This window comes from Jatrophihabitans sp. (assembly GCF_046262535.1).
Taxonomy (GTDB): Bacteria; Actinomycetota; Actinomycetes; order Mycobacteriales; family Jatrophihabitantaceae; genus Jatrophihabitans.
The window spans coordinates 1-57,113 of the sequence record NZ_JBHEMO010000084.1; the positions used below are offsets into that span (position 1 = coordinate 1).

Annotated in this window: 53 protein-coding genes and 1 pseudogene (1 of these 54 running past the window's edge); 32 read left to right on the plus strand and 22 right to left on the minus strand. The window is 69.8% G+C overall.

All coding sequences use genetic code 11. The features are described from left to right. A partial coding sequence (locus tag ABR571_RS12085; protein WP_409453455.1) for an ATP-dependent Clp protease ATP-binding subunit occupies positions 1-2,327 on the minus strand: 2,327 nt, incomplete at its 3' end. Positions 2,328-2,469: 142 nt separating this feature from the next. Between ABR571_RS12085 and rfbA the strand changes: the two genes are divergently transcribed. From rfbA to ABR571_RS12105, 4 genes are all read left to right on the plus strand, one after another. After that, the gene (gene rfbA / locus ABR571_RS12090) at positions 2,470-3,360 is read left to right on the plus strand and encodes a glucose-1-phosphate thymidylyltransferase RfbA (RefSeq protein ID WP_409453456.1); all 891 of its coding nucleotides are present in this window, start codon (positions 2,470-2,472) and stop codon (positions 3,358-3,360) included. Between the two features lies 1 nt (position 3,361). Continuing rightward, a complete protein-coding gene (locus ABR571_RS12095; RefSeq protein ID WP_409453457.1) occupies positions 3,362-3,925 on the plus strand; it encodes a dTDP-4-dehydrorhamnose 3,5-epimerase family protein in 564 nt (187 codons plus the stop codon). Beyond that, positions 3,922-4,767: a dTDP-4-dehydrorhamnose reductase gene (gene rfbD / locus ABR571_RS12100; RefSeq protein WP_409453458.1), complete on the plus strand. Its 846-nt coding sequence runs from the start codon at positions 3,922-3,924 to the stop codon at positions 4,765-4,767. Before ABR571_RS12095 ends, rfbD begins: the two co-directional genes overlap by 4 nt. Before the next feature lie 71 nt (positions 4,768-4,838). Beyond that, the gene (locus ABR571_RS12105; protein WP_409453459.1) at positions 4,839-5,606 is read left to right on the plus strand and encodes an SGNH/GDSL hydrolase family protein; all 768 of its coding nucleotides are present in this window, start codon (positions 4,839-4,841) and stop codon (positions 5,604-5,606) included. Between the two features lie 4 nt (positions 5,607-5,610). Here ABR571_RS12105 and ABR571_RS12110 read toward each other — a convergent pair whose 3' ends face one another. From ABR571_RS12110 to ABR571_RS12140, 7 genes are all read right to left on the minus strand, one after another. Next, entirely contained in the window at positions 5,611-6,003 is a 393-nt protein-coding gene (locus tag ABR571_RS12110) for a heat shock protein transcriptional repressor HspR (RefSeq protein ID WP_409453460.1), read from the minus strand. Further along, positions 6,003-7,184: a molecular chaperone DnaJ gene (gene dnaJ / locus ABR571_RS12115; protein WP_409453461.1), complete on the minus strand. Its 1,182-nt coding sequence runs from the start codon at positions 7,182-7,184 to the stop codon at positions 6,003-6,005. The genes ABR571_RS12110 and dnaJ overlap by 1 nt, the downstream gene beginning before the upstream one ends. 129 nt (positions 7,185-7,313) lie before the next feature. Continuing rightward, positions 7,314-8,075 (minus strand): nucleotide exchange factor GrpE, encoded by a 762-nt coding sequence (gene grpE / locus ABR571_RS12120; RefSeq protein WP_409453462.1) that lies wholly within the window; start codon positions 8,073-8,075, stop codon positions 7,314-7,316. Continuing rightward, the gene (gene dnaK / locus ABR571_RS12125) at positions 8,072-9,943 is read right to left on the minus strand and encodes a molecular chaperone DnaK (protein WP_409453463.1); all 1,872 of its coding nucleotides are present in this window, start codon (positions 9,941-9,943) and stop codon (positions 8,072-8,074) included. Before dnaK ends, grpE begins: the two co-directional genes overlap by 4 nt. Before the next feature lie 154 nt (positions 9,944-10,097). Then, entirely contained in the window at positions 10,098-12,293 is a 2,196-nt protein-coding gene (locus tag ABR571_RS12130; protein WP_409453464.1) for a hypothetical protein, read from the minus strand. Between the two features lie 180 nt (positions 12,294-12,473). Continuing rightward, positions 12,474-14,105: a hypothetical protein gene (locus ABR571_RS12135; RefSeq protein WP_409453465.1), complete on the minus strand. Its 1,632-nt coding sequence runs from the start codon at positions 14,103-14,105 to the stop codon at positions 12,474-12,476. A gap of 65 nt (positions 14,106-14,170) precedes the next feature. After that, positions 14,171-15,091 (minus strand): LysR family transcriptional regulator, encoded by a 921-nt coding sequence (locus ABR571_RS12140; RefSeq protein WP_409453466.1) that lies wholly within the window; start codon positions 15,089-15,091, stop codon positions 14,171-14,173. A 106-nt stretch (positions 15,092-15,197) separates the two neighbouring features. On the opposite strand from ABR571_RS12140, the gene ABR571_RS12145 reads away from it, so the two are divergent. Beyond that, positions 15,198-15,359, plus strand: a complete 162-nt coding sequence (locus tag ABR571_RS12145) for a hypothetical protein (protein WP_409453467.1) — start codon at positions 15,198-15,200, stop codon at positions 15,357-15,359. 25 nt (positions 15,360-15,384) lie between these two features. Here ABR571_RS12145 and ABR571_RS12150 read toward each other — a convergent pair whose 3' ends face one another. From ABR571_RS12150 to ABR571_RS12165, 4 genes are read right to left on the minus strand one after another with little or no spacing between them, the layout of a single operon-like run. Next, positions 15,385-16,377 carry a homocysteine S-methyltransferase family protein gene (locus tag ABR571_RS12150; protein ID WP_409453468.1) on the minus strand — a complete coding sequence of 331 codons (993 nt, stop codon included), beginning with the start codon at positions 16,375-16,377 and terminating at the stop codon, positions 15,385-15,387. Between the two features lie 47 nt (positions 16,378-16,424). Further along, positions 16,425-17,648, minus strand: coding sequence for an NAD(P)/FAD-dependent oxidoreductase (locus tag ABR571_RS12155; protein ID WP_409453469.1), 1,224 nt, complete (start codon positions 17,646-17,648; stop codon positions 16,425-16,427). Beyond that, on the minus strand, positions 17,645-18,181 hold the full coding sequence (locus ABR571_RS12160) for a cysteine dioxygenase (RefSeq protein WP_409453470.1): 537 nt from the start codon (positions 18,179-18,181) through the stop codon (positions 17,645-17,647). Before ABR571_RS12160 ends, ABR571_RS12155 begins: the two co-directional genes overlap by 4 nt. Next, the gene (locus tag ABR571_RS12165; RefSeq protein WP_409453471.1) at positions 18,178-19,080 is read right to left on the minus strand and encodes an amidohydrolase; all 903 of its coding nucleotides are present in this window, start codon (positions 19,078-19,080) and stop codon (positions 18,178-18,180) included. The genes ABR571_RS12160 and ABR571_RS12165 overlap by 4 nt, the downstream gene beginning before the upstream one ends. Before the next feature lie 122 nt (positions 19,081-19,202). On the opposite strand from ABR571_RS12165, the gene ABR571_RS12170 reads away from it, so the two are divergent. The 3 genes from ABR571_RS12170 to solA all read left to right on the plus strand — a co-directional run bounded on the left by ABR571_RS12170 (position 19,203) and on the right by solA (position 22,507). Then, a complete protein-coding gene (locus ABR571_RS12170) occupies positions 19,203-20,207 on the plus strand; it encodes a LacI family DNA-binding transcriptional regulator (protein WP_409453472.1) in 1,005 nt (334 codons plus the stop codon). 69 nt (positions 20,208-20,276) lie between these two features. Next, positions 20,277-21,314 carry a homocysteine S-methyltransferase family protein gene (locus ABR571_RS12175; protein WP_409453473.1) on the plus strand — a complete coding sequence of 346 codons (1,038 nt, stop codon included), beginning with the start codon at positions 20,277-20,279 and terminating at the stop codon, positions 21,312-21,314. Further along, entirely contained in the window at positions 21,311-22,507 is a 1,197-nt protein-coding gene (gene solA, locus ABR571_RS12180) for an N-methyl-L-tryptophan oxidase (RefSeq protein ID WP_409453474.1), read from the plus strand. Before ABR571_RS12175 ends, solA begins: the two co-directional genes overlap by 4 nt. Here the strand turns inward: solA and ABR571_RS12185 are convergent. Beyond that, the gene (locus tag ABR571_RS12185) at positions 22,474-23,415 is read right to left on the minus strand and encodes a LysR family transcriptional regulator (RefSeq protein WP_409453475.1); all 942 of its coding nucleotides are present in this window, start codon (positions 23,413-23,415) and stop codon (positions 22,474-22,476) included. The two genes, solA and ABR571_RS12185, sit on opposite strands and share 34 nt — an antisense overlap. A gap of 204 nt (positions 23,416-23,619) precedes the next feature. On the opposite strand from ABR571_RS12185, the gene ABR571_RS12190 reads away from it, so the two are divergent. The 5 genes from ABR571_RS12190 (at position 23,620) to ABR571_RS12210 (ending at position 28,219) form a co-directional block, all read left to right on the plus strand. Continuing rightward, positions 23,620-24,678, plus strand: a complete 1,059-nt coding sequence (locus ABR571_RS12190) for an ABC transporter ATP-binding protein (RefSeq protein ID WP_409453476.1) — start codon at positions 23,620-23,622, stop codon at positions 24,676-24,678. Continuing rightward, positions 24,678-25,415 carry an ABC transporter permease gene (locus ABR571_RS12195; protein ID WP_409453477.1) on the plus strand — a complete coding sequence of 246 codons (738 nt, stop codon included), beginning with the start codon at positions 24,678-24,680 and terminating at the stop codon, positions 25,413-25,415. The genes ABR571_RS12190 and ABR571_RS12195 overlap by 1 nt, the downstream gene beginning before the upstream one ends. Positions 25,416-25,419: 4 nt before the next feature. Next, positions 25,420-26,178: an ABC transporter permease gene (locus ABR571_RS12200; protein ID WP_409453478.1), complete on the plus strand. Its 759-nt coding sequence runs from the start codon at positions 25,420-25,422 to the stop codon at positions 26,176-26,178. A 29-nt stretch (positions 26,179-26,207) separates the two neighbouring features. Continuing rightward, positions 26,208-27,182, plus strand: a complete 975-nt coding sequence (locus ABR571_RS12205) for a glycine betaine ABC transporter substrate-binding protein (protein ID WP_409453479.1) — start codon at positions 26,208-26,210, stop codon at positions 27,180-27,182. Between the two features lie 128 nt (positions 27,183-27,310). Further along, a complete protein-coding gene (locus ABR571_RS12210; RefSeq protein ID WP_409453480.1) occupies positions 27,311-28,219 on the plus strand; it encodes an NAD(P)-dependent oxidoreductase in 909 nt (302 codons plus the stop codon). Between the two features lie 3 nt (positions 28,220-28,222). Here ABR571_RS12210 and ABR571_RS12215 read toward each other — a convergent pair whose 3' ends face one another. Next, a complete protein-coding gene (locus ABR571_RS12215) occupies positions 28,223-28,756 on the minus strand; it encodes a hypothetical protein (protein WP_409453481.1) in 534 nt (177 codons plus the stop codon). A 262-nt stretch (positions 28,757-29,018) separates the two neighbouring features. Between ABR571_RS12215 and ABR571_RS12220 the strand changes: the two genes are divergently transcribed. The 3 genes from ABR571_RS12220 to ABR571_RS12230 all read left to right on the plus strand — a co-directional run bounded on the left by ABR571_RS12220 (position 29,019) and on the right by ABR571_RS12230 (position 35,195). Continuing rightward, positions 29,019-31,262, plus strand: a complete 2,244-nt coding sequence (locus ABR571_RS12220) for a (Fe-S)-binding protein (protein WP_409453518.1) — start codon at positions 29,019-29,021, stop codon at positions 31,260-31,262. 53 nt (positions 31,263-31,315) lie between these two features. After that, positions 31,316-33,664 carry a transglycosylase domain-containing protein gene (locus ABR571_RS12225; RefSeq protein WP_409453482.1) on the plus strand — a complete coding sequence of 783 codons (2,349 nt, stop codon included), beginning with the start codon at positions 31,316-31,318 and terminating at the stop codon, positions 33,662-33,664. A 61-nt stretch (positions 33,665-33,725) separates the two neighbouring features. Then, positions 33,726-35,195 carry a glycosyltransferase family 87 protein gene (locus ABR571_RS12230; protein WP_409453483.1) on the plus strand — a complete coding sequence of 490 codons (1,470 nt, stop codon included), beginning with the start codon at positions 33,726-33,728 and terminating at the stop codon, positions 35,193-35,195. Here the strand turns inward: ABR571_RS12230 and ABR571_RS12235 are convergent. Then, positions 35,174-35,974, minus strand: coding sequence for a deoxyribonuclease IV (locus ABR571_RS12235; protein WP_409453484.1), 801 nt, complete (start codon positions 35,972-35,974; stop codon positions 35,174-35,176). The two genes, ABR571_RS12230 and ABR571_RS12235, sit on opposite strands and share 22 nt — an antisense overlap. Positions 35,975-36,208: 234 nt before the next feature. On the opposite strand from ABR571_RS12235, the gene ABR571_RS12240 reads away from it, so the two are divergent. From ABR571_RS12240 to dnaB, 9 genes are all read left to right on the plus strand, one after another. Then, positions 36,209-37,375 carry a hypothetical protein gene (locus tag ABR571_RS12240; protein WP_409453485.1) on the plus strand — a complete coding sequence of 389 codons (1,167 nt, stop codon included), beginning with the start codon at positions 36,209-36,211 and terminating at the stop codon, positions 37,373-37,375. A 319-nt stretch (positions 37,376-37,694) separates the two neighbouring features. Beyond that, positions 37,695-37,985 carry a 30S ribosomal protein S6 gene (rpsF, locus tag ABR571_RS12245; RefSeq protein WP_409453486.1) on the plus strand — a complete coding sequence of 97 codons (291 nt, stop codon included), beginning with the start codon at positions 37,695-37,697 and terminating at the stop codon, positions 37,983-37,985. A gap of 4 nt (positions 37,986-37,989) precedes the next feature. Beyond that, positions 37,990-38,496: a single-stranded DNA-binding protein gene (locus ABR571_RS12250; protein WP_409453487.1), complete on the plus strand. Its 507-nt coding sequence runs from the start codon at positions 37,990-37,992 to the stop codon at positions 38,494-38,496. Between the two features lie 41 nt (positions 38,497-38,537). Next, positions 38,538-38,774, plus strand: a complete 237-nt coding sequence (gene rpsR / locus ABR571_RS12255; RefSeq protein WP_409453488.1) for a 30S ribosomal protein S18 — start codon at positions 38,538-38,540, stop codon at positions 38,772-38,774. Between the two features lie 14 nt (positions 38,775-38,788). Beyond that, on the plus strand, positions 38,789-39,235 hold the full coding sequence (rplI, locus tag ABR571_RS12260) for a 50S ribosomal protein L9 (protein WP_409453489.1): 447 nt from the start codon (positions 38,789-38,791) through the stop codon (positions 39,233-39,235). Positions 39,236-39,372: 137 nt separating this feature from the next. Beyond that, complete coding sequence (locus tag ABR571_RS12265; RefSeq protein ID WP_409453490.1) at positions 39,373-42,111, plus strand: ATP-binding protein; 2,739 nt, start codon at positions 39,373-39,375, stop codon at positions 42,109-42,111. Positions 42,112-42,198: 87 nt separating this feature from the next. Next, on the plus strand, positions 42,199-42,474 hold the full coding sequence (locus tag ABR571_RS12270) for a hypothetical protein (protein ID WP_409453491.1): 276 nt from the start codon (positions 42,199-42,201) through the stop codon (positions 42,472-42,474). Next, entirely contained in the window at positions 42,467-43,132 is a 666-nt protein-coding gene (locus ABR571_RS12275) for a hypothetical protein (RefSeq protein ID WP_409453492.1), read from the plus strand. Before ABR571_RS12270 ends, ABR571_RS12275 begins: the two co-directional genes overlap by 8 nt. 367 nt (positions 43,133-43,499) lie before the next feature. Then, positions 43,500-46,382, plus strand: a complete 2,883-nt coding sequence (gene dnaB, locus ABR571_RS12280; protein ID WP_409453493.1) for a replicative DNA helicase — start codon at positions 43,500-43,502, stop codon at positions 46,380-46,382. Here dnaB and ABR571_RS12285 read toward each other — a convergent pair. Next, the gene (locus ABR571_RS12285) at positions 46,352-47,281 is read right to left on the minus strand and encodes an alpha/beta hydrolase (RefSeq protein WP_409453494.1); all 930 of its coding nucleotides are present in this window, start codon (positions 47,279-47,281) and stop codon (positions 46,352-46,354) included. The two genes, dnaB and ABR571_RS12285, sit on opposite strands and share 31 nt — an antisense overlap. Before the next feature lie 69 nt (positions 47,282-47,350). On the opposite strand from ABR571_RS12285, the gene ABR571_RS12290 reads away from it, so the two are divergent. The 3 genes from ABR571_RS12290 to ABR571_RS12300 are packed head-to-tail and all read left to right on the plus strand — an operon-like array spanning position 47,351 to position 48,886. Continuing rightward, positions 47,351-47,602, plus strand: a complete 252-nt coding sequence (locus ABR571_RS12290) for a hypothetical protein (protein WP_409453495.1) — start codon at positions 47,351-47,353, stop codon at positions 47,600-47,602. 57 nt (positions 47,603-47,659) lie between these two features. Then, entirely contained in the window at positions 47,660-48,391 is a 732-nt protein-coding gene (locus ABR571_RS12295; protein WP_409453496.1) for a class I SAM-dependent DNA methyltransferase, read from the plus strand. A 39-nt stretch (positions 48,392-48,430) separates the two neighbouring features. Next, complete coding sequence (locus ABR571_RS12300; protein WP_409453497.1) at positions 48,431-48,886, plus strand: DUF4396 domain-containing protein; 456 nt, start codon at positions 48,431-48,433, stop codon at positions 48,884-48,886. A gap of 8 nt (positions 48,887-48,894) precedes the next feature. Here ABR571_RS12300 and ABR571_RS12305 read toward each other — a convergent pair whose 3' ends face one another. Both ABR571_RS12305 and ABR571_RS12310 read right to left on the minus strand, forming a co-directional pair. Beyond that, positions 48,895-49,386, minus strand: a complete 492-nt coding sequence (locus ABR571_RS12305) for a YbaK/EbsC family protein (RefSeq protein ID WP_409453498.1) — start codon at positions 49,384-49,386, stop codon at positions 48,895-48,897. Beyond that, positions 49,356-50,195 carry a DMT family transporter gene (locus ABR571_RS12310; RefSeq protein ID WP_409453499.1) on the minus strand — a complete coding sequence of 280 codons (840 nt, stop codon included), beginning with the start codon at positions 50,193-50,195 and terminating at the stop codon, positions 49,356-49,358. Before ABR571_RS12310 ends, ABR571_RS12305 begins: the two co-directional genes overlap by 31 nt. Positions 50,196-50,351: 156 nt before the next feature. Between ABR571_RS12310 and ABR571_RS12315 the strand changes: the two genes are divergently transcribed. Beyond that, the gene (locus ABR571_RS12315) at positions 50,352-51,281 is read left to right on the plus strand and encodes a LysR family transcriptional regulator (protein WP_409453500.1); all 930 of its coding nucleotides are present in this window, start codon (positions 50,352-50,354) and stop codon (positions 51,279-51,281) included. Here ABR571_RS12315 and ABR571_RS12320 read toward each other — a convergent pair. The 4 genes and pseudogenes from ABR571_RS12320 to ABR571_RS12335 form a co-directional block, all read right to left on the minus strand. Then, positions 51,267-52,028, minus strand: coding sequence for a putative protein N(5)-glutamine methyltransferase (locus ABR571_RS12320; RefSeq protein WP_409453501.1), 762 nt, complete (start codon positions 52,026-52,028; stop codon positions 51,267-51,269). The genes ABR571_RS12315 and ABR571_RS12320 overlap by 15 nt on opposite strands. Before the next feature lie 32 nt (positions 52,029-52,060). Further along, entirely contained in the window at positions 52,061-52,663 is a 603-nt protein-coding gene (locus ABR571_RS12325) for a TetR/AcrR family transcriptional regulator (protein WP_409453502.1), read from the minus strand. A 30-nt stretch (positions 52,664-52,693) separates the two neighbouring features. Beyond that, positions 52,694-53,054: pseudogene (locus ABR571_RS12330) on the minus strand (DUF427 domain-containing protein). Between the two features lie 11 nt (positions 53,055-53,065). After that, a complete protein-coding gene (locus ABR571_RS12335) occupies positions 53,066-54,307 on the minus strand; it encodes an MFS transporter (protein WP_409453503.1) in 1,242 nt (413 codons plus the stop codon). A 155-nt stretch (positions 54,308-54,462) separates the two neighbouring features. Between ABR571_RS12335 and ABR571_RS12340 the strand changes: the two genes are divergently transcribed. The 3 genes from ABR571_RS12340 to ABR571_RS12350 all read left to right on the plus strand — a co-directional run. Then, on the plus strand, positions 54,463-55,554 hold the full coding sequence (locus ABR571_RS12340; protein WP_409453519.1) for an adenylate/guanylate cyclase domain-containing protein: 1,092 nt from the start codon (positions 54,463-54,465) through the stop codon (positions 55,552-55,554). Between the two features lie 138 nt (positions 55,555-55,692). Further along, positions 55,693-56,397 (plus strand): hypothetical protein, encoded by a 705-nt coding sequence (locus tag ABR571_RS12345; RefSeq protein ID WP_409453504.1) that lies wholly within the window; start codon positions 55,693-55,695, stop codon positions 56,395-56,397. Between the two features lie 66 nt (positions 56,398-56,463). Beyond that, positions 56,464-57,113, plus strand: the start of a protein-coding gene (locus tag ABR571_RS12350) for a hypothetical protein (protein ID WP_409453505.1). 799 nt of this gene lie beyond the right edge of the window; the window shows 650 of its 1,449 coding nt (coding positions 1-650); the start codon lies at positions 56,464-56,466; its stop codon lies beyond the right edge, outside the window.

The window sequence follows — 57,113 nt, forward strand, 5'->3', positions numbered from 1 at the left end:
ATGTCGACGATCCGGGTGAGGTCCTCGGTGGTCAACGCTTCGAAGATCACGATGTCGTCGAGACGGTTCAAGAACTCCGGCTTGAAGTGCCCGCGCACGATGGACAGCACTTCGTCCCGCTTGAGGTCGTCGGGCAGGTCACTGATCAACGCGTGCGAGCCGAGGTTGGACGTGAGGACGAGGATCGTGTTGCGGAAGTCGACCGTCCGGCCCTGGCCGTCGGTCAAGCGGCCGTCATCGAGCACCGCCAGCAGGATGTCGAAGACGTCGGGGTGCGCCTTCTCGACCTCGTCGAGCAGAACGACGGTGTAGGGCCGGCGGCGAACCGCCTCGGTGAGCTGGCCGCCCTCCTCATAGCCGACGTAGCCGGGCGGCGCGCCGACGAGCCGGGCCACCGAGTGCTTCTCGGAGTACTCGCTCATGTCGATGCGCACCATCGCGCGCTCGTCGTCGAACAGGAAGTTGGCCAGTGCCTTGGCCAGCTCGGTCTTGCCCACGCCGGTCGGGCCGAGGAAGAGGAACGAGCCGGTCGGCCGGTTCGGGTCCGAGATGCCCGCGCGGGCCCGCCGCACGGCGTCTGAGACCGCCTGCACCGCCCGCTTCTGGCCGATGACGCGCGAGGCGAGTTCATCCTCCATCCGCAGCAGCTTGGCCGTCTCGCCCTCGAGCAGCCGGCCGGCCGGAATGCCGGTCCAGGCGGCGACCACCTCAGCGATGTCGTCTGCGGTCACCTCTTCCTTGACCAGCGGATCGGCGGCCGCCTCTTCCTTCTCGGCCAGGCTCGCCGCGTCGAGTTCCCTCTCCAGCTTGGGCAGCTCGCCGTACTGCAGCCGGGACGCGGTCTCCAGATCACCGTCGCGCTGCGCGCGCTCGATCTGGCCGCGGAGTTCGTCGATCTGCTCCTTGAGCTCACCGACGCGGTTCAGCCCCGACTTCTCCCGCTCCCAGCGCAAGGTCAGCCCGTCCAGCTTCTCCTGCTGGTCGGCGAGTTCGGTGCGCAGGCGTGCGAGCCGCTCGGCCGACGCCTCGTCCTTCTCCTGGACGAGCGCCATCTCTTCCATCTTCAGCCGGGCGACGGAGCGCCGGAGTTCGTCGATCTCGACCGGGCTGCTGTCGATCTCCATCCGCAGCCGGCTGGCGGCCTCGTCCACCAGGTCGATCGCCTTGTCGGGCAGGAAACGCGACGTGATGTAGCGGTCGGAGAGGGTCGCGGCGGCGACGAGCGCGCCGTCGTTGATGCGCACCTTGTGATGAGCCTCGTACTTCTCGGCCAGCCCGCGCAGGATCGCGATCGTGTCCTCGACGGACGGCTCGGCGACGAGCACCTGCTGGAAGCGCCGCTCGAGCGCCGGGTCCTTCTCGATGTGCTCGCGGTACTCGTCGAGCGTGGTCGCGCCGACCATGCGCAGTTCGCCACGGGCGAGCATCGGCTTGAGCATGTTGCCGGCGTCCATCGCGCCTTCGCCGGTCGCGCCGGCGCCGACGACGGTGTGCAGCTCGTCGATGAAGGTGATGATCTGGCCGCCCGAGTCCTTGATCTCGGTGAGGACGGCCTTGAGCCGCTCCTCGAACTCGCCGCGGAACTTGGAGCCGGCGATCATCGAACCGAGGTCGAGCGACATCACGCGCTTGCCCCGCAATGACTCGGGGACGTCGTTGGCGACGATGCGCTGGGCGAGGCCTTCGACGACCGCGGTCTTGCCGACGCCCGGCTCACCGATCAGGACCGGGTTGTTCTTCGTCCGGCGGGACAGCACCTGGACGACGCGGCGGATCTCGGTGTCGCGGCCGATGACGGGGTCGATCTTGCCCTCGCGCGCGGCCGCGGTCAGGTCGGTCGCGTACTTCTCCAGCGCCTGGAAGGTGCCCTCCGGATCGGCACTGGTCACCCGGGCCGAGCCGCGGACGGACTCGAGGGCCGCGCTCAACGCCGGCGCGGTCGCTCCGTGCTGGCGGAACACATCGGCGACGTCACCGTCCGTGGCGGCCAGGGCGAGCACCAGGTGCTCGGCGGAGACGAACTCGTCGGAGCGGTCGCGCGCCTCCCGTTCGGCCGCGCCGAGCACCGCGAGCAGCGCACGGGACGCGGACGGGGCCGCTACCGACGATCCCGATGCGGACGGCAGCTTGTCGATCAGTCGGGACAGGTCGGCGCGGGCGCCGAACGGGTCCGCACCCACGGCCTGGAGCAGCGGTCGGGCGAGCGTCTCGCTGTCGTCGAGCAGCGCGACGGCGAGATGCGCGGGCTCGACGGCCGGGTTGCCGCGCTCGGCCGCGACCTTCACGGCACCGTTCACCGCCTGCGTGCTGCGGGTGGTCATGTCCATGCGGGTAGTTCACCTCATCGGAAGTCGTCGTGTCACTGGCGGCGCCGTCCGGTCTGCCCCAGGAGCGGCGCTCATTAGGGTCAACGCTCCAGAACTTGAGTCTGTTCCGCTCAAGTTCAACTCGACAAGTAGCGTTCGGCGGATGAAGGGGATCGTCCTGGCCGGCGGCGCCGGAACCCGGCTGCATCCGGTCACCCGAGCCGTCAGCAAGCAGCTGCTCCCCGTCTACGACAAGCCGATGATCTACTACCCGATCTCGGTCCTGATGCTCGCCGGGATCCGCGACATCCTGCTCATCACGACACCGCACGACCAGGACCAGTTCACCCGGCTGCTCGGTGACGGCAGCCAGTGGGGCCTCAACCTGACCTACGCGGTGCAGGCCTCGCCTGACGGCCTGGCCCAGGCGTTCCTGATCGGCGCCGACCACCTCTCAGGTGATCCGGCCGCCCTCGTCCTGGGCGACAACATCTTCTTCGGCGCGGGCCTGGCCGGCCAGCTGGCCGACGCGGTGGCCGACGTCCGGCGCGACGCCGGTTGCTCGCTGTTCGGCTATCCGGTCAGTGATCCCGAGCGGTACGGCGTTGCGGTCGTCGACGCCGACGGGCGGCTGGTCGACATCGAGGAGAAGCCCGAACAGCCGAGGTCGAGCCTCGCGGTGACCGGGTTGTACTTCTACGACGGTCAGGTGGTCGACCGGGCCCGCACCCTCACACCCTCGGCCCGTGGCGAGCTCGAGATCACCGACCTCAACCGGCTCTACCTCGACGCCGGCGAGGCGCGGCTCGTCGACCTCGGCCGGGGCACGGCGTGGCTGGACACGGGAACCCAGGACTCGCTCATGGAGGCCGGCCAGTTCGTGCAGGTCCTGCAGCACCGGCAGGGCGTCGCGATCGCCTGCCTCGAGGAGATCGCGTTGCACAACGAGTGGATCTCCCCTGAACAGTCTCTGGCGCTGGCCGACGAGATGGGGTCGTCCAGCTACGGCGTGTACCTGCGCCGGGCGATCAACGCCTTCGTCGAGCAGGGCTGACGTGGCCGCGCAGATCAACCCGATGACCGTCGAAGCCACCGCCATCGACGGGCTGCTGGCCATCACCACCAAGGCGGTGACCGACGAGCGCGGAACCGTCCGCGAGTTCTTCCGGACGAGCGGCTTCGCCGAACTGGACGTCGCGGTCCCCGACCGCTGGTCGCAGATCAACATGACCTGGACGCGCCGCGGCGCCGTCCGCGGGCTGCACGGCGAGTCGATGACGAAGCTGGTCGGCTTGGCCTGGGGATCGGCCTTCGGGGCCTACCTCGACGCGCGGCCGGGCTCGTCCACCTACGGCGTCCACGTCACGATGCGCCTCGAGGTAGGCACCCAGGTACTCGTCCCGCCCGGCGTGTGCAACGGCTTCCAGGCGACGAGCGAGGGCGGCTGCCAGTACCTGTACTGCTTCGATGCCGAGTGGGTGCCCGGAATGCCCGGCGTCTCGGTGACGCCGCTGGATCCGCAACTGGCCATCCCGTGGCCGATCGACCTGGACCCGGCCGACCCGGCCCTGATCTCGGCGAAGGACGCGCAGGCGCCGGCCTTCGGCGCCGGCGCATGACCCGCTGGCTCGTCACCGGCGCCGCCGGTCAGCTCGGCACCCATCTCGCCCGGCAGTTGCCGCCCTCCGACGTCGTTGCGCTGAGTCGGGACGAGCTCGACATCACGTCCCCCCGTGCGGTCACCGAGGCCGTGCGGGCGGCCCGGCCCGACGTCGTCGTCAACGCCGCCGCCTACACGGCCGTCGATGCGGCCGAGGCCGACGAGGACCGCGCGTACGCGGTGAACGCCACCGGCCCGCGGCTGCTCGCGGCCGCGGTGGCCGAGCACGGCGGCCGGCTCATTCACGTCTCGACCGATTACGTCTTCGACGGGACGGCTGACCGTCCCTATGAGCCCGGCGATCCGACCGGGCCGCGCACGGCCTACGGGCGGACCAAGCTGGCCGGCGAGCACGCCGTGCGGGCCGCGCTTCCCGACTGCTGCGTCGTACGCAGCGCGTGGATCTACGGCGGCCCGGGCGCAAACTTCGTCGACACGATGCTCGGCCTCGAACAGCGGCGCGAGACCGTTGACGTCGTCGCCGACCAGACCGGTTCGCCGACCTGGGTGGCCGATCTGGCCGGCGCGCTCATCGGCCTCGGCCTGTCTTCGCTCACCGGCCGGGTGCTGCACTACGCCAACGCCGGCACGGCGTCGTGGTTCGAGCTGGCCCAGGAGGTGTTCCGCGCCGTGGGCGCCGACCCGGACCGGGTCCGGCCCGTGACGTCAGCCGGCTTCGCCCGCCCGGCGCCGCGGCCGGCGTGGTCGGTGCTGTCCACGGCCGAGTGGGCGGCGTGCGGCCTGGGCGACCCGCGGGACTGGCGCAGCGCCCTTCGCGAATACCTCAGCGGTAAAACCTAGCGCCGATTTGACTCCGTTTTGTCCGGCCGCGCTTCGCGGGACGAGCCCCGTGCCGAACCTACGATGACGGCGTGAAAAGGGCTGCAGACGCCGCGCTCGCGGCACTCGGCGTGCTGGTCATCATCGCCGCGGTGTACGTGTCCAAGCACAACGGTCCGTCCGACGCCGCGACGGTCAACACCGGTGTCCCCGCGAACATCGCGCCGCCTACCGGCAGTACCCGACCCGGCAGCACGCTCAGTCCGTCGGCGTCGAGCGGGACCGGGACGAGCGCGGCGGCCGGCGTTCGCGAGAAGGTGGTCGCCTTCCTCGGTGACGAGTGGACGGCCGGCGCGGGTGCCTCGGCCAAGGCGAACCGCTTCGCATCACTGCTCAGCAGCCACCTGCACGTCAGGCAACGCAACTTCGGCGCCGACGGAGCCGGCTACGGCAGCTCGTCGGGCGGGTACGAAAGCCTCGTCGCCAAGGTCGTCGCCGCGCATCCCGACGTGGTGATCGTCAGCGGCGGCCGCAACGACCTGAGCCCCGGCCACGACCTCACGGCCACCCCCGACGAGGTCGACCGCCTCTTCGCCGACCTGCGCGCCGGACTGCCGAACGCACAACTGATCGCCGTCGCCCCGTTTTGGGGCGACAGCGATCTGCCCAAGGCATTGGTCAAGCTCGGCGGAGAGGTGAAGGACGCCGTCACCGCCGCGCACGGTACGTACCTCGACATGGAGGACCCCATCCACGGCCATCCCGGTTTGATGGCCGACGACGTCGATCCGAACGACCAGGGCCACGCGGCGATCGCGGCAGCGTTGGAGCCGAAGGTCGTACCGCTGTTGGCCGGCTGACTGGTCAGCGCCGCCGCGGCTCCGGTCGCCACACGACGAGCGCAGTGGTCGGGCCGCGCCGGGCGGCCAGCTCGGCGTGCGCGTGATCCAGTTCGGCCGCGAGCTCGGCGACCTTGGCCCGCAGTGCGTCGACGTGCGATTCGAGTTCGATGATCCGTTTGATCCCGGCCAGGTTCACGCCCTCGTCCTGGGAGAGGCGTTGCACCTCACGCAAGAGAGCGACGTCCCGGGCCGAGTAGCGCCGACCGCCACCGACGGTGCGTCCCGGCGTGACCAACCCGAGCCGGTCGTACTGGCGCAGCGTTTGGGCGTGCATGCCCGCGAGCTCGGCAGCAACCGAGATGACGAACACAGGAGCATCCTCGGGCACGTCGTTGGGACGGCGACGCTCGGCCATCACTCCCCCCTACCGGTCGCAATCGAGTTCAGCGCGGCGGTGATCTCCGGCCGCGGGTCGTCGGGCTGGGCCGCGGCGAACTTCTCGAGCGCTTCGCGGGCAGCGCCCGCGACCTTCGTCGGGACGGCGACCTCGACGGTCACCAGCAGATCGCCGTTGCGTCCGCGGCCCTGCACACCGCGCCCGCGGACGCGAAGCGTGCGGCCCGACGGCGTGCCCGGCGCGACCTTCAGCGCCACCGAGCCCTCCAGGGTGGGGACGCGCAGCGTCGTGCCCAACGCGGCTTCGGCGAACGTGATCGGCACCGTGAGGGTCAGATCGTCGCCGCTGCGGCCGAAGAGCTTGTGCGCTTCGACGTGAACGGTGACGAAGAGGTCACCGGCCGGCGCGCCGGAGCGGCCGGGGTGGCCCTTGCCGGGCACGCGGATCCTGGCGCCGTCGCGCACGCCGGCCGGGATACGGACGTTGATCGTGCGGACCTGCGTGGTGGTACCGGTGCCGGCACATTCCGGGCACGGGTCGTCGATGACCTGGCCGGTGCCGCGACACTGGACGCAGGGCTCGCTGAAGCCGAACGCCCCCTGGTTGCGACTGACGTAGCCGGTGCCGCCGCAGTTCGCGCAGCGGTGTGGAGCAGTGCCCGGCCGCGCCCCGCTACCGCCGCAGGTCTTGCAGCCGGCCGGGCCGGACAGCCGCAGCGGCATGGTCACGCCGTGCACCGCGTCGTCGAAGGCGAGGGTCAGGTCGGCGGTCACGTCCTGGCCGCGGACCGGTCCGGAGCCGGTGGGCCGCGAACCGCTGCGGCCGGCACCGGCTCCGAACAGACCGTCGAACAGGTCGTTCAGGTTGCCGCTCGAGCCGCCGCTGAACAGGTCGGAGACGTCGAAGTTCGGCGTGCTGCGCGGCCCACCGGCCCCACCGAATCCCCCGAATCCGCCGCCGGCTCCGAACAGGCTGCGGGCCTCGTCGTACTCCTTGCGCTTGGCCGGATCGGAGAGCACGTCGTAGGCCTCGGAGACCTCCTTGAACCGGGCCTCGGCCTTGGCGTCACCCGGGTTCTTGTCCGGGTGCAGCTCGCGGGCGAGCTTCCGGTACACCTTCTTGATGTCGGCGGCCGGCGCGTCCTTGGTGACGCCGAGCGCCTTGTAGTAGTCCTTCTCGATGTAGTCCTTGGTGCTCATGCGTCACCTCCTCTTGGTCCGTTTGCCCTGGTTGCTTTGGGTGGTCGGGTCGGACGAGATCGTCCTCGAAAACCGCGGCTTAAAACGCGGGCCGCGATTTTCTGCGGGCGCCTGTCCGACCCTCCCTCTCTATTCGCTGGTCGATGGTTGCTTGTCGTCGTCCGCTGGGACTTCATCTTCGTGTGGTGGTGCGTTGGTTACAGCGTGGTCGTTCGCCGCTGCTGACTCGCTCTCCGCCGTGCCGTTGGCATCCTCGATGGGTTTGCCGTCTTCCTGTACCTGTTCGAAGACGGTCGGGTCGGTGACGCCGACCATCGCCGGACGGAGCAATCGGTCGCGGTGCCGGTAGCCCTGACGCATCACCGTCGTGCACGTGGGGACGGTGACCGTGTCGCTCTCGTCGTGCGTGACCGCCTCGTGGATCGCCGGGTCGAACGGATCGCCGACCTCGCCGAACGCCTCGAGGCCGAGCTTGACGAACGCCGTCTCGAGCTTGTCGGCCACCGCCTTCAGCGGACCGGTCAGGTCGCCGTGGGCCCGCGCCCGGTCGAGATCGTCGAGAACTGGCAGCAGCTCGCCGAGCGTGCGGCCGATCGCGAGCTCGCCGGCGGCCAGCCGGTCGCGCTCAGCCCGCTTGCGGTAGTTGGCGTACTCGGCCTGCACCCGCTGCAGGTCACGGGTCCGCTCGTCGAGCAGGGCTGCGTCCACCTTCGGTCCTTCATCCGGCTCGGGGGCCGGTTCACTAGCGGGTTGCGATTCCGGCCCGGGGGCCGACGAGGCCTTGCGGGCCGCGCCGGTCACCGGGTCGATCTTGCGGTTGTCGCGGATGACGACGCGTTCCTGCTCATGGTCCTCGCCGCGACTTTCCTTCGCGTCGGGCTCGGAGCTCACTTCTGCTCCTCAGCCGGTCCCTCGTCCACGACCTCGGCGTCGACGACGGAGTCGTCGGAGTCGGCCGATGCCTTCGTGAAGTCCGGGCCCGCTTCGGCGCCGCCGCCCTCGCCGGCTGCGGCCTGCGCCGCGGCGTACATCGCGCCGCCGGCTTCGGACGCCACCGCGGACACGCGCTCCTGCGCCGCCTTGATGGCCTCGAAGTCGGCACCGTCGAGCGTCTTCTTCAGCTCGTCGAGGGCGGACTGGAGTTCGCCACGCTTGTCCTCGGGCAGCTTGTCGCCGTTCTCCGTCAGGAACTTCTCCGTGGTGAACTGCAGACCCTCGGCGGAGTTACGGATCTCCGCCTCGTCACGACGGCGCTTGTCCTCTTCGGCGTGCGCCTCGGCGTCCTTCATCATCCGGTCGATCTCGTCCTTCGACAGGCCCGAGCCACCGGTGATCGTCATGCCCTGTTCCTTGTTGGTGGCCAGGTCCTTCGCCGAGACGTGCACGATGCCGTTCGCGTCGATGTCGAAGGTGACCTCGATCTGCGGGACGCCGCGCGGTGCCGGCGGCAGACCGGTCAGCTCGAACATGCCGAGCTTCTTGTTGTAGGCGGCGATGTCGCGCTCGCCTTGATACACCTGGATCTGCACGCTGTTCTGGTTGTCGTCGGCGGTCGTGAAGATCTCCGAGCGCTTGGTCGGGATCGTCGTGTTCCGCTCGATCAGCTTGGTCATGATGCCGCCCTTGGTCTCGATGCCGAGCGACAGAGGCGTGACGTCGAGCAGGAGGACGTCCTTGACCTCGCCCTTCAGGACACCGGCCTGCAGGGCGGCGCCCACGGCGACGACCTCGTCCGGGTTGACGCCCTTGTTCGGCTCACGACCGCCGGTGAGTTCCTTCACCAAATCGGTGACGGCCGGCATGCGGGTGGAGCCGCCCACGAGGACGACGTGATCGATCTCGCTCAGGCTGATCCCGGCGTCCTTGATGACGTTCTGGAACGGCGCCTTGGTGCGCTCGAGCAGGTCACCGGTGATCTTCTGGAACTCTGCGCGGGACAGTGACTCGTCGAGGAACAGCGGGTTCTTGTCCGCGTCCTGCGTGATGTAGGGCAGGTTGATGCTGGTCTGCTGCGAGGAGGACAGTTCGATCTTCGCCTTCTCGGCCGCTTCGCGCAGCCGCTGCATCGCCATCTTGTCCTTGGTCAGGTCGATGCCGTGGGCGGCCTTGAACTTGTCGGCCAGCCAGTCGATGATCCGCTGGTCCCAGTCGTCACCGCCGAGGTGGTTGTCGCCACTGGTGGCCTTCACCTCGATGACGCCGTCGCCGATCTCGAGCAGGGACACGTCGAAGGTGCCACCGCCGAGGTCGAAGACCAGGATCGTCTGCTCCTTCTCGCCCTTGTCCAGGCCGTAGGCCAGCGCGGCCGCTGTGGGCTCGTTGACGATGCGCAGGACGTTCAGACCGGCGATCGTGCCGGCCTCCTTCGTCGCCTGGCGCTCGGCGTCGCTGAAGTACGCGGGGACGGTGATCACCGCGTCGGTGATCGTCTCGCCGAGGTAGGACTCCGCGTCGCGCTTGAGCTTCTGCAGCACGCGCGCGCTGATCTCCTGAGGGTTGTAGGACTTGCCGTCGATGTCGACCTTCCAGCTCGAGTCGCCCATGTGGCGCTTGACCGAGCGGATGGTGCGGTCGACGTTGGTGACGGCCTGGCGCTTCGCGACCTCGCCGACCAGCACTTCGCCGTTCTTGGCGAAGGCCACGACGCTGGGCGTGGTGCGCGAGCCCTCCGAGTTCGCGATGACCTCTGGCTCGCCGCCGGAGAGCACGGCGACGACGGAGTTGGTGGTACCGAGGTCGATTCCGACCGCTCGTGCCATGGATGGAGCTCCTTCGTACGTTTTTCTGTCGGTGATGGGCCGGTTGTGGGCTCGCGTCGATAGTGCTCCGCGGCGTGAGCCACTGTCAAAAGAACTGAGTCGAACCGACTCAACTTCCCGATCCGGCTGTGACCTGGGTCACAGCGCGAGTGCGCTACTCGTCGCCGCGGTGCGCGCCGGTCGCCGGTCGCGGGCGGCTGTGCGGCAGACCGGCCGAAGCCTGCGGAGCCGGTCCAGGTCGCCGGGACGGCCCCGGCGCGGCGGCCCGAGCCTGTGTCTGGGCCTCCGACAGGCGGCGCTCGATCTCGATGAGCCGAATCTCGACGCCGGCCCGCTCCTGCAGATAGAACTCCCGCTCGGCCTCCTGATTGCGCAGGTAGGCCTGGCGCTGCAGGTCGCTCAGGTGCTCCGCGTCGGCCACGCGCCGCTCGAGATCGGCGACGCGCACGGCTTCGGCCTCCAACCGCGCCTCGCTGACGGCAAGCGCGCGCTCGAGTTCGGCCCGCGCCTGGGCCTGGGTCAGCTGCTCCTCCTGGAGGTGGTGCTGCAGGTCGCCGAGCTGCTGCTCGGCCACGTGCGCGCGCCAGCTCTCGGAGTCTGCGCGGTCCTCGGCGGCCTTCGCCTGCGCCCGGACCGCCTCCAGCTCCTGCGCGGCGGTGGCCGATTGGTGGGCAGCGGTTTCGGCCCGCTCGGTCTCCGCGGCCCGGCGCGCCTCGGCTTCCTGGACCTCGGCCCGGACGGCCTCCAGCGCCGCAGTGGTGTCGGCGAGCCGGGTCTCGGCGCTGTCGGCTCGCTCCCGGGTGGCGTCGAGTTCCGCGCGCAGCGTTTCCAGCGTGGCCCGTTCCTCCTCGAGGGTTGCGGCGGTGTCCACGATCTGCACGTCGGCTGCTTCGGCTCGCTGCTCCGCCGCGGCTCGGCGGTCCTCGGCGTCCCAGAACTGGATCTGCAGGGCCTCGAGCGTCTGCAGCGTCTCAGCGAGCTGGGTCTCGGCAGCCTCGGCCCGGGTGTTCTCGGCCAGCAGCCGGTCCTCGGTGTGGCGCAGCTCGGCCTGCAGGTTCTCGAGTTCGGCGGTGCGTTCGGCCAGCTGGCCGTGCGCTTCGGCGAGCGGCGTGTTCAGCTGACGGATCGCGTCGGCGGAACGCTCCCGCTCCCGCTCCAGTTCCTGTTCCAACTGGGCCCGGGCCGCTGCGACCTCGTCGGCCAGCTCGGCCGCGCGGCGTTCGGCCTCGAACCGGGCCCGACCCTCCTCAGCCAGCTCCGTCTCGGTGCGACCGCGAAGCCCGGCGACCCGCTCCTCCAGCAGCCGGTATTCCTGCGCCGCCGCCTCTCGCTCGGCCGCAGCCGACTCCCGCAGGGTGGCGAGCTCGGTGAGCGCGTCGGCGAGCTGCTGCGCGAGATCGGAGCCCTGCGCCGCGTCGTCCGGGTAGTCGGTGTTCCCGCTCGCCTCCGCGTTGTGCGTGTGCTGCGGGTCGTCCGCGGCGCCGGCGATGCCGGCCAGTCCCGCCGCCTGCGCCACCCCCGCTCTTCTCGCCTCGAATTGCGCAGCAGCAGCAGCAGCGGCCCGGGCCCGCTCCTCGGCCGCAGCGGCCGCGGCCGCCTGCGCCTCGGCCGCAGCGCGCCGTCGTGCTCCTCGGCGACCGCCCCGCCGCCGGTGGACGGCTTCCTCGGCCGCCGCCCGCGCCGCCTCCCGCTGGTCGACGACAGCCTCCGCGGCCAGGTCATGCGCGGCCGCGGTGGGATCGGTCGCGGCGGGGTCCGCGGGGTCGGCGGTGGGGGCGGCATTGGAGTCGGTGCTGGAGTCGGCACCGGAGTCGGCAACGGCTGGCGCAGCCTCGGGCCAGTACACAGGCTCAAACGGCTGGCCCAAGGCGGCCGGCTCGGCACCGACCAGGTCGGCACCGTGAACCGGGTCGGCAGCGTCGACCAGATCGGCGAGGTCGTCCAGGTCGGCGAGGTCGGCCACGTCGTCCACGTCGCCCACGTCGCCCACAGCCGCGTCAGCCACCTCGGCCCTCTCGCGCGGGGATCCGACCTCGGTCGGTTGTGACCATCCGGTCGAGAAGGCGGGGTCGCTGTCGACCGGCTCGGCCGGCTCGGCCGGCTCGGCCCCCTCGAACCCGGCCTCCTCGAACTCGGCTCGCAGCGGCTCGAGCACGCCGGACGGGTCGGAGGGCGCGAACCGCCCGGCCGGGCCGCGTCCGCCGTTGGCCGGCTCGTCCTCGCTCGGTCGGCCGGGCGCCTGCCAGGGCCGGACGGGGTCCAGACCGGCGTCGAGCAGTCCGCCGCCCGCGGCCTCGGCCTCGGCGTCGGCGTCGGAGTCGGCGTCGGCGTCGGCCGACGTTTCCCTCATGGGCTCGTCGCCGGGCTGGCTGGATGGCTCGTCATCCACGAGAGGCTGGGCATCGTCGATCGGCGCGGATGAAGCGGAAGCTGAGCGCGTCGGCTCGCTCCACGGATTGTCGGCCACTGGCAAAAGGTACCTAGTATCGACGGCCGCGACACGTTAAGCGGGCAAACGCCGCGCAGGCGCTCACCGACGGAGTCCACCACGCAGGCTGCCGCGCAGGACGTAGGTGCCGGGGCGGCTCGTCGTGAGCGTCGACCAGCCCGACCCGTCGTTCTCGATCGCGGCATGGACGCGCGGTGTCCCATCCACGGTGCCGGTGCCCGACGGGTCGGGTTCCTGGCGGGTGGCCGTCAGGAACTTCGACCAGCGCAGCCGAACACCGATCGTGCACGCGCAGGGCACGTCGATCGTCATCGACTTCTGGTCGTGGGCGAGCACGGACGCCGGCCGGGCGACGATCGGCGTCGGGTTGCCCACCCGGAACAGCTGCCAGTCGTTGCTGCTCCAAATCCGGTGCAGGTAAGGCGCCGTGCCCGACTCGACCAGCGTGTACTCGCCGTTGCCGGCAACGGATCCCAACGGCAGGGCGACGTAGCCGACCGCGTTGTTGTCGAGCCAGACCTTGTAGGTGACCGGATCCAGGGAACGGCGGTCGAGCGAGCGGTTGAGCGCTTTGTCGTCCTGGGTTTCCCAGCCCCGGGCGAGCATCGCGTGCCCCAGAAGGGCGTCGTAGCCGGTGTGGGCTCCGTGGTCGACGACCTCGACGCGGTAGTTGCGCAGCTCGGGAATCCCGTCGAGGCGATCGACCAGCGGCGTGTAGTAGGACACCGATGACACCGGCGCACTGGCGTGTCGCAGGTCGGTCCACGTCTGCTCACCGCCGAGGTACAGCAGCGGGGTGACGCACAAGAGCGGGATCAACACCCGTCGCCGGCTCAGCGCCACCGCGGCGACCGGCAGGCAGAACCAGACGAAGCGCCCGAAGTTCGATCCCAACCCGTTGGGGATCGTGAAGAGGACGATCGCGACGAGCGCCGAGATCCAGATGGTCGTGCGCAGGTGGCTCCGCGGTCCCGAGGCGAGCAGAAGACCAAGGGCGAGCAACACCTTGATGAGCAGCGTGGTGGAGAAGGGCTCCGGCCGGGGCGTGCCGAAGATCAACCCGACGGTGACGAGCGCGAGGATCACCGTGGCCGTGGTCCAGGCGATCACTGCTCGGTACCTCTTGGTACCGGTCGTGAGGAACGAACCGGACAGGGCCAGCGCGACGAAGGCTCCCGACACCGGCGACGCGAGGATGCTGAGCATCGTCAGCCCGACGGCCGCCGAGGTGCTCCGGCGCCGCACGGCGATCAGCACTCCGATGGCGAACGCCGCGCCCAGCAAGAACGGAACCCGCCCGCTCCACAGGTTGAGGCCGACGGCGAGCGCGCCGACGGCCGCAGCCTGCCCCGGGTAGCGGGTTCCGCGCACCGCGACCGTGATGAGCACGGTGACGGCGACCGCCGACAGCGCGCCGACCAGTTCGGTGCCCAGCGCGGCGGAGACGTACGGGGTGAGGACCGAGTAGTTGCCCGGCGTCGAGCCGCCCCCGAACCAGCTGAACCAGTAGGTCAGCCCGACGCCGTGAGACACCGCCGAGGCCCGGGCCCGCGCCGCCCACAGATCGTTGACGTCGGGACGGATGAGGAAGAAGGCGGTGGCATTGACGACGGCGAACAGTGACGGGGCCAGCGTCCAGGCGTCAGGACGGGCGCGCAGCCGATGGACCGGCAGCATCGAGCGCTGCTGAGGGGCCGTGGCGGCGGTCGTCATCGCGCCTCATGGTCCCACAGCCGGACGTCGGAAATGTTCCGAATACCGGCGCGCGAGGGGTCCGCTCAGCGATCGGCGTCGGCGGCGGCCGCCGCCGCGCGCAGCGCGTCCACCACCGTGCGCACCACTGGGGTGGGCTCGTTGCGCGAGCGGCGGTAGAGCACGCCGATGCGGCGCGATCCGAGACCGGGCAACGTCACCTCACGCACGCCGGTGGGCGCCGACGCCGTCAACGCCAGTACCGGGACGAGCGCCCCGGCCAGCCCGGCCGATACGAGGACGAGCGCTGCGGTGAAGTCCTGGCACAGGTGCGCCGCCGGCAGACGCAACACGCTGGTCTGCCGCACCCGCCGCATCGCCTGTCCCACTGCGCTGTCGGGCGGCCCGTCGATCCACGGCCGCTCGGCCACTGTCGCCAGGTCGTCGAACTCCGGCCACCCGTCAGGGACGACGACGCGGAACGGGTCGTCGAACAGCGGCTCGTAACGCAGCCCGCGGGCCACGGGTCGGCGGCGCTGCGCATCGTCTTCGACCAGCGCAACGTCGGTACGTCCGGCCAGCACGTCGGCCGAGGCCGTCAGATCGTTCACCTGGTGAACCGACAGGTCGAGTCCGGGATGCTGGGCCGCCAGCTCCACGATCGCGGTACCGGCGAAGCCGCGCAGCGCGGTCACGAAGGCAGCGAAGGTCACCGGCCCCGTGACGGCGTCGGCCAGCGCGTTCAGCTCGGCCTCGGCGTCGTCCAGCACCTGGACCAGGGCGTCGGCGTGACTCATCAGCCGCCGCCCGGCCGTGGTGAACGCGATCGGGCGCTGGCCGCCGCGCCGCGACCGATCGACCAGGACGAAACCCGTCTCGCGCTCCAGCGTCGCCAGCTGCTGCGACACGGCCGAGGGCGATAGGTGCAGCGCCGACGCCGCACCCACCACGCCGCCGTGGCGTTCGACGGCGCGCAGCACCACGAGGCGTCGCGGGTCGATGCTCATTAAGTGTAGCTTCACACGGATGCAAGCGGATTGCAATTTTCTTTCAGCCCGAATCGCGCGATGATGGAACGGTCCACCCATCGAATGCACTTGAGGAAGTCCGATCATGAGCACGTCCGAGTCGCGCCCGTTCTCCGCCGCCACGAGCAAGCTGGCCTACGCCCAGGCGTTTGCCGGCCCGTCGGCCCGGCGGCGTCACGACGCCACCTCGTCGTCACCGCGCGTGGGCCGCCGCCTGTTGTCGCTTCGGCCCCTGCGCCGCGGCTGAACGCCGTCGACCGCGCGCCGACCTCTCAGGACGCGGCCGTCCAGTCGCCCATCTCGCGCACGGTCACCGCACTCTGCTTGTCCCCGAGCACAGGATGCAGCCCGATCGCCGGCGAGTACTTGGCGGCCGGAGGCCGTCGCCCCAGTGCTTCGGCCATCGCCCGCACGTGGTGCGGACCGCCGCCGCAGCAGATGCCGATGTAGTCCACCCCGAGTTCGGCCGCCTGACGGGCGAAGTCGGCCATCTGGAAACGGGTGAGCGCGGCGCTTTCCAGCCCGATCGGGAACATCCGTCCGCCGTCGTCGGCCACGAGTGACTCGAAGCCCGGCGTCGCTGCATCCGTGCGGTACGGGACGGGCTGCGCCGCAATCGGCCCGGTGATCGCGGCGCGCAGGCGTTCGAGCAGCGGCAGCATGGTCGCCGGGCCGCGCGAGCAGTTGAGCCCCACCACTGCCGCCCCCGCGTCGGCCACGGTGCGGCAGGCCTCGATGTAGTCGTGGCCGTCGTAGGTCGTCCCTGGCTGCACGCTGGCGAAGGTCACCATCGCCGGCAGGCCCAATTCGTGGCAGACCTCGAGGCCGATGAGCGCCTCCCCCAGGAAGTCGTTCGTCTCGCTGATGACGAAGTCGATCCCCTCCTCGACCGCCCAGCCGAGTTGTTCCTCGTACTGGGCCCGGACGACCGCACCCGAGCCCTTCGGGTCGGCGGGGTCGTAGCACCACGTGTTGCAGATGTTGCCGGCCACCAGTGCCTCGCCCTCGGCCGCGACCCGGTTGGCGATGCGCACGGCGACGCGATTCATCTGCTCGAGATCGTCGGCGCGGCCGATGTCGCGCAGCTTCTCGCGGTGGGCGTAATAGGTCAGCGCCACCATCACGTCGGCTCCGGCGCGCAGGAACTCGCGATGCAACTCGGCAAGGGCGTCCGGCGCGTCGAGCACGACTTCGGGCACGTACGGACCGGCCTTCACGTATCCCCGACGTTCGAGTTCGAAGACGTAGCCTTCGGCCCCCACCATCGGGCCGTCCTGCAGCCGCTCCGCGAAGGTTCTCGGTGACGGACGGTTCATCGCAGTGCCGTCTCTCTCTCGTCCTCAACGGTCCCGTCAGCGTCCGGTGCAGCTGGACGGTCAGCGCCGAAGCGGCACGGGTCGAAGCGGCTGATGTCATAGACCGTCCCCTCCTGCCGGGCGAGCTGGAACAGCGCGCGGCCGACCCAGGGGGCGAACTTGTAACCGGTACCGCGCCAGCCGACGCCGACGAACACGTTGCCGAAACCGGGCACAGGACCGAGCACGAAGTCGTCGTCGCCCACCAGGTCGTAGTCGCACTGGTCGACGTCGACGACGTCGTGCACCTCGGCGCCGGCGAGGCCTGGCAGGCACTTGCGCACGAAGTCCGCGACGTCGGCGATCCCGGTACGCCCGCGGGCCAGGTCGGGTGGGTTGTAGTAACCGATCTTCACCTCGTCGACCACACCCTCGACCACGGGATGCACGTACACACCGGTGTCGAGGTAGGCGATCACTGGCAGCGCCGGGGCGGCGAAGCGGGACCGCGCTTCGGCCGGAGGCCGGTAGTACTTGGCCTCGCTCGGCCGGTCACGGGTGAGCGGGATGCGCAGGCCGCACCCCTGCAGACCCGCCAGCACCTCGTTGGTGCCGTGCCCGGCAGTGATCACCAGCGCGCGGGTCGCGAAGTCCGCGGAGGCGGTGCGCACTCGGAGCAGCCCGCCGTCCCGCTCGATGGACAACGTCTCGGTGTCCTCGTGCACCACGGTTCCGCGGGCCGCCAGCGTCCGCAGCAGAGCGGCCGTAACCGCGTGCAGGTCGACGATCCCGGCCGCGGGGTCGAGATAGCCGAGATCGGCGTCGACGTCGGGGTAGCGCGCTGTCAGCGCCGCGCGGTCGAGCCGAACCGGAGAAAGATCGATGCGCCCGAGCACGTCGGCGGTGAGCTGCGCGTAGGTCGCACCGAGATCCGGCGTCGTCGCTGTCTTGGCGATGTTCAGGCAACCGCATCGCACGAGTACCTCGGTGCCGGTCGCCCGTTCGAAGTCGTCCCAGAGCCGCATCGCCTCGTGCGCCAGGCGGGCATAGACGGGGTCGAGGTAGTCCTGGCGGTACGAACGGGTGCGCCCGAAGGATGCGGTCATCGGGTCACCCACCTTCCCGCGCTCCAGGACGGCGACGCGGGTCGTCCTTTCACTGGCGTAGTAGGCGGTGAAAAGGCCCATTACCCCGCCGCCGACCACGAGCAGGTCGAACGGCGCGCGCGGGTTTTCCGTCATGCCGGAACCGAGGTGCCACGCAGCGGCCGCAGTTCCTCGGCGTAGGACAGCGACGTGCGGTGCAGCGTGCCGTCAGGGCCGACGGTGTACTGGCCCATTCGCCACAGCGGAGGTGAGTACGCGTGGATGCTCACGGTGCCGTCCTCGTCGCCGGTCAGGCGGTGGATGTGGTCAGGGCCGAAACTGAAGACGGCCCCGGCCTCGGCATGTCGCACCGACGCGGCCGAGCCCACCGTGAGCACCTGCTCGACCAGGCGCCCCTCGGCCACGGCCACCGCGCCCGCCGACAGGTCATGGTCGTGCCAGCCGGTGTCGTTCTGCCGCGTCCAGCACAACACCCAGACGTCCACGTGCGCGTCGCGGTGCAAGCAGTGGAAGTGGCGTTGCTCGTCGTCGAACGCGACGTGCTCTCGCCATTCGTCCGGTACCGCCGCGATGGCGGCGGTGAGGTCGGTCAGTTCATCGCGGGTCAGGTCGCGCTGTGGCAGTCGCGCGTAGCGCCCCTCACCGGCGCTCAGATCGAACGAACTCACGGCGCATCTCCTTCGAGGAATCGCTGGGGATTGACGATGCCGACGGCGTGGTCGCCCGCGGCACCGAGGTGCAGATCGCGCGCCTCCGCGTACGGACGGTCGCTGCCCAGTACGACGCCGTCGACGCCGAGGACGCGGACGAGCGCGTCGATGGCCTGGCGGCCGTAGGACGAGGTGTCGACGAAGACCTCGCGGTCGACGACGAAGCGGCGCCCGGCCCTGGCCGTCCAGCGCTCGTGGTGCAAGGGCCCCAATCCGCCGCCGGCAACGAAGCACAGCCGCAGCTGCGGGAACAGTGCGCGACCGGCAACATGCCAGGACCACCAGGCGGCCTGCAGCTGCGCCGGATAATCGACCACCGGCGCCCACCAGTCGGGCAGCTCCGCCACGGGCGGCAGGAGCGGGCCGGGATGGACCAGCACCGGCCGGTTCAACTGCTCACAGAGGCGCAGGGCCGGGGCCGCCTGCTCGATCGCGGCCGGCGTGGCCAGCGCTCCCGCCGGCAGCTGCAGGCCCGCGAAACCTCCGGTGAGCAGGCCTTTCAGCCCATCGAGATCCGGCTCGACCGCGCTGACGGACGCCCAGCCGACGAAGGGACCAGGCAGGTCGAGTACCCCCCGGTGCCATGCCTCGAGCAGGGGCGCCGACTCGGACACCGGCAGTTGCTCGATGCCGAGCGGGGCCGAGAGCGACACAAGAGCCCGGCTCAGGTCGGCGTCGAGGCAGGCGCGCCGCACGGGGTCGTGGTCGGCCGGGTCGATCTCGCAGGCCGGCTCACCGGCAGTGAACAGCGTCCAACCGCGCAGCATCGGCGGACGGCCGCGGCGGCGCAGCTGGTCGACGAAGCCCGCCGGCCACAAATGTTGGTGGACGTCGACGCGGCCGAGCTCAGCTGACATGTTCCCGTTCTCGCAGCACTTCTAGTGAACCGGTTCACTTTAGCGCTTCACCAGCTGCCTGCGGAAGGCCCGGGCACTCGCGATCGATAGGTACAGCGGCACGTTCTGGCTACGATCGGTCGGTGCGCCAGCGGGCAAAGCGGGTGACCCTCCGCGACGTGGCGTCGGAAGCCGGCTTGTCCTTGAGTGCGGTGTCCTACGCCTTGCGGGGACTGCACGTTCCACTCGAGACGCAGGAGCGAGTGCGCGAAGTCGCCGACCGACTCGGCTACCAGGTCGATCCCATCGCCCGGGCGCTCGCCTCCGGCCGCACGGGCTACGTCGGCGTCCTCTGCGGGTCTCTGCAGGATATTTGGCAGCAGCACGTAGCGGCCGCGCTCGGGCGCGAGCTGCTCACCTTCGGACGGCACGCCTTGATAGTGGACGCGTCCAACAGCCCCGAGCTCGAGGAGGAGCTGGCCGTTCAGCTCGTCGATCAGCGCGTCGACGCCCTCATCGTCCTGTGGGTCGACCCGACGGCCAAGCACTGGCCCGACATAGCCCGCCGTACTGTCCTCGTCTCGATCGGTGACGGCATCCCGGGGGCGGCCACTGCGGCCGAGGTGGTCTTCGACAACGACGCGGGCGTCGGCGCCGCACTGGGCCAGCTCGCCCGAGCGGGCCACCGCCGGATCGCCGTCCTCACCCCGTCGTCGCGCAGCACGCCCGATCGCCCGGCCGAGGTCGCAATCCGGCGGTTCGGGCGCGAGCTCGGTCTGCGGATCAGCCTGCACATGTCCTCGCACGAGTTGGACAGCGCCGCCGACGTCGCCGAGCAGGCGTTGGCCGAGCCCGATCCGCCGACTGCCTTCTTCTGCCTGGCCGACTCGATGGCCTACGGCGTCTACGCCGCGACCACCCGGCTCGGACTGCGCATCCCCGACGACGTGTCCGTGCTCGGCTACGACGACAACCCGGTGTCGCGGTTGCTCTCACCACCGCTGTCGAACTTCCGGTGGCCGGTGGACGAGCTGGTGTCCTACACCGTCGAGCGGACCGTCCGCGCGGTCGACGACGACAAGCGCTCACGCCGCAAACTACTCAGCCCGCTGGCCCAGCCCCGCGGTTCCGTCGCGCGCGCGGGGTGAAGCGCTGCTTAAGGGAGCCCTTACGAGCTGCCGTGGCGCGGCGTGCGCAGGTCTGGCCAAACTGGCGCCATGACCGAATCGCTGCTCGATCGCCTCGCCTCCGGCACCGTCCTGTGCGCGGAGGGCTACCTGTTCGAACTCGAGCGTCGTGGCTACTTGCAGGCGGGGGCGTACGTGCCCGAGGTCGTGCTCGACCGCCCAGAGATCGTCGCGGCCCTGCACCGCGACTTCGTCCACGCGGGGTCGGACGTCGTCGAGGCCTTCACCTACTACGCGCATCGCGAAAAGCTGCGCCTCATCGGTCGTGAGGCCGATCTCGAGCCGATGAACCGGCAGGCGCTGGCCACGGCCGCCACGGTCGCCCGAGAGACCGGCGCCCTGCTGGCCGGCGACGTTTGCAACACCAACGTCTGGATCGACGGACAGCGTCCGGACGAGAACGGCGTGCGGGCGATGTTCATGGAGCAGGTCGGCTGGGCCGAGGAGGCCGGCGTCGACTACATCATCGGCGAGACGTTCCAATTCTTCGGCGAGGCGTTGACCGCGCTCGAGGTCATCCAGTCGACCGGCCTACCGGCGGTGATCACCTTCGGTGCGCACCAGGACGAGCTGACCCGCGACGGGCTCACTCTTGCCGAGGCGTGCCGCCGGCTGCAGGACGCCGGCGCCGCCGTCGTAGGGCTGAACTGCATCCGCGGACCGGAGACGATGCTGCCGCTGCTGGCCGGAATCGTCGACGCGGTCGACATCCCGGTGGCGGCACTGCCGGTGCCCTACCGCACGACGCCGGCCGAGCCCACCTTCCAGTCCCTGACCGACCCGGACGGTGCACCGGTCCCCGAGGGCCGCGCCTTCCCCGTCGCGCTCGATCCATTGACGTGCACGCGCTACGACATCGCGGAGTTCACCCGCGGCGCCCTCGACGCAGGTGTGCGCTACCTCGGGTTGTGCTGCGGCGCCGGCCCGCACCACGTGCGGGCAATGGCCGAGGCGATGGGCCGCAGGCCGCCGGCCAGCCGCTTCTCCGCCGACATGACCAAGCACGCGTATCTCGGCACCGACCCGAGTCTGCGGCGGGAGAATCTCGAATTCGCCGCGCACCTGTGACCCGTCGGTTCCGGTACGCCGTCGTCGGCGGCGGGGGCATCGGCAGCGCCACCGCGTACTGGTTGAGCAGGACCGCCGGAGAGGATGTGCTCTGCCTCGAGCAGTGGGAACTGGGCCACGATCGCGGGGCCTCCGAGGACCACTCACGCATCATCCGCCTCGGCTACCACGCCGCGCACTACACCGCGCTGACCCGGGATTCCTACGCCGCCTGGGACGTGGTCGAACGGGAGTCAGGAGTGCAGTTGGTGCACCGCACCGGCATGGTGAACCTGGCGCAGCCGGGCACCGAGGGCAGCACCATCCTCGACAACTACGAGGCGGCGATGACCGCTCACGACATCCGCTACGAGCGTTTCGACGGCCGTGAGGTGATGCGTCGGTGGCCTCAATTCCGGCTGGCCGGCGACCACGACGCGATCTTCCAGGCCGATGGCGGCATCCTCGACATCCGCAAGGCCGTCGCCGTCCACTTCGCGCTCGCGCGCGCCAACGGCGCGACGGTCCGGCCGGACGCCGAGGTGACCCAGATCGACGACTCCGGCCCGGCGATCCGGCTGCGCACCAGCGCCGGCGACTTCGAGGCCGAGCGGGTCGTGATCTGTGCCGGCGCCTGGACGGCTCGGTTGCTGGAGACACAACTCGGCATCCGCTGGCCGATCCGGCTGACCCAGGAACAGGTCACCTACTTCTCCACCGCTCACCCGCGGCGCTTCACCCCCGAACGGTTCCCGATCTGGATCTGGCACGGCCAGGAGGAGTACTACGGCTTCCCGGTCTACGGCGAGGTGGCGACAAAGGCGGCGCAGGAGATCTGTGGCGAGTCGGTCGGCCTCGACGCGCAGAGCTGGGTGCCTGACCGGGCCCGCATCGACCGCGTCTCCGACTTCGTCGAGAGCGTCCTGCCCGGCTACAGCGGCCCCGAGCTCTACACGCGCTGCTGCCTCTACGACATGCCGCCGGACCGCGACTTCGTCGTGGACCGGCTGCCCGGTCATCCGAACATCGCGATCGGGATCGGGGCGGGGCACGCGGCCAAGTTCGCGGGGATCCTCGGGCGCATACTTGCCGAACTGAGCACCGCCGGCACGACCAGCTACCCGATCGAGGCGTTCCGCGCCGATCGCCCGGCGCTCGTCGACCCGAAGTTCGCCCCCGGCTACCGCCTCGGGGCGGCCGTCACCTCGGGCTGAGCCGGGTCCGGCCGCGTGGCGCGGCGCCGCGGCTCGATGGAGCGCAGGATGTCGAGCATCGCCGCGGCCGCGGGTGAACGCAGACCGTCGCGACGGGTGACGGCCTGGATGCGCCGGCTCGGAGCGTCGGGGCCCAGCGGGCGCAGCACGACGTCCTCGTTCGCCGGGAACAGGGCCAGGTCGGGCAGCAGCGCCACCCCGAGCCCGGCGCCGACCAGCTCGTGGATGGCGGTGTAGTCGTCGCTTTCGTAGGCGACGGTGACGTTGCGGCCGAGGCGCGCGAAGGCGTCGCCGAGGACGTCGCCTCCCCACGCGTCGGGCGGGACGTTGATCCACCGCTCGTCGCCGAGATCGGCCAGGCGCAGTTCCGCCCGGCGGGCCAAACGGTGTTCGCGGTGCAATGCCAGGCGGAACGGATCGATGAACAACTCGTCGATCTCGACGTCCGGCGCCGGCGCGAGGTCGACGGTGAGGACGAGATCCAGGCGGCCTTCGCGCAGCCGCGCGATCCCCTGACTGGTCGTCGCCTGCTCGACGCGGACGTCGACGTCGGGATGGCGCAGCTGGAACTCGTCGACCGCGCGGGGCACGATCGTGGCGCCCGCGGTCGCGAACGACGCCATGCGCAGCTGCCCGCGACGCAATTCCGACAGATCGCGCAGCGCGGCCTCGGCCGCGGCGAGCTGGGCCAGTACAAGTTCGGCGTGCGACACCAGCAGAACCCCGGCCTCGGTGAGAACGACACCGCGCGAGCGCCGCTCGAGAAGCGTGACGCCGGCCTCGCGCTCGAGGGCGGCAATCTGCTGGGAGATGGCCGAGGCGGTGTAGGACAGGGCCTCGGCCGCGCCGGACAACGAACCGCGCCGCGCGACCTCGCAGAGCACCATCAGGCGGCGGACGTCGAGCACGGCCGAAGTTTATGTCCACGAGCGGCGGGCCGGCCGGTTCGACGGAAATCGGGACATCGTGAGCAGCTCGGCTTGCCGATCGTTCGATGACGGTTTTTCATAACGGTGCAGTCACGGAAGTCGATCAATTTTCCGGGACGCGGACTTTGTTCCCGGCCCTGCCTACTATGAGCGAACTCCGCAATCCGGAAGGATGATTCCGAGGTGACGAACACCGACCAGAGCGATTCGGCGGCCGCGGCCAAGGCGGGCCGGGGTTCGAAGGCCACCGCGAACGTCACGGCAGCCCCGCTGGAGTTCCGCAATGTCGTCAAGCGCTATCCGGGTGCGCCGACCGCAGCGATCAACGATCTCTCCTTCACGGTGCCGGCCGGTGAGGTCTGCGTGCTCGTCGGGCCGTCCGGCTGCGGGAAGACCACGGCCATGCGCCTGGTGAACCGGATGATCGACATGACCGGTGGCTCGATCCTGATCGACGAGAAGACCATCGGCCAGCGCCAGCCGGCCGAACTGCGTCGTGAGATCGGTTACGTCATCCAGCACGTCGGCCTGTTCCCGCACCTCACCATCAACAACAACATCAGCACCGTGCCGAAGCTGCTCGGCTGGGACCGCAAACGCATGGCCGCCCGCTGCGAGGAGCTGCTCGAGCTCGTCGGGCTACCGGCGGAGATGGGGCGGCGCTACCCCAGTCAGCTCTCCGGCGGCCAGCGACAGCGTGTCGGTGTCGCCCGCGCCCTCGCGGCCGATCCGCCCCTGATGCTGATGGACGAGCCGTTCGGGGCCATCGACCCGATCAACCGCGAGCGCCTGCAGAATGAGTTCCTGCGCTTGCAGCGCGAGATCCGCAAGACCATCGTCTTCGTCACGCACGACATCGACGAGGCCATCAAGATGGGCGATCGAATTGCGATCCTGCGCGAGGGCGGCGAGCTCGTCCAATTCGACACCCCCCACCGCATCCTGGCCGAACCGGCCGACGATTTCGTCGCCCAGTTCGTCGGCGCCGACCGCGGGCTCAAGCGGCTCGCGCTGACCCGCTTGGACGAGATCGAGCTCAAAGCGAGTGTCGACGGCGCCGGTGGGCAGACGATCTCGTCCAAGGCCACCCTGCGCGAGGCGCTGTCCTTGATGATGATCGAGGAACTGCGTCCCGTGGCCGTGCTCGACCCGGACGGCAACCGCCGGGGATACGTGACCATCGAGCTGCTCAACCAGAGCCTGCGGCGGGCCCGCACCGACACCGGGACGGGGGCCGCCTGATGGTGCTCGCGGCCCTCGGGGGGAGCGCCGACAAACCGGTCATCCCGAACTTCGGCGACACGTCGTCCTGTGTGCGGAACAACGAGACGTTCTGCTGGGGGTGGTTCAAGGCGCACTGGAGCACAACGTTCGAGCCCGCCCTCATCGACCACATCCGGCTGACCGTCATCGCGGTCGCCATCGGTTTCGCCATCTCGTTCCTGCTCGCCATCGCCGCGCACCGCTACGGCTGGCTGACGACGCCGATCACGCTGATCGGCAGCCTGCTCTACACGATCCCGTCGCTGGCGGCGTTCGCGATCCTCGTGTCGATCACCGGCATCAACGACTACACCGTCGAGCTCCCGTTGATCTCCTACACATTGCTGATCCTGTTCACGAACACCCTCGCCGGCTTGACCGGGGTATCACCCGACGTCGTCGACGCCGCCCGCGGCAGCGGGTTGACGCCACGCCAGACGCTCATGCGGGTTGAGTTGCCGCTGGCCCTGCCGACCATCATCGCCGGCCTGCGGGTCGCAGTGGTGACGATCATCTCGTTGACCACCATCGCCGCGTACATCGTTCCCGAAGGCCTGGGCAAGCCGATCTTCGACGCGCTGGCGAGCGGCGACTTCAACACCAAGTTCATCGCCGCCGGCGTGCTGTGCGTCGCTCTCGCCCTGGTGGCAGACGCCCTCTTCGCGATCATCCAACGAGTGCTGACGCCCTGGGCGTCATCGCGCCGGGCCACGTGACGCCATGAGCAACGAATTCAGCGGCGCCTTCACCTGGCTGTCCGACAACTCCCACCTCGTCAAGCACGATCTCTACGCACACCTGGAGATCTCGGTCGAATCGGTGGCGATCGCGCTGGCGATCGGACTGCCCCTGGGGCTCTTCCTGGGGCACCTGCACCGGTTCTCGTTCCTGGCGATCAACGTCTCGAACATCGGCCGGGCGCTGCCCAGCCTGGCCGTTCTCGCGATTCTGTTGCCGTTCGTGGGCATCGGGAAGACGAACGTGATCATCGCGCTGGTCGTGTTGGCCTTCCCGCCGATCCTCACCAACACCTACGTGGCGATCGACCAGGTCGACACGGACACCGTCGACGCGGCCAAGGGGCTCGGCATGCGTCCATTGCAAGTGTTGCTGCGGGTCGAGATGCCGCTCGCGCTGCCGCTCATCTTCGCCGGGATTCGCACGTCGGCCGTGTTCGTGGTCGCGACCGCCACTCTGGCCGGTTTCTTCGGCGGCGGAGGTCTCGGGGACATCATCAACAATCCGGAGTCCTACGGCCTGGTCGGGATCATCGGAGCCTCCTACGTTCTGATTGTCCTGGCGTTTCTCGTGCAGGGCGTGTTCGTCCTGCTCGAGATCGCCGTCACCCCGGCCGGCCTCCGGAAGAACCGAGGGTTGCGCGGATTGCGGCGCCGGCAGACGCAGACGCTCCTCGACGCCGGGGCCGCCGACACCGAACGTCTCGACGAGACGAGTTCGCAAGCCGAAATGACAGCGTGACGCCAACTGAAAAAAGGGAGAAGTGCCTGATGAAATCGACCGGAGTGTTCGGCCGTACCGTCACCGCTGGGATTGCGGTGGCTCTCGCAGCCACCTTGGCGGCATGCGGTTCGAGCGGGGGGAAGAGCAAGAACAGCGGCGCCGCCTCTGGCGGGGCCAAGGGCAGTACCAGCAACAGTCAGCCCGGCAAGGGCAAGCCCGCCATCGTCATGGGTGACAAGAACTTCGCCGAGCAGTACCTGTTGGGCGAGCTGTACAAGCAGGCGCTGCAGGCCAAGGGCTTCACGGTCACGCTCAAGGGCAACATCGGCAGCTCGACGGTGATCGACAAGGCGCTGACCAGCGGCAAGATCCAGTGGTACCCGGAGTACAGCGGCGTGATCTACACCGAGCTGGCCAAGCTGGGCGACCGCCCGAAGAGTGCCGAGATCACTTTGCAGGGTGCGACCGACTATGAGAAGAAGCGCGGTTTCACCGTCCTCGCGCCCACGCCGTTCCAGGACGCCGACGGCATGGCGGTGTCCAACAAGTTCGCCCAGCAGCACGGACTTAAGACGATCGACGACCTCAAGAAGGTCAAGTCCTTCACCTACGGCGGCCCGCCGGAGAACGGCACCCGATTCCAGGGCGTCAAGGGGCTGCAGCAGGCATACGGCCTGCACAACTTCACCTTCAAGCCGGTGCCGATCGGCAGCCAGTACCAGGCGCTCGACCAAGGCAAGCTCGACTCGATCGCGATCTTCACCACCGATGGTCAGCTGGCGAGCAAGAAGTACACGGTGCTCACCGACACGAAGGGCATCTTCGGCTTCCAGCAGGTCGTCCCGGTCGTGAAGAACAGCCTGATCACGGCCGAGGGGCCGGCGTTCGCGCAGACCCTGAATGCGGTCAGTGCCCTGCTCTCGACGGACGCGATCGTGGCGCTGAACAAGGCCGTCCAGATCGACCAGAAGGATCCGGCCGTCGTCGCCAAGGCCTTCCTGCAGGCCAACCACCTGGCGTAGCCGACCGGCCCGGCCACACGCAGCGAGGTACAGGGGCGGTGCCTCTGTACCTCGCTGCGTGCCGTGGACCGGATATCAGCACGGCGGAAGGGACCGGGATTGGCCGGCGGGGCGGGTGCGGACAGCCGATGAGCGCGGTCGCGGTCATCGGAATCGGCCGGATCGGGTTGCCGCTGGTACGGCGCCTGGTCGCCGCGGGCCATCTCGTGCGCGCCCACGACGTCCGTCCGGAGGTCGAACGCCAGGTGCGGGCGGCCGGGGCCACGTGGGCGCCGCGGCTTGCCGACGCGATCGCCGGCAGCGAGGTCGTCCTCACCGTCCTGCCGGGCAGCAGCGAGTTGGCGAACGTGGCGCTCGGCCCGGAGGGGCTGCTCGTCGGGCTGTCACCCGGTCCGGTTTGGGTGGACCTCACCAGCGCTGCTCCCGACCTCGCAACTCGTCTCGCCGAGGCCGCGCTCGCGAGGGGCATCGCCTACCTCGACGCACCCCTCGGCGGCGGCGTTCAGGCGATGACCGACGGCACGGTCGGTTTGTACGTGGGCGGCCCTGCGAGCACGTTGGCGCAGGTCCGGCCGGTTCTGCAGGCGTTCGCAACCGAGATCCGGCACGTCGGCGGCCCCGGGGCCGGGTACCTCGCCAAGTTGCTGATCAATGCCTTGTGGTTCGGACAAGCGGTCATGACCGCCGAGGCGCTGCTCGTCGCCCAGCGTGCCGGCATCAACGCATCCACGATGGCGACGGCCCTGGGCGGCAGCGCAGGCGACGGAGCGTTCGCCCACCGCCACCTGTCCGCTCTCTTGCGGGGCGACTACCTCACCACGTTCGGGCTGGACCGCTGCGTCGAGGAGCTGGACTCGGTACTCCGGTTCGCCGACGATCAGAACCTGCCCCACCCGATGCTGACGGCCCTCACGGACCTCCACCGGCACGCGCTCGAGCATTTCGGCCCGGTGAACGGTGAGCTGATGGCGGTCGCGCTGTTGGAGGCGCGGGCCGGCACCCTGCTTCGCGCGGAGCAGCCGGACGCGGACGGTTGAGATTCAGCGCGCCTTGCCCGGCTTGTCCGCTTTGGGACGGACCGACGCCGTGGCGTCGTCGGCGTCGCGAGCGGACGTGAGCCGGCGCAACATACCGGCGCCGGGCAGTTCGCTCAGGATCGTGAGGACCCGCTCGATCGTCGACTGGAGGATCGCGACCTGCTTCTGGGTGTCCGTGGCGGCACGCATGGCCGGGACGGCCTCCTTGCGCAGAGCATCCAGGACCTCCGGGATCTCCCGCAACGCCTTCGGGTCGATCGAGCCGAGCACCTTCTCCATCGGCCCGGTGAGGTTCTTGGTCGCGGTCTCGATGCTCGTCACGGCCCGGTCGAGGCGCCCGATCGTCTGGTTGAACCGCTCGATCGAGTCGTTGAACGTCTTCATCGTCGCCGGGAACTGACCGATCAGCCGGGCGTTCTGCTCGAGCATCTCCTGCATCCAGCGGGCCTGGGCGTCGGCCGACCTCATCAGGTCGCCGACCACCGGAATGGCACCGACTGCGGACGGGACTCGTGAGGCATCCGGCTTTTTCGCCATGGCTCGTTTGTAGCCGGTTCCCGCGGCGGTGTCGACCGGCGAACGGGCCGCAACAGGGAGCGGGCAGGATCAATGCGTGGGTCCCGCCACATACAGGGGCGGGATTGGGTTACCGGCCGGTAATAACGAATAGTCTCGACTAGGTTCCCCGGCTTCGCTCGACTGCGAGGAGAGCACGTTGTCGCACACCGTCGCGCACGGAGTGATCATCGACTGGGAGTGGACGAGCCCTGGCTGGCTACGGATCACTCTCGCCCTGGCGATGCTCGTCGTCACCGCCACCGTCGCCGGCCGGCGGATCGCATGGCTGGTGAAGCTGATCCGCTCGGGCAAGAAGGTCGACGGTCGGACCGACGATCTGCAGGAGCGGTTCAAGGACCAGATCGTCGAGGTATTCGGGCAGCAGCGGCTGTTGAAGTGGAACGCACCCGGCCTCGCCCACTTCTTCACCTTCTGGGGCTTCGTGATCCTCGGCCTCACCATCGTCGAGGCGTTCGGCGCGCTGGTGCTGAGCCAGGACTTCGCGATCCCGATCTTCGGTCACGCGCGCTGGCTGGGCTTCCTCGAGGACTTCTTCGCCGTTGCCGTGCTGCTCGGCCTGACGTATTTCGCGATCAACCGGCTGCGCAACGCACCCGAGCGCAAGCAGCGGGCGAGCCGCTTCTACGGCTCGCACACCGGCCCGGCCTGGGCGGTGCTGGGCATGATCGCGCTGGTCGTCATCACCCTGCTGCTCTACCGCGGCGCCCAGTACAACACCGGGCACTTCCCGTTCGGCCGGTCGAAGTGGCCTTTCGCGTCCTACCTCGTGGCCAAGGCGCTCGGCGCCGGCGCCTACAACCAGGGTGTCGAGACGTTCTTCCTCCTGGCACAGATGGCCGTCATCTTCGGTTTCACGATCCTCGTGACCTACTCGAAGCACCTGCACATCGCGACGGCGCCGCTCAACGTGCTGACCAAGCGCGAGCCGACCGCTCTCGGCTCGCTGCTTCCGGTCACCGACGACGACGGCAAGCCGATCGACTTCGCCGACGCCGAGAACCTCTCAGAGGACACGGTCTTCGGCCGCGGCAAGATCGAGGACTTCACCTGGAAGGGCTACCTGGACTTCGCCACCTGTACCGAGTGTGGGCGCTGCCAGTCGCAGTGCCCGGCGTGGAACACCGGCAAGCCGTTGTCGCCCAAGCTGGTGATCATGGACCTGCGTGACCACCTCTTCGCCAAGGCGCCGTACATCTTCGGCACGATGGAAGCGCCGGCCGATCACGTCCCGGACTTCAAGCCCGAGGGTTCGGAGCACGGGCACGCGGTGCCCGAGGCCGGCTACCCGCGCGTCCAGGGGGCCGTTCCGGAGCAAGCCGTCCGTCCGCTCGTCGGCACCGCCGCGGAGGGCGGCGTCATCGACCCGGACGTTCTCTGGTCGTGCACCACGTGTGGCGCGTGCGTCGAGCAGTGCCCGGTCGACATCGAACACATCGACCACATCGTCGACATGCGGCGCTACCAGGTGCTGATCGAGTCCGCGTTCCCGTCCGAGGCCGGCGTCATGCTGCGCAACATCGAGAACAAGGGCAACCCGTGGGGCATGTCCGACAAGGGCCGCGACGAGTGGATGGACGACCTGTCCTTCGAGGTCCGCCGGGCCCAGCCGGGCACCAAGTTGGACGCTGACATCGACTACCTGTTCTGGGTGGGCTGTGCCGGCGCGCTCGAGGACCGCTCTCGCAAGGTGACGATCGCGTTCTCCGAACTGCTGCACGTCGCCGGTGTCGAGTTCGCCGTGCTCGGTTCGGCCGAGTCGTGCTCGGGTGACCCGGCCCGCCGGCTGGGCAACGAGTTCCTGTTCCAGATGCAGGGCATGCAGAACGTCGAGACGCTGAACTCGATCACCCGGGCCGAGCCACTGAAGATCGTGGCGACCTGCCCCCACTGCTTCAACACCCTCGCCAACGAGTACCCGCAACTGGGCGGGCACTACGAGGTCATCCACCACACCCAGCTGCTGGGCAAGCTCGTCGCCCACGGCAAGCTGACGCCGGTCGAGCCGGTGGACAAGAAGGTCACCTATCACGACCCCTGCTACCTCGGGCGGCACAACAAGGTCTACACGCCGCCGCGCGAGGTCCTCGGCGCCATCCCGCAGCTGCGCTCGGAGGAGATGCACCGCTGCAAGGAGCGGGGGTTCTGCTGCGGCGCCGGCGGCGCCCGGTTCTGGATGGAGGAGAAGATCGGCAAGCGGATCAACGTCGAGCGCACCGACGAGGCGCTCGGCCTGGATCCCGACCTGATCTCCACCGCCTGCCCGTTCTGCATGGTGATGCTGTCCGACGCCGTGGCGGCCAAGGTCGGCGAGGGCGAGGTCCGCGAGGACGTGAAGGTCCTGGACGTCGCGCAGATCCTGGAGCAGTCGCTGACCGCGCCGCCGCCTCCCGCGTCCCAGACGGCCGAGGACCCCACGCCCAGCCCGGAGCCGTCGCCGGACCCGGAGCCGGCGCCTGCCACCTGACCTCGCTGAGACGAACTCCCGCCGCCCGGAACCGCCAAGTAACCTCCGAACTGATGAGTAACGAGGGCGAGCGTTTGCAGTTGGGTCGGGACAAGCGCCGGCGACCGTCGGATTCGGGCAACGCGCCCGATTCCCCGGACGACGCCGGCGCTTTGGCCCGCTTCCGTCACCGGCGTCGGCAGCGGCGTGCGGCCACGAAGGCCCGGGTTGCCGCGATGTCCGGGCGCCGGCGCTTCGCCCGCCGCTCGATGATCGTGGGCACCTGGCTGCTCGGCTTCGTCGCCGCGGGCATGGTCGCCGTGATCGGCATGTACTACATGTTCACGGACGTGCCGCGCCCGGAGACACTGCCGGTCGTCCAAGTGGCGACGATCGAGTACTCCGACGGCTCCACGCTGGCCCGGATCGGCACGGAGGACCGGACCATCGTGCACCTGGAGCAGGTGCCCCAACACGTGCGGTGGGCCGTCCTGGCCGCCGAGGACCGGGGCTTCTACAGCGAGCCAGGGGTCTCGATCCGCGGCACCGTCCGTGCGGCGCTGACAGACGTCACCGGCGGCAACACCCAGGGCGGCTCCGGCATCACCCAGCAGTACGTGAAGAACGCCTACCTGAACAACGCGACGTCACTGACCCGCAAGCTCAAAGAGCTGATGATCGCGGTGAAGCTGACCCGCAACTACTCCAAGGATCAGATCCTCGAGTTCTACCTGAACACCGTGTACTTCGGCCGCGGCGCCTACGGCATCCAGGCCGCCGCCCACGCGTTCTTCAACCAGGACGTCGGCAAGCTGACGGTGGCGCAGGGCGCACTGCTGGCGGGGTTGCTGCGCGCGCCCAGCTACTACGACCCGGCCAACGACCAGACGGTGGCCCAGCAGAGGTGGCGCTACGTCATCGACGGCATGGTCAAGACGAAACACCTGACCCAGGCGCAGGAGCTCGCCCTGAAGTTCCCGACGACGATCCCGCCACGAGGGAACGGGTTGGGCAGTTCGGGCTGGCACTCGCTGGTGGTCAACAGGGTGCTGGCCGAACTGCAGGCACATGGCATCAGCGAGGCCCAGGTGAACAAGCGCGGCCTCACGATCCGGACCACGATCGACAAGAAGGCCCAGAAGGCTGCGCTGACGGCGATCAACACGACGTTCGCGCACCTGACCAAGAAGCAGCGCAACCTCAAGAACGCGCTGACCGCAGTCGACCCGAAGACCGGCGCGGTGCTCGCCTATTACGGCGGGTCCGGGCCGGGCAAGAAGGGCTACGACGGCAAGGTCGACTACAACGACTACGCCGGCCGCGGCGGTCGCCCGCCGGGCTCGTCGTTCAAGCCCTACACGCTCGCAACCGTCCTCACCCAGACGGTCAAGAAGCAAGAGGGCAAGCAACACCTGGCGATCGACAGCATCGTCGATGGCAGCTACAAGAAGAAGATCGACGGCACGCTGATCCAGAACGACCCGGGCGACGAGTCGGTGAGCAGCCCGCAGATCAAGCTGGCCCTGGCGATGAAGTACTCGCTCAACACGACCTTCGACCAGCTCGCGTTCCAGGCCGGTCCGGACAACGTCGCCGACACTGCCCATGCGATGGGAGTCGCGGAGAAGAACAGCAACGGTACGAAGACCCTGCAGGACCGCAACGGGCACACGACGTTCGGCATCGGCATCGGGGACTACGCCGTCACCCCGCTCGACCAGGCGGTCGGCTTCGCCACCCTCGACAACGGCGGGAAGCGCAACGATCCCTACTTCGTGCAGAAGGCGACGGCGTCCGACGGCGAGGTCGTGTACACCCATCACGGCTCGGCCAAGCAGGCCATCGACAAGCGGGTCGCCAACGACACCACGCTCACGCTCGAGCCGATCGCCGCCTGGTCCGACGACGCTTTGGCCAACGGGCGCCCGTCCGCGGCCAAGACCGGTACCGAGGGCATCACCAAGAAGGGCTCGTTCGACAACAGCGACGCCTGGATGGTCGGGTTCACCCCGCAGGTCAGCGCCTCGGTGTGGGTCGGCACGGGGCTGTCCAAGCCCATCTTCAACGCCGCGGGCCAGCCGCTCTACGGTGCCGACCTGCCGGGCAAGACCTGGAAGCTGTTCATGGACACCTACCTGGCCGGCAAGCCCGCGCTCAAGCTGCCCAGCAAGCAACTGATCGCGGCCAACGGCGGCAAGCCGAAGCCCAGCCCGACGTTCACGCCGAAGCCGACGCAATCCAAGACGCCGAAGCCGACGTTCTCGATCACGTCCGGCTTCCCGTCCCCGACTGCGGCTCCGTCCTCGTCGACGCCGTACACCCCGCCGCCGGTGCCGAGCGGAAGCAACAGCGCGACCCCGTCGTGCGGCGCGTTGTTGGGCAAGCCATGCAAGTCGACTCCGGCCGCATCCGCCGGGCCGTAACTCAACCGCGGCGCCTCCGCAGCCGCAACCGGCGGCATGCCAGGATGACGCGGTGACGCGCGTGGCCGAACCGCACGACGCGGCCGAGCCGTCGGATGTCGCGCCCGCACCTGCGGTCGCGCCGGCCCGGTTGCCGAGTCGCGCCGATCCGACCGCCTGGCGCGCGGCCCGGGCCATCGGCGGAGCCTGGGGCCGGCACGCCGGCGTGCCCTCGCGTTCCTGGTGGACGCCGGTGCGGTGGCTGCTGGCCATGACGATCGGCACCTTGTTGCTCGGCTACGCGGAGAAGTCGCCGTGCGCCGATGGCATCTGGACCGGTCACAAGCAATACACGCACTTCTGTTACTCCGACGTCGTCCCGCTGTGGAGTGACGAGCGCCTCGACGTCGGCGCCGTGCCCTACCGCGACACTGCCGTCGAATACCCGGTGCTCACCGGCGCGTTCATGTGGTTGACCGCCGATCTGACGCGCGGGGTGCATGCCATCTCCTCCGACTGGTCGGAGCAGGTGGTCTTCGGGGTGTTGACCGCGATCCTGTTGTCGCTGTGCGGACTCGTGGTGACCGCGGCCACGGCGCAGACGGCGCGGCGAAGACCGTACGACGCCGCGATCTTCGCGCTCTCCCCCCTGCTGATCTTCCACGCCTTCTCGAACTGGGATTTGCTCGCCATGGCGTTCGCGTCCTGCGCCTTGTGGGCGTGGTCGCGCAACCGGCCGCTCCTGGCCGGGGCGATGATCGGGCTGGGCACGGCGGCGAAGCTGTATCCCGTGTTCCTGCTCGTGGCCATCGGGATCCTCGCGGTGCGAACTCGCAAGTTCGCCGACGCTCTGTGGGCGACGGTCGCGGCCGGGCTGGTGTGGTGCGCGGTGAACGTCCCCGTCGGCATCGCCTACCACCACGGCTGGTGGGAGTTCTACAAGTTCAGCATCGAGCGACCAACCGAACGCTCCACCGTCTGGGCCTTGCTGAAGACCCTCTTCGACGGGTCGTTCACGGCCGGCGACACGCCGTTCTGGAAGCCGCCGGGGCTGGCGGTGGCGTTGGCGCTCGTCGCGGCGCTCACCGTCGTCGTCGTCCTCGGGCTGGCGGCACCGGTGCGGCCACGGCTGGCCCAGCTCGCCTTCCTGTCGGTCCTCGCCTTCCTGATGACGACGAAGGTGTGGAGCCCGCAGTACTCCCTGTGGCTGGTTCCTCTGATCGCCTTGGCCCGTCCGCGCTGGCGACTCACGATGGTCTGGCAGCTGTTCGAGGTCGCGGTCTGGTTCGCCACGCTGACGTTGTTGCTCGGCTACGACGTCGCCGCGCACGGCATCAGCTATGGCTGGCTGGCCCTGTTGCTGGTGATCCGCGACGGGCTGCTGATCGGGCTGGCTGCACTGGTCGTGCGCGAGATGTGGTGTCCGTGGCTGGACGTCGTGCGGGTCGACGGGATCGACGATCCGAGCGGCGGCCCGTTCGACGGCGCTCCTGACTACTGGATGCGCGACGCCGAGGATGAGCTCGACGATCAGATCGACTTGCGCAGGTAGTCGATGTCCGCGCCCTGGCCCTCGACGCCGCCCGGGGTTTCGACGATCACGTCGCTGCCGGCCGCGCGGCAGACGTCGGCGATGGCGGCCGCGTCGATCTGACCGGAACCGATGTTGGCGTGCCGATCGGCGCCGGAGTCGAACCCGTCGCGGCTGTCGTTCGCGTGCACGAGGTCGATGCGCCCGGTGATCGCCCGGACGCGGTCGACGATGCCATCGAGGTCCTCGCCACCGGCGTGGGCGTGGCAGGTGTCGAGGCAGAAGCCGACGCCGTACTCGCCGACGGCGTCCCAGAGCTGGGCGAGCCGGTCGAAGCGCCGGGCCATCGCGTTGGTGCCGCCGGCGGTGTTCTCGATCAGGATCTGGACGGGGTAACCGCCGCTCTCCTCGGCCACCCGCGAGAATGCCTTGCGCCAGTTGTCGACGCCGATGGCCGGATCGTCGTCGGCGTTCAAATGGCCGCCATGCACGATCAGGGCCTTCGCGCCGACGCCCGCGGCCGCTTCGGCGTGCTGGGCGAGCAGCTTGCGGCTCGGGATGCGGATCCGGTTGTTCGTGGTCGCCAGGTTCAATACGTAGGGCGCGTGGACGTACACGGCCAGCTCGGTCGCCCGGATCGCTGCGGCGTGTTCGTGTTCCACCGGCTTCTTCCAGCCCTGCGGATCGGCGAGGAAGAACTGGACGGCGGCCGCGCCGCTCGCTTCGGCCGCCGCCAAGGGGTCCCCCGACTTGACGTGCGCGCCGACTCTGGCTGTCTTGATCGTGCTGTTCCCGGCCATAGGGGCAGATTACGTTCCGGGTCGGACGGCCGCGGCGGGCAATCAGCGGCAATCGAGGCCATTCGGGGCGCGGGCCGGACGCCGCCGGGCGGCCGCGGCCCGGGTGGCGCGCCGGCCCCGCGTAACCGAGACTGGCAAGCAGTCGTTTAGCCAAGGGCCAAGTGCGTTAAGCTTTGGTTGTATTTCGCCCGCCGTCCGGGCGTTCGTCGTCAATGAACCGTGTCAGGAGTGTCGATGCCGGGTCGTCACCAGACCGCGCCGGGAAGCCGTCCCCGGTGGCGCTGGCTAGTCGGGCTCGCCGGCATCGCGGTCACTGCGGCGACCCTGCTCGCCTTCTCACCGGCCGGAGCCGCGTCCACGGTCAACGCGCAGCTGTCACTGACCGGCGTTGCCACCTCGGACAGCGTCCTCGGCGGCTCCGAGATCGGCGTGCATCCGGGCGACACGGTCAACTTCAAGGCCTCGGCGCTGCCCACCGCGGGTCTACAGAACATCCCGGCCCTCGGCGGATTGCTGGACTCGCTGCTCAGCCCGCTGCTCGGGCAGTACCAGGTCGTGGCATCGTTCAGCTCGTCCTTCCCCGGCGGGGCACAGACCGTCACGCTCGGTGGACCGACGAGCGGCGCGTGCGCGGGCGTGCCGGCCAAGTCCTTCACCTTCCCGACCAGGGGCACCTACGCGTTCACCTGGAAGGTCCAGTACGTCCTTCCGGTGCTCCTGGGCTGCACGAAGAACGGCGTGAGCAGCACCAACCTGAACCTGCTCCAGCAGGCCGGTGTCGCGTTGAACGCGTCCAACAGCTGGGTCGGCAAGATCGTCGTCGCCGACAACCCTCCGAAGGGCGGCATCTCGATCCAGCTGCCCGGCGTCTCGGTCGCGCCGAACATCGCCGGTAACCAGCTGCCCACCATCGGCGTTCCCGGGATCAACCTGCCGACGCTCGGCGTGGCCGTCCCTGACCTGAACCCGGCCAAGGGCGCGGGCAGCAATGCCGGCGGCAGCGGGTCGAAGCCGGGCAAGACGACCTCCGCGCCCCCCACGCTGCCCGGCAACGTGGTTCCTGTGCCGGCTCAGGTCGTTCCGCACGGCAGCGGCGACGGGGTGTTCACCGACGGCGGTTTCAACGCCGGTGCCCTGCCGGGGTTCGGTTCGCAGGCCGGTGACTCGGCCGGACTGCTGCCGGTGTCGACGAGCACGGGCACCCAGTCGAGTGCCAAGGCCGCGGCCGCTCCCGCCGCCCAGCCGGACCAGAAGGCTTCCGGCAAGCACAAGACCATCGACCTCGCGTCCGGGCGGTCGTCCACGGGCCAGCTGTCCATCGTGCTCGCGCTCATCGCGATCATCGCGCTCTTCTCGGTCGCCGGCCTGTACGCCCGCCTGTATCTCCTGCGCCGTAACTGATCCGCCGAGGCGGATCTCCTGCTCATTCCGCCGAGGCGGATCTCCTCTGGACCGCTCGCTTCGCTCGGGTCCGTCGTCGCTCCGCACGCAAGCTCGCTTCGCCGCGCGACGGCGGGCGTTCGACCGAAGCTCCTCGTCGCTGGCGCTCCTCGGGCTTGCTCTCGCCGATCACACCGATTTCGGATTCGGTTAGCTCGGCCGGTACTCTGACAGAGTTCGGCCAACGAACTGTGCGAACCACCTGGTTGCGCCGGTTGCCGAACACCTCCTGCCACGGAGAGCCCGTGGCCGACTAGTCCACAGGAGGAATGGCACACTCATGCGCCATTACGAAGTCATGGTCATCCTCGACCCCACCCTCGAAGAGCGGACGATCGCTCCGTCGCTCGACGCCTTCCTGTCGGTGGTCAAGAACGATGGCGGCACGGTCGAGAAGGTCGAGGTCTGGGGCCGCCGCCGCATGGCCTTCGAGATCAACAAGCACCCAGAGGGCATCTACGCCGTCGTCGACCTGCAGGCCAACCCCGCCGCCGTCCAGGAACTGGACCGACAGCTGAACCTCAACGAGTCGGTGCTGCGGACCAAGGTCCTGCGCCCGGACCAGCGGTAATCCGATGGCCGGCGAAACGATCATCACGGTTGTCGGCAACCTGACGGCCGATCCCGAGTTGCGGTTCACGCCGTCGGGTGCGGCCGTCGCGTCCTTCACGATCGCATCCACGCCCCGCACGTTCGACAAGAACTCGAACGAGTGGAAGGACGGCGAGGCGCTGTTCCTCCGCTGCTCCATCTGGCGGCAGGCCGCCGAGAACGTGGCCGAGTCCCTGACGCGCGGCATGCGTGTCGTCGCCCAAGGTCGCCTGAAGCAGCGCTCCTACGAGACCCGTGAGGGCGAGAAGCGCACGGTCGTCGAGCTCGAGGTCGACGAGGTCGGCCCGTCCCTGAAGTACGCGACGGCCAAGGTGAACCGCACGCAGCGCGGCTCCTCCTCCGGCGGCGGCTTCGGCGCGTCCGGCTCGGACGCCGGTCCCGCCGGCGGCAGCGGCGGCCCGTCCGACGATCCGTGGGGCTCGGCTCCACCGGCGTCCGGCGGCGGCTTCTCTGACGAGCCCCCCTTCTAGATCACTGACTTTTCGCACCACAGACACGGAGACATACGGACATGCCCAAACCACCCATTCGCAAGCCGAAGAAGAAGTCCAACCCGCTCGCCGCGGCCAAGATCGAGTACATCGACTACAAGGACACGAACCTGCTCCGCAAGTTCATCTCCGACCGCGGCAAGATCCGCGCACGGCGGGTCACCGGCGTGAGCGCCCAGCAGCAGCGGCAGATCGCCAAGGCGATCAAGAACGCCCGCGAGATGGCCCTGCTGCCCTACACGTCGACCGCGCGCTGAGAAAGGGGATCATCGTGAAGCTCATCCTGACGCGCGAGGTCGCCGGCCTCGGTCTCGCCGGTGACATCGTCGAGGTCGCCGACGGCTACGGCCGCAACTTCCTCGTCCCCCGCGGCGCGGCCATCCTGTGGTCGAAGGGCGCCGAGAAGCAGATCGTCCAGATCAAGCGGTCGCGCGACGCCCGCGAGATCCGCGACCTCGGCCACGCCCGCGAGATCAAGGCCGACCTCGAGAAGCTGTCGGTCACCCTCCCGGCGCGGGCCGGCAAGGACGGCCGTCTGTTCGGGTCGATCACGACGAACGACATCGCCGCCGCGGTCAAGGACGCCGGCGGCCCGACGCTCGACAAGAAGCGCATCCAGATCGACGGCCACATCAAGTCGACGGGCTCGCACACGGTGACGGTTGACCTGCACCCGGACGTGGTGGCCTCCATCCCGTTGACGGTGACCGCCGTCTGACGCGGACTGCTACTGCTACACCCTTCGGGCCCGGTGACCGTACAGTCGCCGGGCCCGAGTACTGCCATACGGACAACGGCGGGCACTGGGCCCTCGCCCCGGTATCCGATCGCCCGCGCGGCGATTAGTCTCCGCTCGTGCGGACGGACCTGGTCGGTCGTGGGCGAGAACTCGAGGACCTGCGCCGGCGACTGTCGGCCGCATTCGAGGGGCACCCGTCCGCCGTGGTGGTGGCCGGCGAGGCCGGCATCGGCAAGACCGCGTTGCTGAGGGAACTGACGAGCGACCTCGCGCCGGCCACAACCGTGCTGCGCACTCGAGGGATCCCCACCGGCGACGTGCCGCCCTACTGGATGTGGCAGCAGGTCATGCCGCTGCCGACCTCCATCGGCAGCGACCGCTTCGGCATCTACGAAGCCGTGCGGGTCGCCCTGCTCGGGCAAGCACCGCTCGTGCTCGTGGTGGACGACCTGCAATGGGTCGACGAGTCGTCGCTGCACGCGTTGACCTACGTCGTGCGGCGAATGGGCAACGAGGCGCTGTTCGTGGGTGCTTCGCTGCGCCCCGACGATCCCTCCGAGGCCTGGCTGGCCGCGGGCCCCGCCCTGCTGTCCGAAGCCGCGCTCCATCGCCTCGACCTGGGCGGGTTGAGCGACGAGGCCAGTGCGCAGTGCGTGCAGGCTGCCTGCGTCGGCCCCCTGCCGGACGAGGCGGTCGCGGACGCGGTCGCCCTGGCCCGCGGCAACCCCTTCTACCTCACCGAGCTCGGCCGGGCGTGGTCGCTCGGCGGTGCTCGCGGCGTGCCGACCAGCGTCCTGGACGTCGTCGGCTTCCGGACCTCCCGATTGCCGACCGCGGCTCAGGAGTTCCTCGTCGCGGCCGCGCTGCTCGGAGAGGACGCGGAGATCGCCGTGGTCGCGCACTGCCTCGGCCGGGACACCCTCGAGTGCCTCGCCGCCGTGCAGGCGGCCTTGGACGCCAACCTGCTCCAGCCGGCATCCTCCGGCGTCGTCCGGTTCACCCACGGGCTGGTCCGGACCGCACTGATCGGCCGGATTCCGGTGCAACACCGCGTGACGCTGCACGCCCGAGCCGCTGCGGCGATCGAGGAACTGCACGCCGGTTCTCTCGACCGGCACGCCGCCGAACTGGCTCGTCACCACTCGGCCGCAGCCGTCGGCGGTGGTGCGGAGCGAGACGCCGCCGTGGCGTGGGCGGGCCGCGCGGCCCGGATCGCGATGCAGGGCCGCGCGTTCGAGGACGCAGCGCGGTTGTTCTCCCTCGCCCTCGACACCGGGGGGGACGACCTCGACGACACTGCGCGGATACGTCTGTTGCTCGGACGCGCCGCCGCGGAGTTCTCGGCCGGGGCCCTGCGCGAAGCGCGCATGACGTGTCGCCAAGCGGCCGACCTCATGCATGGGGTGGAAGATCGCGACTGCGTCCAGACCCTGTCCGCCGAACTCGCCCTCACCCTTGACCCGATCGGCGAGCGGCAGTGGGACCGCGACGTGCGGGAGTGGTGCGAGCAGGCCCTGCGCCTCGCAGCTGCGGAGGACGTCGCGATGCAGGCGCGGCTGATCGCCCGAATCGCTGACGCCCTTGCGTATGACGGACAGTGGGACGAGGGCCGGCAGCACGCGCAGCGCGCGGTCGAGCTCGCCGACGCCTCCGGCGACGAGACGGCGATCGTCGCCGCGTTGCGCGCGCGGCAGCTGAGTTGGAGCGGCCCGCAGTTCCACGTCGAGAGGGTCGGTCTTGCCGAGCGCATGATCGGACTGGGTACCCGGACACGTCGGCCGGACGTCGAGATGTGGGGGCGTCTGTGGCTGATCGACGCCCACTGGGAACGGGCCGATCTGACCGCGATCGCCGCCGAACTGACCAGGCTGTCGTGGGCCGTCGACCAGCTCGGCAGCCCGATGGCACGGTGGCATCTGTTGGTCGCGCAGGCCGCACTTACCCAAGCGCGAGGCGAGTTCGACGAGGCGGCGCGCATTGGCGAAGCCGCCTTCGAACTCATGCATGCCACGGGGCACCCGGCCGGATTCGGCGCCTACATGAGCCTGCTCGGCGCCATCGGCCACCACGCCGGTCACCCGCCGATGTCACTGCGGCCCGCGCCTCAGGTGAGCCCGGCGGAGGGCGAGATGCGCGCCGAGCTGTTCGCCCATTTGGGCCCCGCGTTCGCGCTGGCCGAATCCGGCCAGTTGGACGCCGCGACGGCGCTGTACCTACGTCCGGGACCGCCACGGTCGTGGACCATTCCTCCGTTCTTCCGAGTTCCGGCGCTCAGCTGCGCAGCGCACGTCGCCGTTCGGATCGGGCGCGCGGACGACGTCGTGTGGCTGGGCGAACAGCTGGCGCCCTACCGTGGCCGACATGTCGTCGGCGGTGCCGGCGTGGCGAGCTACCTGGGACCGGTCGAGCTCGTCCTCGGGATCTGCTCCGCGGCGGTGGGCGAGTGGGACGCGGCAGAGGCGGACCTGCGGACGGCCGCTGTGATCTGCGACCGGGCCGGGCTGCCTTCGTTCGGGGTCGAGGTGGCGTGCGAGCTGGCTGATGTCCTGATCGCGCAGCGCCGTCGCGCGGAGGCGCACCGCCTCCTCGTCCCCGCTGCGGCCGCGGCGTCGCGCCTCGGAATGACGCCCTGGCTCGCTCGGATCGAGCGCACGCTCGGCCCACGGGACCCCTTGACCGCCCGCGAACGGGAGGTCGCGAACCTGGTCGCCGAGGGGCGGACCAACCGGGAGATCGCCGAGCGGCTCGTCCTGTCCGAACGGACCGCGGCCAACCACGTGCAGCACGTCCTGACGAAGCTGGGCTTCACCCGCCGGGCGGAGATCGTGGCGTGGCGGGCCCGGGCGAATGAGTAACGGGATGAGTAGGTCATCCGATGTGGTGCAGGCCGGTGCTGCCTAGCGTTCCTCCGGTCAGATCCAGCCGAACCGGGGGAGCCAACGATGACCTACATCCATGTGACCAGAACGCCGGACATGCATCTGTCCGACTACCGCCGCGTCGTCGCGGCGCTTGGGGAGGAGCCGATCGCGGGACGGCGGCGACACTACGTCGGCGAGAGCGACGGCGCGCTGCACACGGTCGACGAGTGGGTATCACGCGCCGACGCCGACCGCTTCGCCGCGGAGCGCCTGTTCCCGGCCTTCGATCGGGCCGGAGTGCGGCCGTCGCCGGCGATGACGCTCATCGCTTTCGAGGCCGGTGACGGCGATGACTGACCAGCGAGTGGGCGCCGCGGGCGGCATCGTGTTCGTCATTCTCAGCCTCGCCGCGGGCGCAATACTGCCCAAGCCACCGGCGGCCGATGCGTCGGCGAGCGAACTGGGCCGTTACTTCGGCCAGCACCATGATCGCATCCAGACCTCGGGCGCGCTCGCCGCGCTCGCCGCCGTCGCGCTGCTGGCGCTGGTCGTGAGCCTCGCCGAGCGGCTGTCGGAGGATCGACTCGCCTCCCGTCTCGCACTGGCCGGCGGGACGGTCCTCGTGTCCCTGAGCATCCTCGGCGCCCTCGTACAGGCGTTGGTCGCCCAGATCAGCTCCCGGATCAGCGGGGACACCCTCGTCCTCGCGTTCGCCGTCGACGAAGCGGCGTTCTACGTCGCACCCGCGATCGCGGTGATCGCTCTCATGGTCGCGGTGGCACGAGGTGCCTCGGCCGCAGGCCTGCCGACCTGGATCGCCGCCTTCGCGCTGTTGATCGCCGCGGTGGGGATCGTCGCCGGTGTGGGGCAGCTGGTCACCACGTCATCGGCCATGTCGGCATTCGGCTTCGCCGGGTTCGTGCTGACCGTCGTGTGGGTCGCCGCCGTCTCGGTCGTCCTCCTGCGTCTCGAGCGCACGGTCCGGACTGTGTCGCCGGTGGGGGCCGCGGCCTAGCGGTGGTCTACACCTTCGGGCCCGGTGACGACAGAGTCGCCGGGCCCGAAGTTGTCGATCTTGGCGAAAGTTTCTGCGAACTTTCTCCGGTCCACAGGCCGGCCGGGAACGCAGCCGCGTGGAACGGGGCGTCACAGCCGAATTCCGCGGTTCGTCCACACCGTCCTCCACCTGTCGTCTACAGGCTCAGCGGCGTTTCCCACAGGGTTGCCCACAGCACCGTCCACAGGCTCGGTTGTCCGGGTCGGGCCGACCCCATAGCGTCCTGGCCAGATCGCCCGCGACCTGCCGCCCGGAAAATTGTCGGACCCGTCGGTAATGGTTCGCGTGTGCGAATGACGGGGAATTCTCAGGAGGGCTGCGTCGGATGACGTTGATCAGTGACGCGCGCGGTCCGGCGGCTTCCGGCGGGAGCGAGTTCGACCGCACCCCTCCCCAGGCGATAGAGGCCGAGCAGTCGGTGCTCGGCGCGATGATGCTGTCCAAGGACGCGATCGCCGACGTCGTCGAGGTGATCAAGCCCGGCGACTTCTACCGGCCGGCTCACCAGCTCGTCTACGACGCCGTCCTCGACCTCTACGCGCGCGGCGAGCCGGCCGACGCGGTGACGGTGTCGGCCGAACTCACGAGCAACGGCCAACTGAACCGGGTGGGCGGCGCGCCGTACCTGCACACCTTGATCTCCATGGTGCCGACGGCGGCCAACGCCGGTTACTACGCCGCCATCGTGGCCGACCGGGCGACGCTGCGCCGACTGGTCACCGCGGGTACCCGCATCGTGCAGATGGGTTACGACGCGTCGTCGGGCAACAACGACGTGGTCGGCAGCGTCGACGACGTGGTCGACCGCGCGCAGGCCGAGATCTACGACGTGACCGAGCGCCGCACGGCCGAGGACTACGTGCATATCGAAACGCTGCTGCAGTCGACGCTGGACGAGATCGAGAAGATCTCGTCCAACGGCGGCATCGGCACCGGCATCCCGACCGGCTTCCAGCAGTTGGACGAGATCACCAATGGCCTGCATCCCGGGCAGATGGTGACGGTGGCCGGGCGGCCCGGGTCGGGCAAGGCACTCGCGCTCGACACGCCGTTGCCCACACCCACCGGTTGGACGACGATGGGTGGCGTGCAGGTCGGTGACCTGCTGCTCGGCGCCGACGGCCGCCCGACGCGGGTTGTCGCCGCCACCGACGTCATGACGGACCGGCCTTGTTACGAGGTCGAGTTCTCCGACGGCTCGGTGATTGTCGCGGACGCCGAGCACGAATGGCTGACGCGCAACCGCGCCGCCCGACGCAGGCGCGGCGTCGGCGCACCGCATTATTCGCTTCCGGCAGATCGCCTAGATCGCGCAGCCACCGTTGCGTCGCGGTGTGCGGTCGAGCCGGACCGGCAGGTCAGGGTCAACGAATTCGTCGCCGAGATCGGTGCCGACTTTCGCGCCGTCGTACAGAAATCGGCCTGTACGGTCGGAGCGGTCGGACGCGCGCCTCGACCCGCAACGGGCCCGCGACGCTCCGACATGTGGCGCACGCCGGTCTATTCGCCACGCGGGCTGAGCGCTGCGGTGGCCGAGCGCATGGCAGCGCCGCGCATTGGTGCGGCCGAGCACCCGTCCACAATCGTGACCACCGCGCAGATAGCAGCCACCTTGCGGTGCAACACCGCGGACGGAAGGCTCAACCATTCGGTCGCGTGCACGGCTCCGCTGTCGCTGCCCGACGTCGAATTACCGGTTCCCCCCTACACGCTCGGCGCCTGGCTCGGGGACGGCACCACCGACTCGGCATCGCTGACCTGCGCAGACAAGGGCATCCTCGAGCAAGTCCGCGCGGAAGGTGTCCTGGTTACCCCGACGTCCGGCGCCCTGCGCTACCGGCTGAAGCTCCCGCGCGTGCGCCCAACGGCCCGACCGTGCGAGGTCTGTGGTGAGAGCTTCGTGCCCGCCTTACCGCAAGTCCGTACGTGCGGACAGTCGTGCGGTGGCAAGGTCCACTTTCTTTCGAGTCCGGCGGAGCAACCGTCCTGCCTCGATTGCGGCAAGCGCATCTTCGGCTGGCAGAGGTGCGCCGGTTGCCGCGCCGCGCGGGGGACCCTCCAAGCGCGACTGCGTGCGCTCGGAGTGCTCGGAAACAAGCACATCCCGATGCCGTACCTGCGAGCCGGCGAAAACCAGCGACGCCAGCTGTTGCGGGGTCTCCTCGACACCGACGGTTACGTCACCAAGTCCGGGACGATCGAGTTCGGTGTGACGCACAGACGGTTGGCCGAGGACTTTCGCGAATTGGCCGTCGGCCTCGGCTACCGCGCGACCCTGCGTACCAAACCGGTGCGCGGCCGTACGCCTGCGTCGTCGACCTGCTACACGGTTTCCTTCACGACCGCTGATCGAGTCTTCGGACTCGAGCGCAAGTCTGAGCGGCAGGTGGTGGCCACCCGAGCCGGCACCTCGGATCGTTACATCGTCGACGCACGTCCGATCCCTTCGGTGCCCGTGCGTTGCGTTCAGGTCGACAGCGACGACCACATGTACCTGGCCGGGCGCACGATGGTGCCGACCCACAACAGCACGATCGCCCTCGACTTCGCGCGCTCGGCGGCGATCAAGCATCAGAAGCCCACGGCCATCTTCTCCCTCGAGATGGGCAAGCTCGAGATCATGATGCGGCTGTTCTCGGCCGAGGCCGGCGTCGCGTTGCAGAACATGCGCTCGGGCCACATGAACGACACCGATTGGCGCCGGCTCGCGCTGCGCTCCTCCGAACTGGCCGAGGCGCCGCTGTTCATCGACGACTCACCGAACCTGACGATGATGGAGATCCGCGCCAAGGCCCGGCGCCTGCGTCAGCGGCACGACCTGCAGCTCATCGTCATCGACTACCTGCAACTGATGACCAGCGGCAAGCGGGTCGAGTCCCGGCAGCAGGAGGTCAGCGAATTCAGCCGCTCGATGAAGCTGCTGGCGAAAGAACTCGACGTACCGGTCGTCGCGCTGTCGCAGCTGAACCGTGGTCCCGAGCAGCGGACGGACAAGAAGCCGATGCTGTCAGACCTACGTGAGAGCGGCAGCATTGAGCAAGACAGTGACGTCGTCCTTCTCGTGCACCGGCCGGATCTCTACGAGCCCGAGACTGAACGCGCGGGCGAGGCCGATTTGATCATCGCCAAGCACCGCAACGGACCGACGGCGACCATCGCCGTCGCGTTCCAGGGTCGCTACAGCCGTTTCGCCGACATGCCCAGCTGAGCCGGCCGCGGCAGAACGTGCCGCTGCAGGAAGTCGAGCTCGACGTCGACCGCATGGTCATGACCGTCGAGGAACGGCTCGTAGTGCCCGCCCGGCATCCGGCTCAGCTCGCCGCGCGGAGCACGGTGGGCGGCCTTGGCCGCCGGCGCCGCGAGCGATGTCTGGTCGTCGTCACACACCAGGACCAGCAGCGGTACCTGGATGCGGCGCACGTGCCGGCCCGGTCGGTAGAACGCGATCCGCAACGCGGAACGCGCCGCCACCTGCTGCTGCCAATGCGGGTAGTCGGCCGCATGCAGCGCGCGCTGCCCATCGAGCGAGTCAGGGGTTGTCAGCATGGCCACGGTGCCCGGCGGCCCGGTGAGCGCAACCAGGCGAGGCGGTTGTCCGACAAGGGAACCGGCGGCATCGAGCAGCGCCCGACCGGTGAACCGGAGCATCGCGGCGGCCTTCTGATGGCGCCTGGCGTTGCGCAGCGCCGCCAGGCCGTCCGCGTTCGGCGTCTGGGCGATGACCGCGGCGAGGTGCGGGTCGCTGGCCGCCACGGACAGCACGAATCCGCCGGATGCGGAGAAGGCCCACAGCGCCACCTTGCCTGGATCGACGCCGGGGCGACTGCGGGCGAAGTTGATGGCGGCCCGCCAGTCCGCGAGCTGCCGGCCGACGGGGAACACCAGTCGCGGAGCGCCACCGCTTTCGCCCAGGCCGCGGTAGTCGAAGGCCAGCACGCTGAACCCCGCTTCGTGGAACCGGCGGGCGAACTGGTCGGTGGCCGGCTCCTTGGGCACCGCGAAACCGCCGGCCATGACCACGCACGCTCCGTTCGTGCCGGGGTAGTACCAGGCCGCGCACTGCGTGTCATCGCTCGGGAACTGCACTCGCCGTCGAGGTGTCGTCATGTCTTCATCATACAGACTGTCTGTATGTAAGCTAGTCCGGCCCCGGTTCCCGGGTGGCGCGCCCGCGGCGTGGTCGGTCACCTCGTCGAGTGGTTCCCCGCCTTCCTGACGACCGCGACCGGGCTGCGGCTCGGCCGCGGCCCGTCGCCGGACGCGGACCCGGTCGGCGCCTGGCAGGTGCACGCCGGGACGGTCCCGATCGAGGAGCTGCTGCGTTCCTCAGGGCAGTACGAAGCCCGGGTACCCGTGCCGGCCGACGCCGACGCGCAGACCCGCCTGCTCGGGTTCATCGGGCGCGATCCGCTGGCCGGGCGGGACTGACGCCGGTGGCGCCGAATTGCGTCGCGCTGCCGGACGCCGAGGCGGGACTATGGAGCGATGGCGGTCGATCGGTTCGGCGAGTCGGTCGCGGCCGCTTACGACAACCCCGACGACGAGATGTTCGCCGCCAAGCTGATCGACCGGACCGTCACCTTCCTCACCGGCCACGCCCGCGGCGGAGCGGCCTTGGAGTTCGGCATCGGGACCGGACGGATCGCGTTGCCCCTGAGCGCCGGCGGCGTTCCCGTCCATGGCATCGACCTGTCGCCGGCGATGCTGGGCCGGCTGCGAGCCAAGCCCGGAGCCGAGCGGATCGAGCTCACCGTCGGCGACATCGCCCACACCCGCGTGCCGGGCACGTACTCACTCGTCTACCTGGTGTTCAACACGATCATGAACCTGACGACGCAGGACGAGCAGGTCGCCTGCTTCAGCAATGCCTCGGCCCACCTCGACGAGGGTGGCCGCTTCGTCGTCGAGGTGATGGTGCCCGACCTGCAGCGCCTGCCGCCGGGCGAGACCCTGCGGCCCTTCGCGCTCACGCCGACCCGGCTCGGCTTCGATGAGTACGGCGTCGTCGATCAGCGCCTCGTGTCACACCACTATCGACTCGGCGGCGCCCGTGTCGAGACGAGCTCGGTGCCGTTTCGCTACGTGTGGCCCGCCGAGCTCGACCTGATGGCGCGGCTCGCCGGCCTGACCCGGCTCGAGCGGTGGAGCGACTGGAACCATGCGCCGTTCACCTCGGTCAGCGCCCGGCACATCTCGGTCTGGCAGAAGGTGACGTAGCAAGGGAATACCCCAGGGGGGTATCTCTGTTCCGCCACTATGGACGATCACACGCCCCCGACGCTCACCCGCCAGGCCGTCTCGGCCACCCTGCACTGCCTGACCGGCTGCGCGATCGGCGAGGTCCTCGGCCTGGTGCTGTCGACCTGGTGGGGCTGGGGCAACGGTCCGTCGATCGCCCTCGCGCTAGTGCTGGCCTTCTTCTTCGGGTACTCGCTGACCATGGCGCCCGTGCTGCGGGCCGGCCTCTCACCGCGCCGGGCCCTCGGCATCGCCCTCGCCGCGGACACGCTGTCGATCCTGACGATGGAGATCATAGACAACGCCGTCGTGCTCGTAATCCCGGGCGCGATGTCGACCGGCCTGGCCGACCGGCTGTTCTGGGCGTCACTCGCCTCCTCACTGCTCGTCGCGTTCGTGGTGACGGTCCCGGTGAACCGGGCGCTGCTCGCCCGCGGCAAGGGCCACGCCGTCGTCCACGCCTACCACCACTGAAGGGGCGGTCAGCCGCCCGCCGCAATGGGCGCCAGCCGCGGGCGGGCAATCCGCAGGTAGTCCGCCGCCGACATGGCGACTGAGCGCTCGAGGCGGGCGGCGTTGAAGAAGAGCTCAGGCGCACGCTCGATCGCGACGTCGGCGACGGCCTCGAGCTCCGGGTCGAAGCTGAACGGCAGCACCGTGCCCGGCACGCTGCCCGCGAGCCGCTCGGCCGTGGCCGCGTCGGCGAACCCCACGTAGCGCGCCCCGTACAGGCGACGCACCGCCGCGAGATCGACGCGTTCATCCCCGGGCACGACGGCGAGCACATAGCGAGTCGTCCGCCGATCGAGCTTCACGATGAGGACGAGGCACTTGGCGGCGTGCGCCGCCGGGTGGCCGCGCAGCGCGCTGACGACGTCGGTGACCCCCTCCGGCGCATGATCGATGAGCCGGTACGCGGCGCCCTCGCCGTCGAGGAGCGCGATCAGGCGGCAATAGGTGTCCTCGTCGGACATGCGCGATCCTCCCTCCCTTCGCGGGCCGCCCGTTCCACCGACTGACCCTTGAACACGCCGCCGATCACCAACACCGCGCCCACCATGGCGACCACCGACAGCCTCTCGCCGCCCACGACGACGCCCGTAGCCACCGCCCAGATCGGCTCGGTGCCCAGCAGCAGGCCGGCCCGGCTCGCCGACGTGCGCTGGACCGCCCACGTCTGCGCCAGGAACGCGAAGACGCTGCACAGCACCGCCAGGTACAGCAGCGCAATCCATCCGCCGGCACCGACCGCGCTCAGGCGCGCGAGTTGCCCGGCTGCTCCGCACGCGCACAGCGCCGTGCCCACCAGCATCTGTACCGCGGTCAGGTGCAGCGGCCGCACGCTTCGGCCCGCGGTGAGGCGCGCGACCAGCACGAGGTGCACCGCGCGGATGACGGCGGCGAGCACCATCAGCGCATCACCGGTGCCCGGACGGGAAAGGCCGCTGCCACAGACCAGCACGGTGACGCCGGCGACGCACACTCCGGCCGCGACGAAGAACGACGGGGGCAGTCGGCGCCCGTGGCCGGCTTCGAGAACTGGCGTCAGGACGATGGTCAAACTGATGATCACGCCCGCGTTCGCCGCACTGGTCCGCGCGACGCCCGTCGTCTCGACGATCAGGACGGCCGCCAAGGTGACCCCGAGCAGGCAGCCGACAGCGAGCTCGTCGCGGGTGCACCGCCGATCGGGCCCGGCGAGCACGATCAGCCCGCAGACCACCGCGGCCAGCCCATAACGCACGAGCAGGACGTCGGCGACGGGCGCGGCCGAGGTCGCCACCTTGGCCGCGAGATAGCTGGACCCCCACGGCGGCGACCGCCAACAACAGGGCGTCGAGCCATCGAGTAGGTCGCATATGACAACTCTCAGGTGCATCGTCAGTTAAGCCAATAACGACCTTCTACGACGACGTTGAAGCGGGGCTACATTGTCTGGATGGATGAACGGCAGCTGCGCGTGCTTCGGGAGCTCGGCGAGCTGGGCAGCGTCACCGCGGTCGCGGATGCCCTCTTCGTCACACCATCAGCCATCTCGCAACAACTGCGGCTGCTTCAGCGCACGATTGCCGTGCCGCTCACCGAGCGGGCCGGACGCCGGGTCGTTCTCACCGCCGCCGGGCGTGCGTTGGCCGACGCCGCGGTCGGCGTCGAGACCGCGCTGGCCGGCGCTCGGGAAGCCGTCGACCGCTTCGTCGACGACCCCAGCAGCTCAGTCAGCGTCGCTGCCTTTCACAGCGCGGCCGCCGCGTTCTTCCCGGCGCTCGTGCGGGCCGCCGCTCGGACGGGCGGTCCGCAGATCGAGCTCGCCGACGAGGACGTCGCGCAGGGCGACTTCCCGGCGCTGACCCGCGACTACGACGTCGTCCTGGCGCATCGCCTCGACCACAGCCGGTCGTGGCCGTCCGGCCTGGCCGTGACGCCGCTGCTGCACGAGCCGCTCGACGTCGCCTTGCCCCGTGCCCATCCCCTGGCCGCGAAGGCCCACCTCGTTCCGCGCGATGTCGCGGGGTTCCCCTGGATCACCGTTCACGACGGTTACCCACTGGGAGCCACGATCGAGGCAATCGCCGCGGCTGCGGGCCGGCCGATCCAGATCGCGCACCGCATCAACGACTTCACCGTCGCCGCCGACGTCGTTGCCGCCGGTGGCGGGCTCGCGCTGATGCCGCGCTGGACGACGCGTTACCGGGCCGGCGTCGTCCTGCGACCGCTCACCGGCGTCCGCTCACGTCGACACATCGATGCGCTGTGCCGGCCCGAACGCGCGGTCCGGCGCGCGGTCGCCGACGCCCTGGCCGAGCTACGCCGCACCGCTGACGCCGTCCAACCGCAGAAGCGAGTCGATCCCCGGTCAGGCCGCCGGTAACCACCCCAGCACGACGGTCGCGTCCTCGCCTTCCGCCGACGTCACCGCCGGTGCCAATCCCGCGGCCGCGAAGATCTCGGCAAGCACCGGAGCCTGCGGTTCGCTCGACTCGATCAGCAGGCAGCCGCCCGGCGCGAGCCACTGGGGGGCCGCGACTGCGACCCGCCGCGCGACGTCCAACCCGTCCGGCCCACCGTCCAGTGCCACCCGCGGTTCGAAGTCCCGCGCCTCCGGCGGCATCAGCGCGATGGCCTCGCTCGGCACGTACGGCGTGTTCACGACGAGCGTCTCCACCCGCCCGTGCAGGCTCGTCGGCAGCGCGTCGTAGAGGTCGCCCGCATGCGTCTGGCCACCGACGCCGGACAGGTTGCGCCGGGCGCACGCCACCGCGACCGGGTCGATGTCGGCCGCGTACAGCTCGACGTCCCCACCGAGCGCGTGCGCCACGGCGAGACCGATCGCCCCGCAGCCGCAGCACAGGTCCACCACGACCGCGCCGCGGCGGGTGTGCTCGACGGCCTGCGCGACGAGGTGCTCCGTCCGCCGCCGCGGCACGAAGACGCCCGGGTCGACCTCGACCCGCAGACCGCAGAACTCGGCCCAGCCCAGCACGTGCTCGAGGGGCAGGCCGGCCACGCGGCGCGACACCATCGACTCGAGCTGGGCCGGCGACGTCGCTTGACCGACAAGCAGCGCCGCCTCGTCCTCGGCGAACACGCAACCGGCCACCCGGAGCCGACTGATCACCGCCGCCGAGTCAGCCGCAGAGGAGGGGACGGTCAGGGCGTGCCCCGGTCGGCCAGCGCGGCGTCGAGCAGCGCTTCGGCCACCTCCCGGGCCGCGAGCGAGGCCGACAGGTCACCGTCCATGCGCGCAGCCTGTCCGGCGCCGTCGTAGAGCAGATGCAGCTGCCGGGCGAACGCGTCGGGGTCGGGCAGTCCGGCTTCGCCGGCCAGCCGGGTCAGCAGGGCCCGGACCCAGGATCGGTAGGCCCGCGCCGCGTCCATGACGCAGCTACCGGGACGCGCCTCGGCGCTGGCCCGGGCGAAGGCGCAGCCGCGGTAGTCGCTGTCGCTGATGATCTCCTGCTGGGCGTCGAACACCCCGAGCAGCCGCTCCCTCGGCGTCGTGAAGCGCTCGACCACGGCGGTGATGCGCGTGGCGAGGGACTCGCGCCGAGAGTCGAGGTAGGCGCGGATCAGCTCTTCCTTGCTGCCGAAAGTGTTGTACAGCGACGCCTTGGCCACCCGCGCGTGCTCGATGACCCGGTCGATCCCGACCGTCTGGATGCCCTCGTCGTAGAACAGCTCGTTGGCCGACGCCAACAGCCGTTCGCGCGCCGAACGCCGGCCGGTGTCGAGAACTTCGGTCCTGGCAGCCATCGGCGTTCCTCTCAGACAGATCTGTCTAGCTTAGGCCGTCTCGGTGGTGATCTCGACGCGGTTCGGATAGAACGCGACGTGTCCGGCGATCGACTCGACCGCGGGATAGGGCGCCTCGTAGGTCCAGACCGCGTCGGCGATCTCGCTCGGACGTGACGATGCTGTAGTACGCCGCGTCGCCCTTGTACGGGCAGTACGTAGTGGTGCTGCTGCGCTCGAGCCGAGTCTGGTCGACATCGGTGAGGGGGATGTAGTGGACGGCCGGATAGGTCGCCTCGCGCAGGGTCAGCGCGGACTTGGTGTCGGCGACGAGCGTGTCGCCGACACGCACGGTCACCCGCTCCTGCGCCGGCTCGATGGTGATCGGGTGTTCGGGACCGGGGGTCAGCATGGGAATTCCTTTCAGACCGGTTGGCCGGTGCGTACCGAGCGACGCACGAGCCCTGTCAAAGCCAGAACGGCCAACACCATCACGAAGATTCCGTACTCGCGGGCGGTATGGATCAAGCCGCCGTCATGCACGACGAGATACCCGGCGGCGACGGCCGGCGCGCCCAGGCCGATGTAGGAGATGACGAAGAGCAGGGAGAGGACGCCGGACCGCTCGTGCGCGGCGGCGAGCGGAACGACGGTGCGGATGCCGCCCTGGAACCCGGCCCCGAAACCGAAGCCGGCGATCGCCGTGCCGCTGAAGAAGAGGATGGTCGAGCTCGCGCCGATCGCAATGAGGTTCAGCCCGACGCCGGCCAGCAGGCTCGCGATCCCGATGAACATAACCACTCGCGGCGCGGTGTTGCGCAGGACGTAGGTCGCGGAGGCCGCGACGCCGGCGAGGAGGAACAAGCCGAGGCCGCCGAGGACGACCGACTGCGAGCCGGTCAAGCGGCGGGTGAGCGCCGGGCCGAGCGAGGCGTAGAAACCGGCCAGCGACCAGACCGCGATGAGCACCGGAGCGGCGACCAGCACCGGCCCCCGCGTCGCCCGGGGCAGCTTGATGTCCGGGACCAGCGTCGCCAGGGCCCCGGGCTTGCGGCTGACCGTCTCGTGCAGCAGCAGGACGCCGACTGCCTGGAGGCCGAACACGCCGAGCAGCGCCAGGTAGATCAGGTGCTCGGGCGCGGGCAGGTACTGCACGACGACGCCGGACACCAGCGCGCCGAGCCCGGTGCCGATGCCCGGCGCCACCGCGTTGGCGAGCGTGCCCCGCTCACGGCTGATGTCGATCATCCCGGCCCCGAGCGCGCCGAGGGCGGCTCCGGTGGCCAGGCCCTGCACCACCCGGGCGACCAGCAGCTCCGAGACGCCCGACGCGGTGGCGAACACGATCATGGCGACCGCCTGGCCGGCGAGGGCCGTGAGCAGCACCGGCCGGCGGCCGAGGTGGTCGGACACGGTGCCCAGCGTCAGCAGCGCGACCAGCACGGCGAGGGCGTAGATGCCGAAGACGAACGTCGTCGTGATCGGCGTGAAGCCCCACTCGGCCTGGTAGATCGCGTAGAGCGGGGTCGGCGCGCTCGACGCCGACAGGAAGGTCACCACGATGGAGGCCAGCAGGACGAGCCCGGCAGTGCCCGAGAGTCCGGTGCGCGCCGGCTGCGGGTCCGGCCGGGTGTGCGGCGCACGGATGTGGACGGTGGTGGTCATGACGCTCCTCGGCCAACTAGGTAGACAGGTCTGTCTGCTATCTCCAGTAGATTAGACCGACCTGTCTAGTGATGTCAACCGGTTGTGCCCCGCACCGGAGCGACGCGAGCACGGTGCGTGGTGTACTCGTGCCCGAGACCGGCGGGAGCGAGGACATGATCGATCTGGACGAGTTGGCGGCCGCCGGGATCGTCGACGCCCACGCCCGGCGCTCGTTGCTGGAGTACCTCGACTCGCTGGGCTTCACCACCGATGAGATGGTCGAAGCCGAGCGCGAGGGGCGTCTGTTCGCCCTCGCCGGCGACGCGCAGATGCGTTCCGGACGCCGGGTGCACAGCCTCCGGACCGTCGCCGCCGCGCTGGGCCGCCCGCTGGACGACATAGAGCACGCCTGGGCCGCGCTGGGGCTCACGGTGACCGGTCCCGACCAGATCGCGCTGACCGAGGCCGACCTCGAGGCCCTGCGCACGTGGTCCGATCTCAGCGCCGCCGCGGGCACGGCGTCCTCGCTGGGCGTGCTGCGCGTCCTCGGCGCGACCATGGCCCGCTTCGCCGAGGCCGAGTCGTCGGCGATCCGCGGCGGCGTGCCCGAGATCCAGATGAACCACACGCACGACGAGGTGGCGACCGCGCGTGCCTACGCCGCGGTGACCGCCTTCGTCCCCCGCATCGGAAAGCTGATCGACGCGGTGCACCGGCAGCATCTCGAGAGCGCCCGGATGTACTTCGAAGCAGTCCTCAGCGACACCTCGGCGACCGTCCTGTGCGGAGTCGGCTTCGTCGACCTGTCCGGCTTCACCGCGCTCACCCAGGTCGTCACGGCCGCCGAACTCTCGGAGATCCTGAGCGTCTTCACCGCGAGTGTCAGCGACGTCGTGCACGCCGACGGCGGCCGGGTCGTCAAGTTCATCGGCGACGCCGTGATGTGGGTGACCCCCACCGCCGAGCAGCTGGCCACCGCTGCGGCCGATTTGGTCGAGCACCCGAAGGCCCGTGAGGCGGGCATGCAGGTGCGGGCCGGCATCGCGTTCGGGCCGATCCTCGCCTTGGACGGCGACTACTTCGGCAACGCGGTCAACCTCGCGGCTCGGCTCGTCGCGGCCGCCGAGCCCGAACAGATCCTCGCGACCCGCGAGGTCTCCGAGCGGCTGCCCGAGTGGCCGGCGAACCCGGTGGCCCCGCTTGCGCTGCGCGGATTCGACCGTCCTGTCCACGCCTTCGCCCTCGATCGCCCGCCCGGCCAGTAGCGCTGCCGGCGCCCGCTTGTCGGCATTGTCCAGGGCTTTGGTCCCGTTTCTTAACAGAAATTTGACATTGACTCGGTCGAGCGCGCAGCTTTACATGAACCACACGCTCCCCCGGCGGTGGAATTTGAGGAGCGCCACATGGACGACACGTCATCCGAAGCCGGCCGGCACAGCTCGAAACGGCGCCGTCTCGTTCCGCTCGTCTGGGTGGCCGGCGCAGCGTCGGCCGTCCTGCTCGGCCTGACCGTCACCGGCACCATCTCGGGCTGGACGGCGTCGATCACCAACACCACGAACACGACCGGGTCCGGCACCCTGCTCATGCAGGAGACCAACAGCGTCGGGCCGGTCACGTGCTACTCGAACGGCACGGCCACAGGGACGATCGGCAGCAACAGTGCCAACTGTTCGACCATCAACAAGTTCGGTGGCGACCAGACGAACGGCCTCAACCTGGCGCCGGGCACGACGGCTACTGTCACCACCGTCTCGATCAAGAACGCCGGAACGATCGCGGCCAGCCAGTTCACCTTGACTGGGGGAACCTGCGCGCAGTCAGCCAACACCGGTAACACCGGCGTCATCGCCAACGGCTCGGCGACCGACTTCTGCACCAAGGTCAACGTCACGATCAAGCAGGCAGGCGTGGTGGTCTTCGTCGGAACAGCGGCCCAGCTCGCCGCCGGCACCGGGGCGGCCACCCCGATGCCTGCCAACCTCGGGCCGGTCGCTGCCGGCGCCACGGTCAGCATGGAGTTCGATGTGTCGCTGGCCGCCACGGCCGACAACACCTACCAAGGCCTCGCGCTCAGCCTGCCGCTGACCTGGCAGTTCACCCAGTAACACCCAACCAGGACGCGGACCGCGCCGCCGCCCGGCGGCGCGGTCCGCGTCCGGTTCGAGGGCCTCATGCCGACGTCACACCTGCACTCCAGCCTGCGCCTGGTGATCATCGCGTGCGCAGTCGCGCTGCTCTGCCTGTCGCTGGCAATCCGTTCGACCTACGGCGCGCTCACCGGCCGGATCACCAACACCAACGACAAAACCGGCTCGGGCACGCTGCTCTACACGCACACCTATGCCGGCGCCACGACGTGTTCATCGGTCCCAGTCTCAGGCCCCATCCCGGTCACCTCCGCATTCACCTGCCACGGGGGCATCCAGCCCGCGACGGCGACGCCGACTTCGGGTTCTTCGAGCGGCTCCGATTCGATCCAGTACCGGGGCACTGCGCCGGCTGCGCGGGTGACCCAGACGGTGTCGGCCGCCTCATGCGGGCCGGTCCAACTGGCGAACGCGGCCAACAGCGCCAACCCGATGGTGGCGCGCTACGGCACCGCCTTCGCGCCTTCGTCAGGACCAATGACCGGATCTGGATCAATTGCCGTCGATGGAGCAAGCCCGGGCGGATACGAGTCCGCCGTGCTTTCGCAGGTGCAGCCGAACCCGTCGGTGTCGCTGGGCAATACCTACGGCCTCGGCGTCTGGTTCAAGACATCGTCGACGGCCGGCGGAGCCTTGGTCGGCATCGGTAGCAGCGCGACGAACGTCGCCGGCAG

Coding starts and splice junctions, on each gene's coding strand:
- rpsR (WP_409453488.1), top strand. CDS start 38,538: ATGCCCAAACCACCCATTCGCAAGCCGAAGAAGAAGTCCAACCCGCTC.
- ABR571_RS12335 (WP_409453503.1), bottom strand. CDS start 54,307: ATGACCACCACCGTCCACATCCGTGCGCCGCACACCCGGCCGGACCCG.
- ABR571_RS12155 (WP_409453469.1), bottom strand. CDS start 17,648: ATGACGGAAAACCCGCGCGCGCCGTTCGACCTGCTCGTGGTCGGCGGC.
- ABR571_RS12300 (WP_409453497.1), top strand. CDS start 48,431: ATGGACGATCACACGCCCCCGACGCTCACCCGCCAGGCCGTCTCGGCC.
- ABR571_RS12150 (WP_409453468.1), bottom strand. CDS start 16,377: ATGGTGGGGGCCGAAGGCTACGTCTTCGAACTCGAACGTCGGGGATAC.
- ABR571_RS12215 (WP_409453481.1), bottom strand. CDS start 28,756: ATGGCGAAAAAGCCGGATGCCTCACGAGTCCCGTCCGCAGTCGGTGCC.
- ABR571_RS12315 (WP_409453500.1), top strand. CDS start 50,352: ATGGATGAACGGCAGCTGCGCGTGCTTCGGGAGCTCGGCGAGCTGGGC.
- ABR571_RS12250 (WP_409453487.1), top strand. CDS start 37,990: ATGGCCGGCGAAACGATCATCACGGTTGTCGGCAACCTGACGGCCGAT.
- ABR571_RS12145 (WP_409453467.1), top strand. CDS start 15,198: ATGAGCACGTCCGAGTCGCGCCCGTTCTCCGCCGCCACGAGCAAGCTG.
- rfbA (WP_409453456.1), top strand. CDS start 2,470: ATGAAGGGGATCGTCCTGGCCGGCGGCGCCGGAACCCGGCTGCATCCG.
- ABR571_RS12345 (WP_409453504.1), top strand. CDS start 55,693: ATGGACGACACGTCATCCGAAGCCGGCCGGCACAGCTCGAAACGGCGC.
- ABR571_RS12195 (WP_409453477.1), top strand. CDS start 24,678: ATGGTGCTCGCGGCCCTCGGGGGGAGCGCCGACAAACCGGTCATCCCG.
- ABR571_RS12270 (WP_409453491.1), top strand. CDS start 42,199: ATGACCTACATCCATGTGACCAGAACGCCGGACATGCATCTGTCCGAC.
- ABR571_RS12295 (WP_409453496.1), top strand. CDS start 47,660: ATGGCGGTCGATCGGTTCGGCGAGTCGGTCGCGGCCGCTTACGACAAC.
- ABR571_RS12220 (WP_409453518.1), top strand. CDS start 29,019: ATGCTCGTCGTCACCGCCACCGTCGCCGGCCGGCGGATCGCATGGCTG.
- ABR571_RS12340 (WP_409453519.1), top strand. CDS start 54,463: ATGATCGATCTGGACGAGTTGGCGGCCGCCGGGATCGTCGACGCCCAC.
- ABR571_RS12235 (WP_409453484.1), bottom strand. CDS start 35,974: ATGGCCGGGAACAGCACGATCAAGACAGCCAGAGTCGGCGCGCACGTC.
- ABR571_RS12165 (WP_409453471.1), bottom strand. CDS start 19,080: ATGTCAGCTGAGCTCGGCCGCGTCGACGTCCACCAACATTTGTGGCCG.
- ABR571_RS12135 (WP_409453465.1), bottom strand. CDS start 14,105: ATGACGACCGCCGCCACGGCCCCTCAGCAGCGCTCGATGCTGCCGGTC.
- ABR571_RS12325 (WP_409453502.1), bottom strand. CDS start 52,663: ATGGCTGCCAGGACCGAAGTTCTCGACACCGGCCGGCGTTCGGCGCGC.
- rfbD (WP_409453458.1), top strand. CDS start 3,922: ATGACCCGCTGGCTCGTCACCGGCGCCGCCGGTCAGCTCGGCACCCAT.
- dnaB (WP_409453493.1), top strand. CDS start 43,500: ATGACGTTGATCAGTGACGCGCGCGGTCCGGCGGCTTCCGGCGGGAGC.
- ABR571_RS12130 (WP_409453464.1), bottom strand. CDS start 12,293: ATGAGGGAAACGTCGGCCGACGCCGACGCCGACTCCGACGCCGACGCC.
- ABR571_RS12175 (WP_409453473.1), top strand. CDS start 20,277: ATGACCGAATCGCTGCTCGATCGCCTCGCCTCCGGCACCGTCCTGTGC.
- ABR571_RS12110 (WP_409453460.1), bottom strand. CDS start 6,003: ATGGCCGAGCGTCGCCGTCCCAACGACGTGCCCGAGGATGCTCCTGTG.
- ABR571_RS12305 (WP_409453498.1), bottom strand. CDS start 49,386: ATGTCCGACGAGGACACCTATTGCCGCCTGATCGCGCTCCTCGACGGC.
- ABR571_RS12240 (WP_409453485.1), top strand. CDS start 36,209: ATGCCGGGTCGTCACCAGACCGCGCCGGGAAGCCGTCCCCGGTGGCGC.
- ABR571_RS12275 (WP_409453492.1), top strand. CDS start 42,467: ATGACTGACCAGCGAGTGGGCGCCGCGGGCGGCATCGTGTTCGTCATT.
- ABR571_RS12285 (WP_409453494.1), bottom strand. CDS start 47,281: ATGACGACACCTCGACGGCGAGTGCAGTTCCCGAGCGATGACACGCAG.
- dnaJ (WP_409453461.1), bottom strand. CDS start 7,184: ATGAGCACCAAGGACTACATCGAGAAGGACTACTACAAGGCGCTCGGC.
- ABR571_RS12200 (WP_409453478.1), top strand. CDS start 25,420: ATGAGCAACGAATTCAGCGGCGCCTTCACCTGGCTGTCCGACAACTCC.
- ABR571_RS12205 (WP_409453479.1), top strand. CDS start 26,208: ATGAAATCGACCGGAGTGTTCGGCCGTACCGTCACCGCTGGGATTGCG.
- rpsF (WP_409453486.1), top strand. CDS start 37,695: ATGCGCCATTACGAAGTCATGGTCATCCTCGACCCCACCCTCGAAGAG.
- dnaK (WP_409453463.1), bottom strand. CDS start 9,943: ATGGCACGAGCGGTCGGAATCGACCTCGGTACCACCAACTCCGTCGTC.
- ABR571_RS12140 (WP_409453466.1), bottom strand. CDS start 15,091: ATGAGCATCGACCCGCGACGCCTCGTGGTGCTGCGCGCCGTCGAACGC.
- ABR571_RS12210 (WP_409453480.1), top strand. CDS start 27,311: ATGAGCGCGGTCGCGGTCATCGGAATCGGCCGGATCGGGTTGCCGCTG.
- ABR571_RS12225 (WP_409453482.1), top strand. CDS start 31,316: ATGAGTAACGAGGGCGAGCGTTTGCAGTTGGGTCGGGACAAGCGCCGG.